Origin of the sequence: Streptomyces sp. NPDC006207, from assembly GCF_040613835.1 — a bacterium.
Taxonomy (GTDB): domain Bacteria; phylum Actinomycetota; class Actinomycetes; order Streptomycetales; family Streptomycetaceae; genus Actinacidiphila.
The window spans coordinates 1-55,590 of record NZ_JBEXSX010000063.1 but is presented as its reverse complement, the minus strand read 5'-3'; the positions used below and the strand labels follow the sequence as shown (position 1 = coordinate 55,590).

General features: G+C 72.4%; 54 protein-coding genes (1 of these 54 only partly in view). 17 read left to right on the top strand and 37 right to left on the bottom strand.

All coding sequences use genetic code 11. From position 1 onward, the window contains the following. The 3 genes from ABZ312_RS35745 to ABZ312_RS35735 all read right to left on the bottom strand — a co-directional run. Positions 1–238 carry the 5' portion of a VOC family protein gene (locus tag ABZ312_RS35745; protein WP_500322166.1) on the bottom strand. The gene continues 236 nt to the left of window position 1, outside the view, so only the first 238 of its 474 coding nucleotides appear in the window; its start codon is at positions 236–238; the stop codon falls past the left edge of the window. A gap of 258 nt (positions 239–496) precedes the next feature. After that, on the bottom strand, positions 497–817 hold the full coding sequence (locus ABZ312_RS35740) for a hypothetical protein (RefSeq protein WP_500322165.1): 321 nt from the start codon (positions 815–817) through the stop codon (positions 497–499). A gap of 258 nt (positions 818–1,075) precedes the next feature. Further along, entirely contained in the window at positions 1,076–1,864 is a 789-nt protein-coding gene (locus ABZ312_RS35735; RefSeq protein WP_500439512.1) for an aminoglycoside phosphotransferase, read from the bottom strand. A 305-nt stretch (positions 1,865–2,169) separates the two neighbouring features. Between ABZ312_RS35735 and ABZ312_RS35730 the strand changes: the two genes are divergently transcribed. Together ABZ312_RS35730 and ABZ312_RS35725 are read left to right on the top strand one after the other, a co-directional pair. Next, positions 2,170–3,183: a DUF1259 domain-containing protein gene (locus tag ABZ312_RS35730; protein ID WP_500322163.1), complete on the top strand. Its 1,014-nt coding sequence runs from the start codon at positions 2,170–2,172 to the stop codon at positions 3,181–3,183. A gap of 132 nt (positions 3,184–3,315) precedes the next feature. Next, a complete protein-coding gene (locus ABZ312_RS35725; protein WP_500322162.1) occupies positions 3,316–3,636 on the top strand; it encodes a hypothetical protein in 321 nt (106 codons plus the stop codon). Between the two features lie 76 nt (positions 3,637–3,712). Here ABZ312_RS35725 and ABZ312_RS35720 read toward each other — a convergent pair whose 3' ends face one another. The 5 genes from ABZ312_RS35720 to ABZ312_RS35700 all read right to left on the bottom strand — a co-directional run bounded on the left by ABZ312_RS35720 (position 3,713) and on the right by ABZ312_RS35700 (position 9,736). Further along, positions 3,713–4,909 (bottom strand): NAD(P)/FAD-dependent oxidoreductase, encoded by a 1,197-nt coding sequence (locus ABZ312_RS35720; protein WP_500322160.1) that lies wholly within the window; start codon positions 4,907–4,909, stop codon positions 3,713–3,715. A 98-nt stretch (positions 4,910–5,007) separates the two neighbouring features. Next, complete coding sequence (gene sigJ / locus ABZ312_RS35715) at positions 5,008–5,961, bottom strand: RNA polymerase sigma factor SigJ (protein ID WP_500322159.1); 954 nt, start codon at positions 5,959–5,961, stop codon at positions 5,008–5,010. Between the two features lie 33 nt (positions 5,962–5,994). Beyond that, complete coding sequence (locus ABZ312_RS35710) at positions 5,995–6,399, bottom strand: RidA family protein (RefSeq protein ID WP_500359859.1); 405 nt, start codon at positions 6,397–6,399, stop codon at positions 5,995–5,997. A 186-nt stretch (positions 6,400–6,585) separates the two neighbouring features. Beyond that, positions 6,586–6,873 carry a hypothetical protein gene (locus ABZ312_RS35705; RefSeq protein WP_500322157.1) on the bottom strand — a complete coding sequence of 96 codons (288 nt, stop codon included), beginning with the start codon at positions 6,871–6,873 and terminating at the stop codon, positions 6,586–6,588. A 688-nt stretch (positions 6,874–7,561) separates the two neighbouring features. Beyond that, positions 7,562–9,736 (bottom strand): phosphocholine-specific phospholipase C, encoded by a 2,175-nt coding sequence (locus ABZ312_RS35700; protein ID WP_500359860.1) that lies wholly within the window; start codon positions 9,734–9,736, stop codon positions 7,562–7,564. Positions 9,737–10,017: 281 nt separating this feature from the next. Between ABZ312_RS35700 and ABZ312_RS35695 the strand changes: the two genes are divergently transcribed. Next, positions 10,018–10,533: a VOC family protein gene (locus ABZ312_RS35695; RefSeq protein ID WP_500322154.1), complete on the top strand. Its 516-nt coding sequence runs from the start codon at positions 10,018–10,020 to the stop codon at positions 10,531–10,533. 163 nt (positions 10,534–10,696) lie between these two features. Here the strand turns inward: ABZ312_RS35695 and ABZ312_RS35690 are convergent, their stop codons facing one another. From ABZ312_RS35690 to ABZ312_RS35680, 3 genes are all read right to left on the bottom strand, one after another. After that, on the bottom strand, positions 10,697–11,767 hold the full coding sequence (locus tag ABZ312_RS35690; RefSeq protein ID WP_500322152.1) for a COG1470 family protein: 1,071 nt from the start codon (positions 11,765–11,767) through the stop codon (positions 10,697–10,699). A gap of 71 nt (positions 11,768–11,838) precedes the next feature. Beyond that, the gene (locus tag ABZ312_RS35685; protein ID WP_500359862.1) at positions 11,839–13,764 is read right to left on the bottom strand and encodes a purple acid phosphatase family protein; all 1,926 of its coding nucleotides are present in this window, start codon (positions 13,762–13,764) and stop codon (positions 11,839–11,841) included. A gap of 130 nt (positions 13,765–13,894) precedes the next feature. After that, positions 13,895–15,103 carry a HupE/UreJ family protein gene (locus ABZ312_RS35680; RefSeq protein WP_500322149.1) on the bottom strand — a complete coding sequence of 403 codons (1,209 nt, stop codon included), beginning with the start codon at positions 15,101–15,103 and terminating at the stop codon, positions 13,895–13,897. Positions 15,104–15,276: 173 nt separating this feature from the next. Here ABZ312_RS35680 and ABZ312_RS35675 point away from each other — a divergent pair, with 173 nt between their 5' ends. The 6 genes from ABZ312_RS35675 (at position 15,277) to ABZ312_RS35650 (ending at position 20,029) form a co-directional block, all read left to right on the top strand. After that, positions 15,277–15,954, top strand: a complete 678-nt coding sequence (locus tag ABZ312_RS35675; RefSeq protein ID WP_500322147.1) for a type 1 periplasmic-binding domain-containing protein — start codon at positions 15,277–15,279, stop codon at positions 15,952–15,954. A gap of 8 nt (positions 15,955–15,962) precedes the next feature. After that, on the top strand, positions 15,963–16,469 hold the full coding sequence (locus ABZ312_RS35670; protein WP_500322145.1) for a hypothetical protein: 507 nt from the start codon (positions 15,963–15,965) through the stop codon (positions 16,467–16,469). Positions 16,470–16,713: 244 nt separating this feature from the next. After that, positions 16,714–17,238, top strand: a complete 525-nt coding sequence (locus ABZ312_RS35665; protein ID WP_500439511.1) for a toxin-antitoxin system HicB family antitoxin — start codon at positions 16,714–16,716, stop codon at positions 17,236–17,238. 92 nt (positions 17,239–17,330) lie between these two features. Continuing rightward, positions 17,331–18,173 (top strand): DUF4097 family beta strand repeat-containing protein, encoded by an 843-nt coding sequence (locus tag ABZ312_RS35660; RefSeq protein ID WP_499511657.1) that lies wholly within the window; start codon positions 17,331–17,333, stop codon positions 18,171–18,173. 60 nt (positions 18,174–18,233) lie between these two features. Then, positions 18,234–19,238 carry an ATP-binding cassette domain-containing protein gene (locus ABZ312_RS35655; protein WP_500439510.1) on the top strand — a complete coding sequence of 335 codons (1,005 nt, stop codon included), beginning with the start codon at positions 18,234–18,236 and terminating at the stop codon, positions 19,236–19,238. Beyond that, complete coding sequence (locus ABZ312_RS35650) at positions 19,235–20,029, top strand: ABC transporter permease (protein ID WP_500322139.1); 795 nt, start codon at positions 19,235–19,237, stop codon at positions 20,027–20,029. The genes ABZ312_RS35655 and ABZ312_RS35650 overlap by 4 nt, the downstream gene beginning before the upstream one ends. A gap of 72 nt (positions 20,030–20,101) precedes the next feature. Here the strand turns inward: ABZ312_RS35650 and ABZ312_RS35645 are convergent, their stop codons facing one another. The 9 genes from ABZ312_RS35645 to ABZ312_RS35605 all read right to left on the bottom strand — a co-directional run bounded on the left by ABZ312_RS35645 (position 20,102) and on the right by ABZ312_RS35605 (position 30,216). Further along, positions 20,102–21,763, bottom strand: a complete 1,662-nt coding sequence (locus ABZ312_RS35645; RefSeq protein ID WP_500322137.1) for an alkaline phosphatase D family protein — start codon at positions 21,761–21,763, stop codon at positions 20,102–20,104. 113 nt (positions 21,764–21,876) lie between these two features. Beyond that, the gene (locus ABZ312_RS35640) at positions 21,877–22,548 is read right to left on the bottom strand and encodes an HNH endonuclease family protein (protein ID WP_500322135.1); all 672 of its coding nucleotides are present in this window, start codon (positions 22,546–22,548) and stop codon (positions 21,877–21,879) included. A 182-nt stretch (positions 22,549–22,730) separates the two neighbouring features. Next, positions 22,731–23,132, bottom strand: a complete 402-nt coding sequence (locus ABZ312_RS35635) for a DUF742 domain-containing protein (RefSeq protein WP_500322134.1) — start codon at positions 23,130–23,132, stop codon at positions 22,731–22,733. Beyond that, positions 23,129–23,578 (bottom strand): roadblock/LC7 domain-containing protein, encoded by a 450-nt coding sequence (locus tag ABZ312_RS35630; protein ID WP_500322132.1) that lies wholly within the window; start codon positions 23,576–23,578, stop codon positions 23,129–23,131. The genes ABZ312_RS35635 and ABZ312_RS35630 overlap by 4 nt, the downstream gene beginning before the upstream one ends. Next, the gene (locus tag ABZ312_RS35625) at positions 23,575–25,845 is read right to left on the bottom strand and encodes a sensor histidine kinase (RefSeq protein ID WP_500439509.1); all 2,271 of its coding nucleotides are present in this window, start codon (positions 25,843–25,845) and stop codon (positions 23,575–23,577) included. The genes ABZ312_RS35630 and ABZ312_RS35625 overlap by 4 nt, the downstream gene beginning before the upstream one ends. Positions 25,846–26,093: 248 nt before the next feature. After that, positions 26,094–26,852, bottom strand: coding sequence for a Mut7-C RNAse domain-containing protein (locus ABZ312_RS35620; RefSeq protein WP_500322393.1), 759 nt, complete (start codon positions 26,850–26,852; stop codon positions 26,094–26,096). Positions 26,853–27,708: 856 nt separating this feature from the next. Then, positions 27,709–28,371, bottom strand: coding sequence for an HAD-IA family hydrolase (locus tag ABZ312_RS35615; protein ID WP_500439508.1), 663 nt, complete (start codon positions 28,369–28,371; stop codon positions 27,709–27,711). Positions 28,372–28,549: 178 nt separating this feature from the next. Further along, positions 28,550–29,173: a hypothetical protein gene (locus ABZ312_RS35610; RefSeq protein WP_500322128.1), complete on the bottom strand. Its 624-nt coding sequence runs from the start codon at positions 29,171–29,173 to the stop codon at positions 28,550–28,552. Between the two features lie 59 nt (positions 29,174–29,232). Beyond that, positions 29,233–30,216 (bottom strand): peptidoglycan-binding domain-containing protein, encoded by a 984-nt coding sequence (locus ABZ312_RS35605; protein ID WP_500322126.1) that lies wholly within the window; start codon positions 30,214–30,216, stop codon positions 29,233–29,235. Between the two features lie 187 nt (positions 30,217–30,403). Here ABZ312_RS35605 and ABZ312_RS35600 point away from each other — a divergent pair, with 187 nt between their 5' ends. Further along, positions 30,404–32,449 (top strand): MDR family MFS transporter, encoded by a 2,046-nt coding sequence (locus tag ABZ312_RS35600; protein ID WP_500439507.1) that lies wholly within the window; start codon positions 30,404–30,406, stop codon positions 32,447–32,449. A 28-nt stretch (positions 32,450–32,477) separates the two neighbouring features. On the opposite strand, the gene ABZ312_RS35595 is transcribed toward ABZ312_RS35600, so the two are convergent. Continuing rightward, entirely contained in the window at positions 32,478–32,984 is a 507-nt protein-coding gene (locus tag ABZ312_RS35595; RefSeq protein ID WP_499511667.1) for a hypothetical protein, read from the bottom strand. A gap of 91 nt (positions 32,985–33,075) precedes the next feature. Beyond that, positions 33,076–33,405, bottom strand: a complete 330-nt coding sequence (locus tag ABZ312_RS35590; protein WP_500322123.1) for an antibiotic biosynthesis monooxygenase family protein — start codon at positions 33,403–33,405, stop codon at positions 33,076–33,078. An 83-nt stretch (positions 33,406–33,488) separates the two neighbouring features. Between ABZ312_RS35590 and ABZ312_RS35585 the strand changes: the two genes are divergently transcribed. Then, entirely contained in the window at positions 33,489–33,770 is a 282-nt protein-coding gene (locus ABZ312_RS35585) for a DUF2087 domain-containing protein (protein ID WP_500359953.1), read from the top strand. 40 nt (positions 33,771–33,810) lie between these two features. Here the strand turns inward: ABZ312_RS35585 and ABZ312_RS35580 are convergent, their stop codons facing one another. Continuing rightward, entirely contained in the window at positions 33,811–34,500 is a 690-nt protein-coding gene (locus tag ABZ312_RS35580; RefSeq protein ID WP_500322119.1) for a hypothetical protein, read from the bottom strand. Positions 34,501–34,620: 120 nt separating this feature from the next. Next, positions 34,621–35,289 carry a DedA family protein gene (locus ABZ312_RS35575; RefSeq protein ID WP_500439506.1) on the bottom strand — a complete coding sequence of 223 codons (669 nt, stop codon included), beginning with the start codon at positions 35,287–35,289 and terminating at the stop codon, positions 34,621–34,623. A gap of 521 nt (positions 35,290–35,810) precedes the next feature. Between ABZ312_RS35575 and ABZ312_RS35570 the strand changes: the two genes are divergently transcribed. From ABZ312_RS35570 to ABZ312_RS35560, 3 genes are all read left to right on the top strand, one after another. Further along, positions 35,811–37,232, top strand: coding sequence for a family 2B encapsulin nanocompartment shell protein (locus tag ABZ312_RS35570; RefSeq protein WP_500322115.1), 1,422 nt, complete (start codon positions 35,811–35,813; stop codon positions 37,230–37,232). 210 nt (positions 37,233–37,442) lie between these two features. Continuing rightward, positions 37,443–38,210: a DUF4097 family beta strand repeat-containing protein gene (locus ABZ312_RS35565; protein ID WP_500322113.1), complete on the top strand. Its 768-nt coding sequence runs from the start codon at positions 37,443–37,445 to the stop codon at positions 38,208–38,210. 90 nt (positions 38,211–38,300) lie between these two features. Then, complete coding sequence (locus tag ABZ312_RS35560) at positions 38,301–39,542, top strand: hypothetical protein (RefSeq protein WP_499511675.1); 1,242 nt, start codon at positions 38,301–38,303, stop codon at positions 39,540–39,542. Positions 39,543–39,579: 37 nt separating this feature from the next. Here ABZ312_RS35560 and ABZ312_RS35555 read toward each other — a convergent pair whose 3' ends face one another. From ABZ312_RS35555 to ABZ312_RS35540, 4 genes are all read right to left on the bottom strand, one after another. Then, the gene (locus ABZ312_RS35555) at positions 39,580–39,798 is read right to left on the bottom strand and encodes a hypothetical protein (RefSeq protein WP_500322111.1); all 219 of its coding nucleotides are present in this window, start codon (positions 39,796–39,798) and stop codon (positions 39,580–39,582) included. 540 nt (positions 39,799–40,338) lie between these two features. Next, positions 40,339–40,803: a hypothetical protein gene (locus tag ABZ312_RS35550; protein WP_500322110.1), complete on the bottom strand. Its 465-nt coding sequence runs from the start codon at positions 40,801–40,803 to the stop codon at positions 40,339–40,341. A gap of 64 nt (positions 40,804–40,867) precedes the next feature. Beyond that, positions 40,868–41,092: an FmdB family zinc ribbon protein gene (locus ABZ312_RS35545; protein WP_499511677.1), complete on the bottom strand. Its 225-nt coding sequence runs from the start codon at positions 41,090–41,092 to the stop codon at positions 40,868–40,870. 20 nt (positions 41,093–41,112) lie between these two features. Further along, complete coding sequence (locus tag ABZ312_RS35540) at positions 41,113–41,772, bottom strand: O-methyltransferase (RefSeq protein WP_500322108.1); 660 nt, start codon at positions 41,770–41,772, stop codon at positions 41,113–41,115. A 22-nt stretch (positions 41,773–41,794) separates the two neighbouring features. On the opposite strand from ABZ312_RS35540, the gene ABZ312_RS35535 reads away from it, so the two are divergent. Then, positions 41,795–42,439, top strand: coding sequence for a nucleoside/nucleotide kinase family protein (locus tag ABZ312_RS35535; RefSeq protein ID WP_500322107.1), 645 nt, complete (start codon positions 41,795–41,797; stop codon positions 42,437–42,439). On the opposite strand, the gene ABZ312_RS35530 is transcribed toward ABZ312_RS35535, so the two are convergent. From ABZ312_RS35530 to ABZ312_RS35520, 3 genes are read right to left on the bottom strand one after another with little or no spacing between them, the layout of a single operon-like run. After that, the gene (locus ABZ312_RS35530) at positions 42,420–43,247 is read right to left on the bottom strand and encodes an HAD family hydrolase (RefSeq protein WP_500322106.1); all 828 of its coding nucleotides are present in this window, start codon (positions 43,245–43,247) and stop codon (positions 42,420–42,422) included. The genes ABZ312_RS35535 and ABZ312_RS35530 overlap by 20 nt on opposite strands. After that, on the bottom strand, positions 43,244–45,667 hold the full coding sequence (locus ABZ312_RS35525; RefSeq protein WP_500322105.1) for a phosphoribosyltransferase: 2,424 nt from the start codon (positions 45,665–45,667) through the stop codon (positions 43,244–43,246). The genes ABZ312_RS35530 and ABZ312_RS35525 overlap by 4 nt, the downstream gene beginning before the upstream one ends. A 29-nt stretch (positions 45,668–45,696) precedes the next feature. Beyond that, positions 45,697–46,863, bottom strand: a complete 1,167-nt coding sequence (locus ABZ312_RS35520; RefSeq protein ID WP_499511682.1) for an HpcH/HpaI aldolase/citrate lyase family protein — start codon at positions 46,861–46,863, stop codon at positions 45,697–45,699. Between the two features lie 228 nt (positions 46,864–47,091). On the opposite strand from ABZ312_RS35520, the gene ABZ312_RS35515 reads away from it, so the two are divergent. Next, a complete protein-coding gene (locus ABZ312_RS35515) occupies positions 47,092–48,012 on the top strand; it encodes a TerD family protein (RefSeq protein ID WP_500358895.1) in 921 nt (306 codons plus the stop codon). Between the two features lie 25 nt (positions 48,013–48,037). Here the strand turns inward: ABZ312_RS35515 and ABZ312_RS35510 are convergent, their stop codons facing one another. From ABZ312_RS35510 to ABZ312_RS35485, 6 genes are all read right to left on the bottom strand, one after another. Next, positions 48,038–48,769, bottom strand: coding sequence for a TerD family protein (locus ABZ312_RS35510; protein WP_500322102.1), 732 nt, complete (start codon positions 48,767–48,769; stop codon positions 48,038–48,040). Between the two features lie 82 nt (positions 48,770–48,851). Beyond that, on the bottom strand, positions 48,852–49,994 hold the full coding sequence (locus tag ABZ312_RS35505; RefSeq protein ID WP_500322100.1) for a DUF475 domain-containing protein: 1,143 nt from the start codon (positions 49,992–49,994) through the stop codon (positions 48,852–48,854). A 16-nt stretch (positions 49,995–50,010) separates the two neighbouring features. Then, the gene (locus tag ABZ312_RS35500) at positions 50,011–50,586 is read right to left on the bottom strand and encodes a TerD family protein (protein ID WP_500322098.1); all 576 of its coding nucleotides are present in this window, start codon (positions 50,584–50,586) and stop codon (positions 50,011–50,013) included. Positions 50,587–50,648: 62 nt separating this feature from the next. Further along, on the bottom strand, positions 50,649–51,224 hold the full coding sequence (locus ABZ312_RS35495; protein WP_326576404.1) for a TerD family protein: 576 nt from the start codon (positions 51,222–51,224) through the stop codon (positions 50,649–50,651). A 73-nt stretch (positions 51,225–51,297) separates the two neighbouring features. Next, positions 51,298–51,756, bottom strand: coding sequence for a peroxiredoxin (locus tag ABZ312_RS35490; RefSeq protein WP_500322096.1), 459 nt, complete (start codon positions 51,754–51,756; stop codon positions 51,298–51,300). A gap of 139 nt (positions 51,757–51,895) precedes the next feature. Continuing rightward, the gene (locus ABZ312_RS35485; protein ID WP_026250565.1) at positions 51,896–52,336 is read right to left on the bottom strand and encodes a DUF3052 domain-containing protein; all 441 of its coding nucleotides are present in this window, start codon (positions 52,334–52,336) and stop codon (positions 51,896–51,898) included. A gap of 406 nt (positions 52,337–52,742) precedes the next feature. Here ABZ312_RS35485 and aceE point away from each other — a divergent pair, with 406 nt between their 5' ends. Next, positions 52,743–55,475: a pyruvate dehydrogenase (acetyl-transferring), homodimeric type gene (gene aceE / locus ABZ312_RS35480; RefSeq protein WP_500322094.1), complete on the top strand. Its 2,733-nt coding sequence runs from the start codon at positions 52,743–52,745 to the stop codon at positions 55,473–55,475. Positions 55,476–55,590 lie beyond the last annotated feature (115 nt).

Here is a 55,590-nt window from a genome sequence, read left to right as displayed (position 1 = left end):
ACGCCAGCGTGTGCGTGGTGGGGTCGGCCATCGGCAGTTTCGCGAACTCCGCGAACTTCCCGCGGCTGAGCAGCATGACGAAGGCCTGCTCGCCGACCAGCATGCAGGCTGCGGACTCGTCGGTGAACTGCGGGTTGAAGCCGAACCCGAGCTTGGCGAAGAACGCCTTGCTGAGTTCGAGGTCCGCTACGGGGAGGTTCACGAACAGCATGCGGCCGGGGTGTGCGGGATTCGTCATGGTGGGTCTCCAGTCGGTGGCTCGATGGCGTGCGTACTGAGAGACCGGCCTGGCCGGCGGAACTCATCGGTGTACCTTCGCCGGCTGCCCGAACAGCAGACGCGGCCGCTTGGACACCTTCGCCCATCAGCTACTGGAACGGCCGGGGCTCCCCCTACCTGCCAACGCCCGACACCGGCTGACGACCGCCCGGAGCATGCCCGGTGGGCGTGCGGTGAGAACCGCACCGGCGGCCGTCAGCTCTCGTGCGCATGGGGATCAGATGACGGTCAGCGTCAGGACCGCCGTGTACGTGCCGGGGGGCGTGGAGGTCGGTGCGTCGAAGTCGAGCCCGGCCCCGGCATCAGCGGTGCCGGGGCCGATGCCGGTGGCCAGTGTCCGGGACTCCTTGAGCCCGTTGCCGTCGCCGGGTACGACCGGGGCGCCCGGCGTGATGGACGGGACATTGCCACGGTCGGCGATCGCGGGGGCCCAGGTCAGGCTGCTCCCGTCGATGGTGCTTCCGGCCGGGCCGGTGAAGTCGCCGACCTGGCCGGAGACCGTCCAGCCGATGTTGCCGGCGCGCGCGGATCGCCGCAACCCGGGGCGACAGCCCGGTGAAGGACGGACAGTGAACGCACCAATGCCGAGGGCCGCGCTGATCGGGGTTGCTGACGGCGTGCCGCGAAGTCGGGCATGGCAGGTGACCGATCCGCCCGACCCGTGCGGCGGGTGGAGGAACGGACCCTCATGCCGCCGGCGAGGTGGCCGGGACATGCCGCGGTCACATCAACGCGGCTGCTGGCGGCGGGGGTTCACATCGGTTCCTGGGCACTGCGCACGGCAACCGCGGCTCGGTCAGCCGCATCGGTGCCGGTGCCACGCCGCGGCCGCGGTCTGCATCGTGGCCGTCCACTCGTTCGGGGAGTCGCCGGCGATCTCGTCCCAGAGCCGGTGCTGCGCTCGCGCGAACGCGTCGCGCCCGGGTGCCGGGGCGGCGGGGAACGCGGGGTGCTCGGCCGACAACTGCTCGGCCTGCTCGGGAGAGTGGCCAGAGGCGATGAGCCAGATGGCCCACAGGGCGGGGTCGATCCACCCGGCGCCTCGGGCGGCCCAGGCCCAGTCGACGAGCCGGGCCCGTCCGGCGATGAGGACGTGGTGCGGGTTCCAGTCGGTGTGGAGCAGCCGGTCCCCGGTGAACAGCCCGGCGTCGTCGCCGGCGTGGGCCCGCAAGCGGTCCGGCATGGTCCTGAGCGGCAGGTCGGGCAGCGGCAGGGCCGCGAGGGTGCGCATCGCATCGGCGACGAGAGCCAGGTGGGCTGAGCCGGGGGCGTAGTCGGCGTGGGGACCGTCGAGGTCCTCGAAGCCGAGGAGGTCCCAGCCCGCCCACCGGGTGTGCCAGAGGAGGGCCGGAGCCAGCGGCGTGACGTGCGGGGCGATGGCCGCTTCGCGTTCCTGCGTCCAGGCCCGTGGATGCCCGAGCCTCAGTCCCTTGACGAAGACGGCGCCCGTCGCCGTATGGATACGGGCCGCGACTTCCGAATTGAGGCCCGTCGGGACCGACTCGGCTTCCAGCACGGGCCCGGTGTGCTCCTCGATGAGGGCCAAGGCGTAGGCGGGGACCTCGGTGAAGCGGTGCGTCGGCATGGTCGGAGGGTCCCAGAACGGGCCGGAGGGGGGCCACGTCGTGCACACGGCACGGCTTCCCTCGGTGACGGTCCGTGGCAGGGTTCGCTGGCCCGGGCCCGCTGTACTGCGCCGGCCGGCCGAGCATGCGGAGCGTCGTGGCGCAGTTGGGGGGCCGCCAGGCGTGGCCGGGGCGGGCGTACGGGCTCCGTCGGCGGGCCTGCTCACCCGTTTGCCGACGGGCGCTTCACCCACCTGGCCGCAGTGCTGGCGGTGCTGGGGTCTGTCCGTGGCTCGTCGTGCTTCCATCCCGTCAGGAGGCACACATGATGCGTGAGGACCGACAGCAGGACACCCACCCGCAGGCGGGTGCGTCACGGCGGCATCTGCTCGCCGCGGCCACTCTGGCGCCGATGCTGGGCGGGGCGATCTCCGCGTGCGCGCCAACCGGAACGTCGAAACAGCACAACCACCCGTCGGTCATGCCCGTGCGCACCGCTCTGACGGACTGGAAGGACGTGTCCGTCGCGCTCGGGCGGACGGGCGACATCAGGCGCGAGTTCATGTACCACACGGGTCTGCCGCGCCGGGACCTCAAGGTGGTCTCGCAGGGCGTCACCGTCAAACCGGGGCTCGCCCTGGGCTCGCACGTGTCCTTCGTCCGCTACGCCGACGGGAACACGCTGCTGATGGGCGACGTGGTGGTCACCGAGAAGGAGATGCAGTCGTTCGCCGACGTGCTGCACGAGCGCAAGATCGAGCAGACGGCGATCCACAAGCACCTGCTCTCGCAGGACCCGGAGATCTGGTGGGTCCACGTCCACGCGCACGGCAAGGACCCCGTGGCCATCGCCACGGGACTGCGTGCGGCGCTCGACCGGACCGGCGCCCCGCCGCCGGGGCGGCCGGACCACACCGTGCCGCGCAAGCTCGACATGGACGTCGCCACCATCGACAAGGTGATGGGCATCAAGGGCGGCATCGACGACGGGGTCTACAAGAACACCTTCGTGCGCCGGGAGACCATCACCGACGCCGGTATGGTCCTGCCGCCGGGCCTCGGATCCACCAGTGCGATCAACTACCAGCCGCTGGGCAACGGCCGCGCCGCGGTCAGCGGCGACTGCGCCATGATCGCCAGCGAGGTCCAGGACGTCCTGGCGGCCCTCAGGCGTGCCGGGTGCCAACTCGTGGAGCTGCACAACCACGGGCTGACGGACGAACCGCGGCTCTTCTTCGTCCACTTCTGGGCCGTCGGTGACGCGGTCAAGCTCGCCAAGGGGATCCGGAAGGCGTTGGACGCCACCAACGTCAAGGGGATGGCGGTGGAGATCGGCTGACGCCCGGCCGGCAGCGGGTACGGGAGGCCCGACCGCCGCTCCGCGCGGGAGGTCCGTTGCGGCTGCGGCGGTCGGCTCCGCCCGCCTTCGTTGTACCGTCTCCACGGACGATCACGGGGAGGGGCGACGGGGATGACCAGACGGTGGTACACCGCCCTGGGCGTGAATCTGCTGTTGGGGATCCCGGGAGTGGTGCCGATGTGGATGCTCTGGTACCTCGCCGCGAACTGGCCGCTCGCCGACCTGGGTCTGACCGTGCGGGAGCCGACGGAGAACGACGGCATCCTGCCCGGGCTGCTGCTCTTCGGGCCCGTCGTGCTCCTCTACGCCGTGCTCTGGTGGGTGGCCAACCGGCCCCTCGCCGTCCGGACGGCGCTGTCCGCACGCACCTACTGGCTGCTCAGCGTCCTGGGCACGTTGCTGCCGACGGCGGCGCTGATCGCCAACTCCTGATCCGCCGGCCGCACGCAGCCCCGCAGTCCCGCCGCGGGGCGGCTCCCCCGCGGCGGGACGGCGCGTGCGGTGCGGGTCAGGCAGGCGTCCGGACCGCGGGTCCGGACGGGGCGGGCCGGGGGATGACGCGGCGACGGCGGGTGGGGAGGCCCATCGTCGGGTTGGCGACGCCCCAGGCGGCGCCCTTGCAGACCAGTTCCTTGTAGAGGGCGGCGAGCCGTCCGGTCAGGGCCGCGCTGACCGCACGGTCGTCGGCGGTGACGTACTGGATCAGGCCCTCCTTGCGGCCGAGCGAGATGCACTGGTTGAAGTACCGCAGTGGGGTGTTGGGGAGCTTGCCGCCGGTCAGGCGGGCCGCGATGGCGTCGGCGGCCTGCCAGGCGGTGGGGATGCCCGAGGCGCACGACATCCGCAGCGGCTTGTCGCCGGGGCCCATCGCCAGGGCGGCGTCGCCGATGGCGTAGACGTCCGGGTGGGAGACCGAGCGCATGGTGCCGTCGACCACGATCCGGCCGGTGCCGGTCGTCTCCAGGGTGGTGGCCCCGGCGATCGGGTGGACGGCGAAGCCGGTGGTCCACACGGTGACCGCGGCCGGGATGGAGGTGCCGTCGGCGGTGGTGACGTGGTCGGCCGCCACGGCGGTGACGGTGGTGTGCTCGTGCACGGTGATGCCGAGCCGGTCGACGACCTTGCGCAGGTGCCGGGCGCCCTTGCCGGAGAGCCAGTCGCCGAGGCCGCCGTGGGCGGCGAGGGCGACGGCGAGGTCCGGGCGGGCCTCGGCGATCTCGGTCGCGGCCTCCAGGCCGGTGAGGCCGCCGCCGACCACGAGCACGGGCCGTCCGGCGTCCAGGGCGGCCAGGCGCTCGCGCACCCGCAGTGCCCCGGGGCGGCCGGCGATCTCGTGGGCGTGCTCGGCGGCGCCGGGGACGCCCTGGTCCTTCCAGCCGCTGCCGAGGGCGTAGACGAGGGTGTCGTAGGTCAGTTCCCCGGCGCCGTCCGCGCCGTGGACGGCGACGGTCCTGCGGTCGGGGTCGATGCCGGTGACCTTCGCCGCCTTCAGTTCGACGCCGGTGCCCGCGAACATCTCGCCGAGGGGCCGGGTGGTGAGGTCCTGGCCGGTCGCGAGCTGGTGCATCCGGACGCGCTCGACGAAGTCGGGCTCCGCGTTGACGAGGGTGATGGCGACGTCCTCGCGGTGCAGCCGCCTGGCGAGGCGCCCGGCGGCGCTGGCTCCGGTGTATCCGGCTCCGAGGACGACGATGCGGTGCTGCATGTCCTGGCTCCTGTCTTCTCTCCAGCGGGTTCGCCCCTTGAACCGGGCGGGCCGCCGTTTCCTGACAGGAACGCGATGTGAAGCACGTCACACCGGGGTCAGAAGGCGTGGAGCAGAGGTTCCCCGTGGTCGCCGGCCGCCCATCGCCCGGTCGCGCGCCGGAGCTTGTCGGGGTTGACCTGGTTGCGTACGGCGGCGATGCCCTCGGCGGTGACCTCCAGGCACATGACGCCGACGACCCGGCCGTCGACGACCGCCACGAGGGCGGGGCCGCCGTTGGCGGTCGTCGCGTGGATCTCGGCCGAGCCGCCGACCAGGGCACGCTTGGCCGTGCCGGGCTTGAACAGGCCCCGCAGGAACTTCGCGACGGCGAGCGCGCCTTCGAACGCCTTCGCGCGGGCCGGGACCTTCCCGCCGCCGTCGCCGACCGCGACGACGTCCTGGGTGAGCAGCCGCACGAGCGGCTCGGTCCGGCCGCTGGTGGCGGCCGCAAGGAACTCCTCGACGACCCGCCGGGTGGCCGCCTCGTCGACCTCGGTACCGGCCTTGCGGGCCTTGCCGTCCGCGATGTGCTTCCTGGCGCGGTGGTGGATCTGCTGGCTGGCGGCCTCGGTGATGTCGAGGATCCCGGCGATCTCGCGGTGCGGGTAGTCGAAGGCCTCCCGCAGCACGTACACCGCGCGCTCGTTGGGGCTGAGGCGCTCCAGCAGGACGAGGACCGCGTACGAGACGGATTCGCGCTGTTCGGCGGTGTCGGCCGGGCCGAGCATCGGGTCACCGGCGAGCAGCGGTTCGGGGAGCCACTGGCCCACGTAGGTCTCGCGCCGGGCCCGGGCCGAGGTCAGCTGGTTGAGGCACAGGTTGGTGAGCACCTTGGTCAGCCACGCCTCGGGGACGTCGATGCGGTCGACGTCGACGGCCTGCCAGCGCAGGAAGGTCTCCTGCACGGCGTCCTCGGCCTCGCTCGCGGAGCCGAGGAGCCGGTAGGCGACGGCCTCCAGGCGCGGCCTGGAGGCCTCGAACCGGTCCACGTCGTGCAGGGTCAGGGCCATGGCCCGGATCCTAGCCCCGCGTCCGGTGTCCGGTCAGTGGGTGATGTCGAGGCGGACGACCGCGCCGATCTCCACGAGCTGGTCGGGCAGGGCCAGGTCGGACACGCCCATGACGGTGCTGGTGGGGCGGTGGTCGCCGCAGTAGGCGGCGTGCAGGCGGGCGGCGGTGTCGAAGTGGTCGCGCAGGCCCCTGACCAGGACGGTGGTCTCGACGATCTGGTCGCGGCCGGCGCCGAAGTGCTCCAGCACGCGGTCGAGGTTGTCGAGGGTCGTGCTCATCTGGAGCTCGAAGTCGCCGGTCCCGATGAAGGTTCCGGCGCTGTCGTGGGACAACTGCCCCGAGATGTAGAGCGTGTCGCCGGCCTGTACGGCCTGGCTGTACCCGTAGAGCGATTCCCACGGCATGCCGAAGTTGAATTCCCTGGACCGGACGGTCACGGTGCTCTCCTCGTCGTCGACTGGACCGGCCCCGCGTGGACGGGGGCCGACAGCTGAGACCGGAGCCGTCGTGGGGGTGTGACAGGAGCGGGGCGAGGGCGGCCCGCCGGCCGGAAGTCCCGCGGCGGTTCGCCACGGGACTTCCGGCCGGTCGGGGTGTGCCGCGGTCGGTGGGGCGGGGAGCCCTCAGCGGAACGGGAAGTACCCGCCGAAGCCGCCGACGGGGACGGCCACGGGGACGACGACGACGGGGACGAAACCGCCGTAGAAGTTGTTGCCGTAGAACCCGTTGCCGCGGAAGCCGCCGATGCCGCCGAAGCCACCGCCGCCCTGGACGTAGCTGGTCGGGGCCGTCTGGAGGGCTGAGGTCGTGATCTGTGGTGCCGCGTCGGCGGTGCCCGCCGCGACGACGGCGAGCAACGGTGCCGCCAGCGCTGCGGCGACAGTCCGGCGGACGGTGATGTTTGCACGCATGTCAATCTCCTTCGTACGTGAAGATTGGTGGACAACGGCCGTGCCATTTCCGACCGTCGTCGAACCGGCTTCGTGTGCCTGGAGCCGGTAGGACGAGGGCCACGTGACCCACGCGTTCTCGCTCACCGGGCAGGGACGCCGTGATGCAAGGCGGCAAACGCCGAGGACATGACCGTGACACGGGTGGGGCCCGTAGTCAAAAGAAAGCGCCGCGGCGCAGCGCCGCGGCGGGCGCTTCTTCGCAGGTCAGGGGCTATGCGAGGGCGCTGTGGGAAATCTTCCGGGCGCCGGGGGCGGGCGTTCACCCACCGGCGGCCCTTGGCCAGGACCCGGGGGTCACGGTCACCCTCCGTCGCCGGCGGTCCGGACCGCGCCCGGCCGCGTCACACGATCGCCGGGTCCGCCTCCTCGCGCAGCGTCCAGGAGGGGCCGCCCGGGAGGGCCGTACCCGCTTCTCCGGTCCCGCGCAACGGGAGGACGTCCACCGGGGCCGGCCCCGGCGCCGCCGACGTGGGGGCCCGGCTGGACCTCGACGCGCCGACGGGCACGCCACCCGGCACCTACACGGCTGTCCTGACGCTCACCGTCATCTGACCGCGGCCGGGACGCCGGGCACGGACGCGGCCGCGGCCGGGCACGGGCGACGGCGGTCGCCCGTCCCCGGCCGTTCAGGTCAGGTCAGGTCAGGTCAGCCGGTGACGCTGGCCCGGCCGGTCTCCAGGTGGCCGGTGAAGCGCTGCGACCAGGTGCGGTCGCAGTCGGCCGTGACGGTGACGTCGTACCAGCCGTCGCTGACCTCCAGCGGGTTGACCGTCCACGCCTCCTTGCCGTGCGGGGCGACCCGCACCTTCGTGGGGGCGCCGTGGATGTAGTGGTTGTGCGTGACGGTGAACGTCACCGGCTTGCGGCCGTCGTTGCGCAGCCACAGCTTGAGCTTCGGGTGGGCGGTCGCCCTGCCGTCGTGGTAGCGGGCCTCGACGACGAGGTCCTTGCCGGCGCCGGCGGTGTCGCCGGTGAAGCGGCGCAGGAACCGGTTGGGGCCCGTGACCGTCAGGTCGTAGGCGGTGTCGCCGGCGGTGGAGCCGACGGGGCCGGTGCCGGTGACCCGCGCGCCCGCGGGGACGGTGTACTGGCCGGGGAACGCGGCCGGGTACGCGGCCAGCGAGGGGAACCCGCCGAGGTTGTTGTGGACGGAGAAGTGGCTCGCCTTGGTGGCGAAGGGGGCCTCGTTGCCGAGCTCCAGCTCGACCGCGCCGTCGGCGAAGCCGGTCAGGTTGGCGCTGGGCTGGTACGGCAGCGGGCGGGCCCGCTTGGTGCCCTTCTCCTGCGTGGGCATCGCGTTGTCGCCGGGCAGCGGGGTGTACCGGGTCTCGGGGACGAGCGGACCGGTGTCGGGCAGGTGGGGCAGCCCGTAGACGGGGGAGGCGAAGTCGAGGGCGCTGGTGAGGTCGCCGCACACCTCGCGCCGCCAGTCGCTGATGTTGGGGCAGATGGCAGGCGTGCCGAGGGCGGTGGTCCACTTCTCCAGGAACTGGATGACCGAGGTGTGGTCGGAGACCTCCGAGGTCACCCAGCCGCCGCGGGTCCAGGGCGAGATGAGCAGCAGCGGCACGCGGAAGCCGAGGCCGACCGGGAGGGGCTCGGTGACGCCGTACTGGCCCATGGTGCCGGAGACGAACTCGTCGGCCTCCCCGGGGGCGGGGACGGGCGGCGGGACGTGGTCGAACTGGCCGTCGTTCTCGTCGTAGTTGACGATCACCAGCGTCGAGTCGAAGACGTCCGGGTCGGCGTGGAGGGCCTCCAGGACGCCGCGCAGGAAGTACCCGCCGTTGCTGGGCGCGGTGACCGGGTGCTCGGAGAAGAACTGGTTGTTGACGACCCAGCTGACCTGCGGCAGCGTGCCGCCCAGCACGTCCGCGCGGATCGCGGCGCTGATGTTGTCGGCGTTGCCCGCGAGGCCGGTGACCGGCTCGGGGACGTCCTTGACGCCGTTGTCGTAATAGACGTTGCCGGGGGCGGCCTGACCTCCCTGGGTGGGGTCGAGCCTGGCGAAGGTGCCGAAGTACTCCAGCCCGTTGTCGCCGTAGTCGTCGGCGCACTGGTAGACGCGCCAGCTGACGCCGGCCTCCTGGAGCGTCTCGGCGTAGGACTCCCAGGGCAGGAACCTGCCACGCTCGTCGCCGCCGTCGTTGGCGGTGAAGTCGCCGTGCTTCTTGTCGGCGTTGATGGTGCCGCCCCACAGGTAGGTGCGGTTCGGGCCGGTCGCGCTGAGCACGGAGCAGTGGTAGGCGTCGCCGACGGTGTAGGTGTCGGCGAGGGCGTAGTGGAAGGGCAGGTCCTTGCGGTCCAGGTAGCCGAGGGTGGTGGGACCGCCCTTGGCGTAATACCAGCCGTTCATGAGGCCGCCGTACCAGGCGCCGTGCTGGTCGGTCCAGCCGTGGCTGGTGCCGCCGTAGTTGGCGGCGCCGAGCTCGGCGCTCGGCGGGGTCGGGCCGCTCCAGGACTTCGCGCCGCTCAGCCGCCACGGGTACTGGGTCTCGGCGCCCTCCGTCGGCGTCTTGGGCTGCTGCCACACGGAGCCGCCGCCGGGCAGCTGGATCGTCGCGCGGTCGCCGAAGCCGCGTACGCCCCTGAGGGCACCGAAGTAGTGGTCGAAACTGCGGTTCTCCTGCATGATCACGACGACGTGCTTGATGTCGCGGATGTCGCCGTGCGCGTGGCCGTGGCCGTGGCCGCGCGGGACGGGCCCGGCCTGGGCGGGGGTCGCGGCGGCGCTCACGCCGGGCAGCGTGGCGCCGATGGCGGCCGCGCCGGCGACGGTCGCGGCGGTGCCGAGGAAGTCTCTCCGGGACACTGAGGACATGGCTCAAAACCTCCGGTTGGGAGATACAACTACCTGGAGACCTTGATCCTGCGTCCTTGCCCACAGGTGTCGGGAACCGGGCGCGGACATGGACGGGCCGAGGCGCCCGCCCCCCTGCCGCTCGGCCTGCCGGAAGCCGGGACCCCTTCCCGAATCCTTGACGTGTCAAATAAATGCCTCTATGTTTGCTTGACACGTCAAGCGATGATGGGAGCAGGGCGGGCCCAATACCGTCGCCCCGGGGCCCGTCCGCGCCGCCCCCAGGATGAGGAGTCACGACCATGGCACAGCCGCACGGCGAGGAGCTGCAGGCGATCCTGGAGCGCCAGGCGGAACTGAGGGACCGTTATCTCCTCCCGGCCGAGGAACGCCCGGCACCCACCACCCAGGGGGTCCACCACGCCGCGTTCATCGCCCGGGACGTCGAGGAGACCATCCTCTTCTACCGGGACGTACTGGGGCTTCCGCTGGTGGACCTGATCGAGAACCGCGACTACCGCGGATCGACCCACTTCTTCTTCGACATGGGCGGCGAGAACATGCTCGCCTTCTTCGACTTCCCGGGCCACCCCCACCCCGACTACGCGGAGACGGTGGGCGGCGGCCACCACGTCGCCCTCGCGGTCACGCAGGAGGCCTACGACATGGTCAAGGCCCGCCTCGACGAGCGGGGCCTGCCGTACGCGTCCTTCCCCACCGAGGTCGCGGACAGCATGTTCCTGGCCGACCCCAACGGGCTCAGGATCGAGCTCATCACGGAGCGGAAGGGCTACGCGCTCGGGGAGTACATCCTCTGACGCGGCGGGCCCCTCCCGCACGGGTGCCGGGCGTCGACCGAACGGGCGGAAGACCACCCGGCGGCCGTCGGCCCGGCTCCGGCGCGTCTTCGGGTCCTGGCGGCGGGGCGGGAGGCCTCATGGCCCCGGGGCCCCGCCGTCCTCGCGGACTGACGGCCCGGGGTCAGCCCTTCTGCGTCTCCTTGTCGCGGAGCGCCTTCTCCACGGCGTCCCGGACGCGGGTGTCCTCGCGCTGCTTGCGCCGCGTGCGGCCGCGGCGGGTGAGGACGATCGCGGCGGCGACGGCCGCGGCGAGGAGGACGATCAGCAGGACCAGCACCCAGGGCACGGCCCAGCCGTGGGCGGTGGCCTCGACCGGGTCCAGCGGGGTGATCGAGCCCGACGCGTCGGTGAGCATCGGGGTGAGGGTGGCGGTCGCGGTGAGGCGGACGGCGGGTGCGACGCCGTGGACGGGCACCTTCACCTTCCAGCTCTCGCCGGGGAGCAGCTCCGGCGGCGCGGGGATGTCGCCGGCCTTCGCCCGCAGCCATCCGAACGGGCCGGCCACCGAGACGGACTGGCGGGCCGACAGCATCGCGTTGCCGGTGTTGTGGATCGTGTACGTGACGGTGGCGTCGCCCGAGGCGAAGGGGCCGGCCGGGCCGTCGTAGTCGAGGTGGAGGTCCTCGACGGCGAGCTTCGGCTTGAGCTCCCCGCTGACCCGCAGCTTGACCCGGATGCCCAGGCGCCGGTCCACGTTGATGCCCTGGGCCTCGTCGGACTGCTTGAGCGAGGTCAGGATGCCGCCCACGTAGTCGCCGGGGGTGGCGTTGTCCGGAACGGTGACGGTGAAGGGGATCTCGGCGGTCTTGCCGGGCTTGATCTCGACGCTGTCGCGGTCGGCGTGGACCCAGGCGCCGATCCCGACGGACTTCTTGTCCTTGGTGAGCAGGTCGAGCTGCCCGGTGTCGGTGGTGTAGCCGTCGGCGGCGTAGAGCGCGAGCCGCAGCGCGGAGGTGCTGCGGTTGGCCACGACCATGGCGTCCTTGACCTGTCCGCCGGGGTTCGCGGTGTAGCTGTAGCTGGACCGGTCGTTGCCGAACCCGTTCGCGGCCGTCCTGACCGTCCAGGTGACGTCGCCGTCGGCCGCACGGGCGGGGCCGGCGTGGAGGCCCACGAGGGCGAGGGCCGCGAGCAGGACCAGGACGGCGGTGCGGGCGAGGGGCGTCGTGCGGCGCGGTGCGGACGGGTGCATGTCGGGGTTCTCCTGGAGCGGGAGGCGGGGCAGGCACCGACGGTGCCTGCCCCGCCGTCAAACGGGTACGGTCAGCTGCTCAGCGCAGTGATCGTGAGGGTGGCGCGGTAGCCGCCCTTCTCGACGCTGTCCGGGATCTTCAGATCCAGGTCAGCGCCGAGCTTGGCGGAACCCCGCGGGTGGCCCTGCTCGGCGGAGCCGAGGCCACGCGAGACGGACAGGCCCTGGCCGTGGTCGTCGTAACCGGAGGTCACCGGGTCACCGGCCGCGGCACCGGCGCCGCCGTCCAGGACGTACGGCGTCCAGCCGAGGTAGGAGCCGGAGAACGTCTTGTCGGCGTCCTTGAAGTCGCCCACGTTGGCCGAGATCGACCACGGGGCGAGCGAACGGCGGCTGTCGGAGACGAGGATCGGGTTGATCTTGCCGCCCGCGACGAAGTGGTCGCCGTTCTGCTCCTTGGCGGTACCGAGGTCCACCAGGCCGTTGTAGCCGTCGATCGTCCAGCCGAACTCACCCGGAGCCGGGTTGGGGACGTTGACCTGCAGGTCCTGCTTGTCCCCGTGGTACGGGTGCACCGTGACGTCGTCGACGTGCGAACCGACCGGCTGGTCGGCGCCGTTGGCGGCGCTGCGGACGTTCTCGACGACGAGCTTGTCGTTGCGCACCTGGACCTTGACGTAGGTGCGGACGTGCTCCTGGTTCTGGACCGAGTTGTACCAGTAGTTGTCCGGGTTCAGCGGGTCGGCGCCGTTGCCCGCGCCGCTGGTGCCGCTGCTGTCCGGCTTGGTGATGTCGTAGTACTTCGAGCCCGAGGCGGAGTTGGCCGTCACGTAGAGGACGCCGCCGGGACCCGGGTACACGTCGGAGGCACCAGGCTGCTCGGCCGGGTTCTCCTTCTCACCGTTCTTGATCAGGTAGCTGCGGGAGTAGCTGTGGTCGTGGCCCTGCAGGACCAGGTCCACGCCGAGCTTGGAGAACGTGGTCGGGAAGTCCTGACGACGCTGCTTGTTGTCGCCGTCCTTGGCGTGCGAGGCCGGCGAGTAGATCGCGTGGTGGTAGACGAGGACCTTCCACTTGGCCTCGTTGCCGTGCTTGTTGATGACGTCGGTCACGTAGTTGACGTGCGCCGCGTCACCGCCGCCGTTGGCGGAGTTGTAGCTGTTGCTGTTCAGGTCGATGAACAGCACGTCCTTGTAGATGTACCAGTAGTCACCGCCCGACTTGGTGCCCGCGGGGTTCCCGTTGTCGTAGTACGGGGCCGAGCGGTCGGTGTTCGGGGTGGTGAAGTGCTGCTCGTAGGCCTTGCCGCCGACGTCGTGGTTGCCGATGGTGGCGGCCCACGGGTACTGGCGCAGTCCGTCGGGGGCGAGGAAGGAGTTCCACTGGGACTCGGTGTTGGCCGTCTCGACCTGGTCACCGCCCGACACCAGGATCTCGGCGTTCGGGTTGGCCCGCAGCGAGACGTCGACCGTGTCCTGCCAGCCGGCCTGGTCGGCGGCCAGGTTGCCGGACGCGCCGATCTGCGGGTCGCCGTAGAACAGGAAGTCGTACTCGCCCTCGAAGTCCTGCGTCTTGAAGGAGTACGTGGAGGACCAGTTGCCCTCGCTGCCGACGCGGTAGGAGTACTGGGTGTTCTCCTTCAGGCCGGTGATCGTCGCGTGGCGGTTGTAGCCGCCGCTGGAGGCGATGTTCGCCGCGCCGATGGCGTCGAAGGTGGCGGCACCGGCCGGGAACTGGCCGTCGGCCACCTGCGCGGTCGGGGCGAGCTGGATCTGCTGCGCCGTGTCGGCGGAGGAGTACCAGGTCACGGTGCGCTGGGCCTCGTTGGCGCCGACACCGAGGACGATGCCGCTGAGGGTGGCGGTGTCGGCGGCGGACGCCGAGGTGACCAGCCCGTTGCCAAGGGCAACCGTCAGGCCGAGGAACGCCGCGGTGGCCCCGGTGGCCACACGGCGCCGCGCGGACCCGGAGGTCCGCGAGGAGTTGCTCGATCTCATTTTTGTCTTTTCCTTCTGTGCACGAATCGTGTGCATCGAGTGGAGACCCCCACGCTCACCTCGGCAGGTAAAGCGAACATAAATGCGAGCCCCGAGATAGTTGAACTTCACACGTGTCCTGGACGTAGTCTCAGAATCCGGACACTCGTTGCACGAACCACACCAGCCCCATGACGGACACCCCCGCGGAAATCGCGCCCGTGGTCCAGAGCCCGGCCCGCGCCGACCGGCGGCGCAGCACCAGCAGCAGCGGGAAGACGACGGCAATGATGGCCAGCTGGACGGCCTCGATGCCGACGTTGAACACCAGCAGGGACCACAGCAGGGTCCACGACCACGCCTCGTCGATCCCCAGCGCGCCCGCGAAGCCGAGGCCGTGCACCAGGCCGAAGCAGAACACCACGCCGAGGCGGGTCCATCCGGCCCGGTCCAGGCTGAAATGCCCCTGCCCGGCGGCCTCGAGGTCGGTCGCGTGGTCACCGCGCCGCCAGATCCGCCACAGGTACCAGCCGGCGACCACGGCGATCGACAGCGCGATGACGGGCTCGACGATGCGCGCGGGCACGTCGACCACGCCCAGCGCGGCGAGCATGAACGTCACCGAGTGCGCCAGGGTGAAGCTGGTGGCCGCCAGCACGATCTCGCGCGGCCGCCGCGATCCGGCGATCAGGGCGAGCAGGAACAGGATGTGGTCGATCCCGGTCAGCAGGTGCTCGGCGCCGAGGCGGAAGAACTCCCAGAACCGCTCGTACCAGGACTGGCCGATGGAGAAGGACGGGTGCTCGGCGTCGAGCGCGGCACTGCCGGAACTGCCGTCGACCGCGTACGTGACGATCGTCTTGGTGCCCTTGACGTAGCCCTCGGAATCGGGGAACAGCCCGCTGCGCACCTCGCGGTCCTCGCCCTGCGGGCAGTTCCAGTCCAGGCGGAGGGTGGCGTACGGCACGCCCTCCCGGCGGCCCATCGTGAAGCCTCCGGCCTGGGCGGGGGTGCAGGCCTTGCCGTCGGAACTCACCGTGAAACGCCCGGTGGCGTACGCGACGGCCGACGTCGCGTGCGCCTCCAGCGCCGCGGCCTGGGCGGTGGCGTCGCCGGCGTCGAACGCGGCGGTCCCTTCGCGGAAGAGGGTGTCGTCGTGCTGGTAGTCGGCGGCGGACACGACGAAGAGGTCGTACTCGAGCTGCAGCGTGGTCCGTATGCGGCCTCCGTCGGCCGGGGCGACGTCCACGTACACGGTCGAGGTGAAGCCGTGCGCGAGCGCGGACTGCTGCCCGAGACCCAGGAAGGCGATCACCGCCGCGGTGATCCCGACGAGGGTGCGGCGGACGCGATGTGACATGTGGCTCCTTCAGGTTGCCACTGCACCGTGCACGTCACGGGTGAACCGGAACCGGCCGGTCGGCGAATCGTGAGAAAACAAGTTCGACAACGGCGCCCCCCCGGATGAGACGACGGGAACGGGATTGCAGGATGGGGGCGGCACCACCTGTCACCACCCGGAGGTCGATCGCCTTGCGCCCCCCGCTTCGCGCCGCTGCCACCCTGGCCGCGGCCGCCGCGCTGCTCACCGGATGCGGCTCCGGCGACGACTGGTCACACCCGCACCCCAGCCCCAGCGCCGTCGGCACCCCGGGCCCCGGGTTCGTCGACCGCGCCGCCCCGCCCGCCCCCGAGGCCACGGCCACCCCGCGCCCCGGCTCCTGGTCCGGGGTCCACCCCTCGGAGGGCTACCGCGTCGTCCTGCTGACCGCGGGCGACGACCGCCCCGCCAAGGCGCTGGCGACCGCGGTCAAGGAGTGGGCCGAGGCCGAGCACGTCGACCTCAGGACGGTCGTCACCGACCACCCCGCCGACCTCCTGTCCGACGTCACCCGGGCCCTCGACATGCATCCGGACCTCATCGTCAGCGCCGGCAACGACCTGATCGACCCCCTCGCCACGGTCACCCCGAACCACCTCTCCCAGCAGTTCCTCGTGGTGGGCGCGGAGTTGGCCGAGCCCACCGCCAACGTCACCGCCGTCGACTGGTCCGGCGCGTCGTTCCGCGGTGAGGGTCTGGGCATGTCCTCGACGTACGACCCCGCCACCTTCACCCCCGCCCGCTGCGCCGCGGCCGTCCGCGCCGGCGTCGCGGCCATCCTGGGCGGTGTGACCGGGATCGTCCTCTGGCTCGACGAGCACGAGGGATAGCGCCCCCGGTGCCCATCCCCTGGCGATCCGCCGACGAGGCCCTGGCCCGGATCCTGCGCCGCCACGGCGCCGCGCCCGGCGCGGTCCACGACGTCGACGCGGCCTGGCAGTCGTTCGCCGAGTTCCTCGCCATCGAGGTCGAGGGCGTCGAGGAGGCCGACGGCGACGGCTTCATCGCCGCATGGGGCCGGTGGGACTGGAACGACGACCTGCCCGCGCTCTCGTTCGGGCGGCTGCTCGCGGTCCACGACACCGGCGGCAACCGCAACGACCCCCACCGGCAACCCGGGTACTGGGAGGTTGAGCTGCAGCTCTGCTGCGCCGAGGATCCGGCGTGGGCCGAACTGGACGACCTGGGCCTCCAGGACACCGGATTCGACCACCACGCCATCGGCGCGCCCAGGACCGCCGCGCTCGCGGAGACGCTCCGCCTGATCCGGTCCTACCCGCAGTTGGCCGCCATGTGGCGGGCCACGCCTGTGCGCAGCACCGTCACCCTGGAGCGCGCGGGCTGATCGCGGGGCGGGCGTACCGGCGGGGTCAGCTCTTGGCGCCACCTGGCACTACCTGGTGGCACCATCTGGCGCCACGTAGCACCATCCAGCGCCATCCATGGCACATCGCGCACATGTGGCGTCATCATGGCTCAGGCCACCGTCATCACGTTTCACCAGGTCAGAGCGGCTACACCACAGGGTGGGCACCATGCGGCACCCTTCAGGCTTGCGCATGGCGCCATAGTGGTGCCACTATGACGTCATGGACCTCACCCCGTATGTCGACACCCTCCGCCGTGAACTCGCGGTGGCCGCCGAAGCCGGCGGGGAGGATGCCCGCGAGCTGGCCGAGCGGCTCACCGCTCCGCTGGAGTCGGCGACCCGCCTGACCATGCTCAACGTGCTCTCCGCCGCGATGGACGAGATCACCCGAGAACTCGCCCCCGGCTCGGTCGACGTACGGCTGCGCGGGCTGGACCCCGACTTCGTGGTGACGCTGCCGCCCACCGGCGGCGGCCCCGCGGACCGGGTGGACGCGCCCGTCGAACCGCTCAAGGCCCCGGCCCCCGCCCCGGCCGAGGGCGACGAGGGAGGCACCGCACGCGTCAACCTGCGCCTGCCGGCGCACCTCAAGGCCCGCGCCGAGGAGGCCGCCAACCGCGAGGGCCTGTCGGTCAACGCGTGGCTGGTACGGGCCGTGTCGGCCGCGGTCGACGGCGGCCCGCAGCGGCGTACGACGGAGAAGACCCGCACCATCGGACAGAGCTTCACGGGCTGGGTGCGCTAGCCGGGCCCGCCCGCACCCGCACCCGCTCCACGTCACCCACACCACGTCCCACCAGCGGGGACGACCCCAAGACCCAAGAGGACGGGACAGCCATGCCTTCTTTCGACACCCCCGAACCGATCTCCGTCACCGCCCACGTCGGCGCCGGTTCCATCCGGTTCGCCGCGGGCGACCGCCCCGACACCGTCGTCGAGGTGCTGCCCCGCGACCCGAAGCGGGACAAGGACGTCCGGGCGGCCGGCCAGACCGAGGTCACCTACGCGAACGGCGCCCTCACCGTCAGGACCAAGGAGCGCTACCTCATCGGGCCCAGCGGCGCCGTCGACGTGACGGTCGAACTGCCCACGGGCTCGCGCGTCAACGTGACCGGTTCCTGGACCCAGGTGCTCGGCGAGGGCCGGCTCGGCGAGGTCCGGGTGAAGACCTCGTCCAACGACGTCCGCTTCGACACGACCGGCCCGCTGCAGCTGACCGCCTCCCACGGCTCGATCACCGTCGACCGGATCGAGGGCACGGCCGAGATCACCACCAGTTCCGGCAGCCTGCGCGTCGGCACCCTCGACGGTCCCGCCGTCCTGAAGAACTCGCACGGCACCACGACCGTCGGCGCCGCGCTCGGCGAACTGCGGGTGCGCGGAGCCCACGGCAACGTCGACGTCGAGCGTGCCGAGAGCTCGGTCACGGCCACCGTCGCCCACGGCAACCTGCGCGTCGCCGAGGTCGCCCGCGGCACCGTCCAGCTGGAGACCTCCTACGGCGCCATCGAGGTCGGCGTCCGCGAGGGCACCGCCGCCTGGCTCGACGTCAGCTCCGAGCGCGGGCAGGTCCGCAACACGCTCACCGCGTCCGGGACCCCGGAGGCGACCGAGGACACCGTCGAGGTCCACGCCCGGACCCGCTGGGGCAACATCGACATCCGCCGTGCCCGGGTCTGAGCACCACGACCCCGACCCGCGCCGGCCCCCACCCACTTCAGCCTTCGAATGGAGGGCCCCATGCCTTCATCTGTCATGCCCACGCCCAGGCAAGGTGACCGTCACGCCTCACCCGCCGCCATCTCCGCCATCGGTCTGCGCAAGTCCTACGGCGACAAGACCGTGCTCGACGGCATCGACCTGCGCATCCCGGCCGGATCCGTGTTCGCGTTGCTGGGTCCGAACGGGGCGGGGAAGACCACCGCGGTGAAGATCCTGTCCACGCTCATCGCCGCCGACGGCGGGCAGGCCCAGGTCGCCGGCCACGACCTGGCCGGCGATCCGCAGGCGGTGCGTGCCGCGATCGGGGTCACCGGGCAGTTCTCCGCCGTCGACGGGCTGATCACCGGCGAGGAGAACATGCTGCTGATGGCGGACCTGCACCACCTGTCCAAGGCCGAGGGACGGCGGGTGGCCGCCGCGCTGCTGGAACGCTTCGACCTCACCGAGGCCGCCGGCAAGCCAGCCGCCACCTACTCCGGCGGCATGAAACGCCGCCTGGACATCGCCATGACCCTGGTCGGCGACCCCCGCATCATCTTCCTGGACGAACCCACCACCGGCCTGGACCCCCGCTCCCGCCACACCATGTGGCAGATCATCCGCGAACTCGTCACCGGCGGCGTCACCGTCTTCCTCACCACCCAGTACCTGGAGGAGGCCGACGAACTCGCCGACCGGATCGCCGTCCTCCACAACGGCACCATCGCCGCCGAAGGCACCCCCGACGAACTCAAACGCCTCATCCCCGGCGGCCACATCCGGCTGCGCTTCACCGACCCCACCGCCTACCACCACGCCGCCACCGCCCTGCCCGGCGCGGCCCGCGACGACGACGCCCTGACCCTGCAACTGCCCAGCGACGGCAGCCAACGCGACCTGCGCACCCTCCTGGACCGGCTCGACGCCGCCGCCGTCCACGCCGACGAGCTGACCGTCCACACCCCCGACCTCGACGACGTCTTCTTCGCCCTCACCGGCGACACCGCCACCGTCCCCCACCAGCCCACGGAGGCCCTGCGATGAGCACATCGACCCACGCCCTGCGCGACTGCTCCACCATGCTGCGCCGCAACCTCCTGCACGCCCGCCGCTACCCCTCCCTGACCCTCAACCTCCTCCTCACCCCGATCATGCTGCTCCTGCTGTTCGTCTACGTCTTCGGCGACACCATGAGCGCCGGCATCGCGGGCGGCACCCCCGACCGCTCCGCCTACATCGCCTACCTCGTCCCCGGCCTGCTCCTGATGACCATCGGCAGCACCACCATCGGCACCGCCGTCTCGGTCTCCAACGACATGACCGAAGGCATCATCGCCCGCTTCCGCACCATGGCCATCCACCGCGGCTCCGTGATCGTCGGACACGTCATCGGCAGCGTCCTGCAATCCGTCCTCAGCGTCGTCCTCGTCGCCGCCGTCGCCGTCGCCATCGGCTTCCGCTCCACCCACGCCACCCCCCTGGAATGGCTCGCCGCCCTGGCCCTGCTCGTCGGCTTCGCCACCGCACTGACCTGGATCGCCGTCGGCATGGGCCTGGTCAGCCCCAATGCCGAGGCCGCCAGCAACAACGCCACCCCCCTGATCCTGCTCCCCCTGCTGTCCAGCGCCTTCGTGCCCCTGCACTCCATGCCCGGCTGGTTCCGGCCCATCGCCCAGTACCAGCCCTTCACCCCCGCCATCGAGACCCTCCGTGGCCTCCTCCTGGGCACCGGCATCGGCGACAACGGGTGGATCGCCGCCGCCTGGTGCGCCGGCCTCACCGTCCTCGGCTACCGCTGGTCCACCGCGAGGTTCAACAGCACCAGCACCTTCTGATCCGGTGCACGCACCACGGCGGAGGGCCCCGCGCGCCGCGCGGGGCCCTCTGCTCGGATTACGCGTCCCTGCTCAGTCCGTCGTGAGGTGGGTGTCCATCACCGTCACCAACTCCGCCCGCCGTGCCGTCCCCTTGGGGGCCCGGGTCTGGTCCAGCCGGAGCGCGGCGGCGCGGCCGCGCAGGGACAGGGTCATGAGCTGGTTGCCGAACCATGGGCCGCCCGTCTTGCGCCAGCGCAGCGACGGGGTGCCGGCGCGGCCGTGACGGGCGAGGGCGCGGCCGATGAGCCGGGCGGGGCCCGTCCAGGCGAAGCGGAAGGCGAGGCGCATGAAGCCGGGGATCGTGTTGTGGACCGGCGAACAGGTCAGTTGCAGCAGACGGGAGCGCAGCGGCGTGCCGGGCCGGTGGGCCTCGGCGGTGTAGGCGTGGTGGACGTCGCCGGACAGGACGCAGATCGTGGCGGGGGCCTCGGGGGCGTCGGCGGCGTCGGTGAGGAGCCCGGCGAGGGCGTCGAAGGAGTCGGGGAAGGCCGACCAGTGTTCGAGGTCGCCGGCCTGGCGCAGGCGTTCGCCGCGGTGCGTCCAGCGGTGGCCGCGGCTGCCGCCGCAGAGGGCGGAGCTCCACGCCTCCGCGTCGTGGACGGCGTGCGGGAGGAGCCAGGGCAGGGAGGTGCCGATGAGCAGGTGGTCGAAGCTGCCGTCGGGGCGGACGTTCTGGCGCAGCCAGTCGAGTTCCGCCGGGTCGAGCATGGCGCGGTCGTGCTCGTCCAGGACGCGGGCGGCGCGTGAGTCGACCATGAGCAGGCGGGTGCGTCCGAGGTCGCGGCGGTAACTCCAGCGGGTGTGCGCCGGGTCGGCCTCCACGCGTGCGGCGAAGGCGCGCAGGGTCTCCGTGCCGTCCTCGGCGGCGCGCACCGCGGCGAGGAGCTTGTCGGCGGCGAGTTCGGCGGGGGTGAGGTTGCCGAGGTGCTGGTGGACCCAGTACGAGGTGAGGCCGCTGGTGACGCGCTCGTGCCACCAGGCCGTCTCCCGCATGGTGTTGCGCCACGTGTGGGAGGTGTTCCAGTCGTCTATGACGTCGTGGTCGTCGAAGATCATGCAGCTGGGCACCGTGGACAGCAGCCAGCGGATGTCCGGGTCGAGCCAGGACTCGTAGTAAAGGTGGGTGTATTCCTCGTAGTCGGCGACCTGGTCCCAGGGCGGCTCGTCCAGGTCGCGGCGCCGGGCGAGCCAGCGGCGGGTGGCCGCGGAGGTCTCGTCGGCGTAGATCTGGTCGCCGAGCAGCAGCAGGAGGTCGGGGCGGGGCGCGTCGCCGGAGCCGATGTGGTGGGCGAGGGTGTCCAGCGCGTCGGGGCCGATGGGGTCGGGTTCGTCCGGGGGCGGCGCGGCCCAGCGGCAGGAGCCGAAGGCGACGCGCAGCGGCTGTCCGTCCTCCCCGCCGTCCCCGTCGTGCCCGGCGGTGTGGATGGTGCTGGGCGGGTACGGGGAGCCGGGCAGCGGCCAGACCTGCTGCCCGTCGAGGAGGACGCGGTAGGGCGTGGAGGTGCCGGGGCGCAGCCCCGTCACGGTGACGATCGCGTAGTGGTGGCCCGCGATCTGCCAGGTGCGCTCGCTGCCGGTGGCCCCGTCCTCGCAGGCGACGGTCGCCGTGGCGGGGCGGTCCGCCTCGACCCACACGGTGGCCGTGTCCTCGTCCACGTATCTCAGCAGCGGGCCCAGGCGCAGTTCTGCCATGGCGGTCGGCCTTCCCTCCGTCGTCGTGAGTTGTGGACGTCGGAGGGAAGGCGTGAGTTCCCGGCCCCGCCCGGGCCGCGGTCCCGGCGGCCGGGCGGGGCCGGGACGCACCGTCAGCAGCCGCTGAGGACGCTGCTGAGCTTGCTCTTCTCGGCGGAGTCGACCGCCAGGTTGTAGTAGTACTTCACCTGGACCCAGGCGCGCACGTAGGTGCAGGCGTACGCGGTGCGGGACGGCATCCACGTGGCCGGGTCCTGGTCGCCCTTGGCCTGGTTCACGTTGTCGGTGACGGCGATGAGCTGCGGGCGGGTGAGGTCGTTGGCGAAGGCCTGCCGCTGGGAGGTGGTCCAGGCGGAGGCGCCGGAGTCCCAGGCCTCGGCGAGGGGCACGAGGTGGTCGATGTCGAGGTCGGACGCGGCGGTCCAGGTGGCGCCGTCGTAGACGGAGTACCAGCTGCCGCTGGTGGCGGCGCAGGAGGAGTCGGTGACCACGCCGCTGCCGTCGCGCTTGAGCACCGTCTCACGGGTGTTGCAGGCGCCGCTGATGGTGATCCAGTGGGGGAACAGGTCGCGGTTGTATCCGGTGCGGTTCTCGGTGGCGACCCTGAGCGAGGCCAGGTAGGTACGGGCGGTGGCGGCGCTGACGGGGGTGGGGAGCGCCGCCTGGGCGGTGGGGCCGTTCAGGGTCGCGAAGCCGGCGAACAGGCTGGTGAGCGCCACGAGGAGACCCAGGCGTCGACGCGCGTAGACACTGCGCCGCGCGAGAGCACTGCGTATCCGGGACATAGGGAACTCCCTTGGGTGTGGGGGTGTTTGGCCGCTGGAACCGTCGGCCATCCTTCTGCTGGGACGTTTCTGCCGGACGAGCGGCAGGTAACAGGTTGGCGACATGGACACGTCATGTCTAGAGGTCGGACCGCACCGGATCCGCGCCTCCTCCCCCGCGGGCCGGCGCGGGGGACCCGCCCTCACAGGGCGCGCAGCCCGCGGATCACCTCGCGCAGCAGATCCGCGTCGGGCCGCCCGGCGGCGGCCGGCGGCGGGTCCACCCGGGCGAGCCCGGCGTCGACCAGGTCACCGAGCACGACGCGCACCACGGTGACCGGGAGGTCGGCGTCGGCCGCCAGCTCCACCAGGGGCAGCGGCCCCTGACGGCGCAGCAGCTCCAGCAGGGAGGCGCGCGCGTGGTCGACCAGCCCGTGCGCCCGCGGGCCCGTGGGCTCGTCCAGGGCCCGGACCCGGTCCATCAGCGTGAAGGAGCGCTCCGTGTCGGGGCGAGTACGGCCCCCGGTCACGGTGTACGGACGGACGATCGGGCCGGACTCCTCGTCGTACCAGCGGTCCTCGCCGCCCTCGGCGCGCCGGGTCACTCCTCGCCCGGATCGTCCGCCGCGCGGGCGGGAGTGGCCAGGTGCCGTCCGGTGCGCTTGACGAGCAGGCCCATCTCGTAGGCCAGTTGCCCGACATCCGCGCCCGAGGCGCACAGGACCGCCAGGCAACTGCCCTCGCCGGCCGGGGTGACGAACAGGTAGGCGTCGTCCAGCATCACCATGACCTGGCGGACCCCGCCCACCGCGAACGACCGGCCGGCCGACTTGGCCAGGCCGTTGAAACCGGAGCACACCGCGGCCAGATGGTCGACGTCCTTGCCGGTCAGCCCCTTGGACGAGGCCGTCGCCAGCCCGTCCCCGGACAGCAGCACGGCCTGGCGCACGTGATCCGTGCGGTCCACCAGGTCGTCCAGCAGCCAGTCCAGACCCTCGGCGGCCCCGGCGTCCTCGGGATGTGCCGTGCCGGACGGCTCGGCGTCAGTCATGTCCCTGCCCCTCCTTCTCCCGCACCGTCGCGTCCCCGGTTCAGCCCTCGCTGGAAGGCCCCGAAGATCGCCCCCATCTGCTCCGGCGACAGGCCGGCGCCGGTGACCTCGCGCCCGGCCTCCGGATCGTCCGCCCCGGCGCGCAACTGCGGGGCCAGGTTCGCCTGGCGCACCCGTGTGGGCAGCGCCGCCGCCGCGCCGGTCCCGGGAGCCGTGGGCACGGCCGGGACCGGCCCGGGCACCGCCCGCGTGGCCGGCTCACGCCTGCGCCGCGGCAGCGGGCCGGACGGCTCCGCCACGGGCTCCGGCCCGGACTCCGTACCCGCCCCGGCGGTGACGGGCGCCAGCACCGGCCCCGGCAGGAAGACCACCGCCGTGGTGCCGCCGAACGGGGAGCGGGTGAGCGTCACTTCGACGCCGTGCCGGTGGGCGAGGCGGCCGACGACGTACAGGCCGAGCCGTTCGCTGCGCGCCGGGTCGAAGTCCTCCGCGTGCCGGAGCGTGGCGTTGGCCTGTTCGAGCTCGTCGGCGTCCATGCCGAGGCCGCGGTCGTCGATCTCCAGGGCGAAGCCGTGCGCGGCCTCGCCGACCCGCATGGTCACCTGGGTGCGCGGTGGGGAGAACACCGTGGCGTTCTCGACCAGTTCGGCGATGAGGTGGATCAGGTCGACCACGGCCTCGCCGACCACGCCGACCTCCGGCATGGGCGGCACCACCACGCGCGCGTACTCCTCGACCTCCCCGACCGCCGCGCCGACGACGTCGACGATCGGCACCGGCTTGCGCCAGACGCGTCCCGGCGCGGCCCCGGAGAGGATGATCAGGCCCTCGGCGTGGCGGCGCATGCGGGTGGTGAGGTGGTCGATGCGGAACAGCTCGGCGAGCGCGTCGGGGTCGGAGGTGCGCCGTTCGAGGGTGTCGACGAGCTTCAGCTGGCGGTGCACCAGCGCCTGGTTGCGGCGGGCGATGTTGAGGAACAGCGCCGACATCGCGCGCCGCAGGTCGGCCTGCCGGACGGCCGCCTCGACCGCGGCCCGGCGCGCCGCGTTCAGCGCGCGGCCGACCTGCCCGATCTCGTCCGGGCCCGCGCTGTCGGAGCCGTCGTCCTCCGGCCGCCCGAAGGCGAGCGGCGGCGCCTCGGCGGCCACGTCGACCTGCTCGCCCGCGCCCAGCCGCCGGGTCACCTCGGGGAGCTGGCGCACCGCCAGGGTGTCGGCGGCGTCCCGCAGTTCCTCCAGCCGCCGGGTGATCCGGCGCCCGGTGCGGACGGAGAACCAGAGGGACAGTCCCACGCCGAGCAGTCCCGCGCCGCCCGCGGCACCCGCGTACAGCAGCTCCCGCCGGGCGAAGTCCCGGCCGCGGGCGGCGGCGTTCTTCGCCGCGTCGGTGCACAGCAGCATGTACCTGCGGACGGCGTCGTCCATGGTCCGCCGCCACGACGCGCTCACCAGCACCTTGCCGGTGCCGGTCGCGCCGGCCCGGAGCAGGGCGTCCTCGCCCTCGACCAGGGACCGGTAGAGCGGCCCGCGCTCGAACTCCCGGAAGAGGGCACGCGAGTCGGCGGGAAGGGGCGGTACGTAGGTGCGCTGGAAGACCCGGCGGTCCTCGATCGTGGCGGCCAGCCGGCGGAACCGGTCGGTGGTGAAGCCGCCCGCGACCCGTCCTCCGGTCACCAGCGCGTCCTCGTGGGAGACGAACTCGCGCACCCGGACGAGCCCGGCGACGTTCTGCGCCTCGCGGGCCAGCTGCCCGTTCTGCAGGGCGGTCAGGCCGGTCTGCACCTCGAAGGTGGGCAGGACGACGTCGGTGTAGCGGTCCACGGCGCGCGCCCAGTCGATCCGCCCGGCGATGACGTCGCGGCGCAGCGCGGGCAGCCGGTCCACGGCGGCGAGCGCCCGGGTGAGCACCCGGCTCTGGCCGGCGCTGAGGTCACCGCGCTCGCCCCGGTCGCCGATCGCCGCGCGCATCGCGGCGATCACCTCGTCGGTGTGCCGCTGCTGCCCGGTGAGGTCGGCCAGCGCGCTCCGGCTGCTCCCGGAGGCCAGGTACGCGGCGGACAGCCGCCGTTCGACCTGGATCTGGCCGACGGCGGTGTCGACCGGGGTCCCGTAGTGGACGTAGACGGCCTGCAGCCGGATGAGGTCGCGCAGTTCGCCCGTCACCGAGACCACGGCGAAGGTCCACAGTGAGACGAGGACGACGACGGGGATCAGCACCAGGGCGAGGATCCGGGTGCGGATTGTGCGGCTGCCGGGACGGCGACGCATGCACTCTCCAGGCTGCTCGGACGGTGGACAGCCGGATCCCGCCGCGCGGGACACGCTACGCGCCCGTACGACTACGTTCCGCTCGGCGGAACCGGTTGCGCAGTACCGTAGCGACGGCCTCTACCGGTGAGTAGCCGATGGGACGAATCGTGAAGTGCAAGCGCTGTGCCATGGCTCACAGTTGCCGCGGCTTGTGGGCCTTCGGGGCACTTGTCCCCACCGCGGGACGCCGGAGCCGCCCGCGACCCTCAGGAACCCCCGGCCCCCGACGGCACGGCGGAGCCGCCGCCGAACTCGCCCACCGCGTCCCGGACGATCGCGTCCAGCCGGGCGTGGTGCGCGCCGCGCCAGTACGGGCGCTCGCAGACGACGCACTGCGCGAACACGTCGTAGCTGCGCCGGGTGCCGTGCTCCAGCTTCTCCCACACGGTGTCCTTGTCGGCCTCCCGCAGCGGCCCGTTGCACGCCGTGCAGCGCGTCCAGGGCTCCAGGACGGGGGCGAACCGGCCGAGCACGTCGCGCAGTTGCTCGTCGGGCTGGTCGCTGTAGACGTAGGCGCCCGCCCACAGTTCCCGGCGGCGCAGCAGGCCGCGGTCCCGCGAGAGCATCACCCGCCGTTCGGCGGCCGACCGGGCGGCCAGGGCGGGGTCGCCGATGTCCTCGCTCTCGTACGCGGCGTCGACCCCCAGCAGCCGCAACCGCCGGGCGAGCGTGCCCAGGTGCACGTCGAGCAGGAAGCGCAGCGGCGCCCCCGGCACGGACTGCGGCCGCCTGACGGGCTCGACCTCGACGTGCACGCCGGCGACCGGGACGTACGAGACGGGGACCTCGCGGCCGTCCGCCAGCAGCCGGCCGACCTCGGTCAGCGGGACGCCGAGCGACTCCACGACGTGTCCCAGCGTGGACACCCCGTCGGTGACGACGGTGGTCCGCCCCTCCCGTCGTGGCGCCGCGGCGAAGAGCCGCAGCGCGGAGGCGAAGCTGATGCCGATCTCGGGTCCGTTCACACCGCTCACCCGGCCAGGATGTCACCTCGGCGGCGCAGGGCACACGGGGATTTCCCCGGGCGGGTCACACCGCGCCGTGCTCGACGGGGCTCCGGGCGCGGTCCGGCACCGCCTGCCGGGTGGCCACCTTGCGGCCGTCCTCACCGAGCCCCTCGCGCAGGGTGCGGGCCATGTCCGCCATTCAGCGGAACTCGCCCGTGGCCAGGAAGCGTTCGCCCGCGGCCTGCGGCGAGGCCATCGCGCGGATGTGGACGTCCACGAGGTCGCGCACGTCCAGACGGCGCCGGGCAGCACGGGGGTCCGTTACGGGTGCGGCCTGCTGCGGGTGCGGGTTGTGTGCGCCTGGGCGGGCATCCCCCGCCCACCCTCCCTCCCCCCCAGCCTTCGGCCGGGGGGACCCCCATGGGCGCACCCCGCCACACCCCCTCCTGCCGGTTGGGGCGACTAACGGCCGGTGAGGGTTCGGAGAGCGGTCCGGGGTTGCCGCAGGTGCCTTACTGACCCCCCACCGGCCGTCATGCGCCCACACAAGGGGAGGGGGTGTGGCGGGGTGCGCCCGGAAGCGACGAGCGGGGAACCCGGCGCCGAATGATGCGGACGTAAACCGCGAGCGCTGAGGACGTGCGCCGGCGCGGCCCCGACCCAGGCACACGATGCGCAGGCCCGCACTGACCGCGCCGGATGGGGGTCCCCCCGGCCGAAGGCTGGGGGAGGGAGGGCGGGCGGGGGGACGCCCGCCGCAGGCGCAAACAACCCGCACACAAACAACCACCGGGCAGCCCGGCGCAGCCGCCCGCAACCACAACGCACCCGCACACGACCACCGGGCCGCAAGGGGCACCCCGGGTCGGAGGCGCTAGCCGATACCGAGCAGGAACGTCCCGTCGGCGGCGGCCTCGACGCGGACCTGGGCGAGGGTGTCGACGTGGACCGTGGGCTCGTGGGCCGCGGCGCGGGGGCCGACACCGACCACCCGCATGCCGGCGGCCTTCGCGGCCGCGATGCCGACCTCGGAGTCCTCGAAGACCACGCAGTCCTCAGGGCCGAAGCCCAGCTCGGCGGCGCCCTTGAGGAAGCCCTCCGGGTCCGGCTTGCTGGCGCTGACGCGCTCCGCGGTGACCATGACGGCGGGCATCGGGAGGCGGGCGGCCTCCATGCGGGCCCGGGCGAGGGCCTCGTCCGCGGAGGTCACCAGCGCGTGCGGGCGGCCCTGCAGCGCGGCCATGAAGGCCGGGGCGCCCTCGACCGGGACCACGCCGTCGACGTCGGCGGTCTCCTCGGCGAGCATGCGGGCGTTGTCGGCGTGGTTCTCCGCCATCGGGCGGTCCGGGAGCAGCACCGCCATCGTGGCGTAGCCCTGGCGGCCGTGGACGACCTTCATCACGGCGTCGCCGTCGAGCCCGTGGGTCGCGGCCCACCGGCGCCAGCAGCGTTCGACCACGGCGTCGGAGTTGACCAGCGTGCCGTCCATGTCCAGCAGCAGGGCGCGGGCGGGGACGACGGTGGACGGCGACAGCATGGAACTCCCTCGGACGGACAAATCAAGTGGCCCGCCCGCCGGTCAGGGGAAACGGGCGGAGCCACTTTGTTCCTACACGATACAAAACCGTGCGGCGGTTCCGCCAGGGGGGTGCCCGAACGCGGCCGCCGCCGGGGCCGGCCCCGCCTCACGCCCCGCCTCACGGGCCCCGCGGACCTCAGGACGCGTCGCCCGCCCCGTCCACGTACTGCAGCAGTCCGTAGGTGAAGCCGGCGGTCCGGCGGCCGGCCCCCGGCAGGGCCTGGGGGTCGGTGAACTCCAGCCGCCAGCGGGTCGGGGCGTCGCCCTCCAGGGGCCGTGCGGGCGGGAACGCCCGGGCCACCTCGTCGACGGTGCAGGACCACGGCGCGAGGTCGTCGAGGCCCGACAGCTGCGGCCCCTGCTCCCCCGGGGCGCGGACCAGCCACTCGTTCCAGACCGCCCCGCCGCCCGGGGCGCACAGCACCTCGAACCGCAGGGTGGGCCACAGCGGGACCGGCCACAGCAGCGCCGGGCAGGTCAGGTCGCCCACCTTCCGCCGGAGCACCGCCTCGGGCGGCCCGAGCACCGCGCGGTAGCGGCGCTCGCCGCGCGGGAAGCCCTTGGCGTGTCCCCAGGCCTGCCAGCGGCGGTTCGCCTCCCGCATCTCGGTACGGCTCGCCCCGAGCGTGCGCAGCGCCTCCTCCACCAGTTCGGGCCGGTGGTCGGCCATGCGCCGCAGCAGGACGAGCTGGAAGCCCCTGGGGCCGAAGTCGTCGATCGCCACGCCCCCATCCTGCCGGAGCGCCCCGGGGCCGGACATGGCGGCGCCCGCCGCGGGACCTGGTCCCGGGGCGGGCGCTCACGGACGACGGAAGCCGGTCAGCCCCAGCCGTTCCCGTTCCCGTTGCCGTCGGAGTCCGGGTCCGGTGTCGCGCCGGTCTTCGCCTCCAGGGCCGCCCGGGTGTTGGGCCCGTAGACGCCCTGCGGATCGCCCTTGACCCCGTAGAAGAACTGGAAGCGGGCCACCGCGTCGCCGACCTTCCGGTCGAATTCGCCGTTCGCGGGGCCGTAGTAGAGCCGCACCGCCTTGAGACGGTTCTGGAGGTCCACGACGGCGGGTCCGCTGTCACCGCGCTGCAGCGTCGCGGGCGCGGGCGGCGGCGCTGCGGAGCTGGGCGCCTGGGAGACCTGGCCGCTGGCGGACGCCGTCGGCTGCGACGTGGCGGCGCTGGGCGTCGGGGCACCGGTCGTGGCCGAGGCCGAGGCGCTCGCGGACGCGAGCGTGGAGGGGGTGGCGCTGGGCGAGGCCGAGCGCGAGGCGGAGGCCGAGGGCCGCGCGGAGGACGGCAGTTCGACCGCCGGTTCGGAGGCGCCCTGGTCGGGGGCCGCCTCCGTACGGTCCGGCAGGCCGGTCAGCTGGGCGGTGAGGAAGACCGCGCCGACGGCGAGGCCGACCGCCCCGATGCCCGCGCCGGCGACGAGCGCACCGCGGCGGCGGCGATGGGCCCCGGCACGGCGCCTGCTCACGGCACGGGACGGGTAGGGCACCAGTTCACGGGACGCGGCGGCGACCGGCACCGGCAGCCGGTCCGAGGAGACCGTGCCGAGGTCGATGACGTCGGTGTCCTCCTCCGGCTCCGCGGCCCCCGCGGCCTCCTCCGGTGGCACCGGCGCCATGGGCGCGGTCGGCGGGTCCGCGTCCTGCGGTGGGAAGGCCTTGGCGGCCCCCGCCGCCACGGCGGCCGGGACGGCCTCCTCCGCGTCCGCGTACTCCTCCGGTCCCGGCACGTACGGCCGTACCCGGAGGGACTCGTACTCGTGCTCCTCCTGCGAAGCCGGTGATGCCGGCTTGTCAGACGCCACCGGCGCCCCCTCCCCATCCCCTGACAGTCGCAGTGATTATGCAGACCGCGCATGCCCGGTGCCCAGGCGCCTCCGTTCCCGACGGTCGTACAAACGGAGCCAATCTTGTGGAAAGGGTGTGAATATTTATAAGGAAGTGACGTGAACGCGGTACCGGAGCCCCGGTGCCCGAGCGGAACGAGTCCGTATGGCGCAGGACGACACCACTTCCCCCGCAGGGCGGGCCATGGCGGACGGCCCGGCGGAAGTGACCGACAAGCGGTCCGTCCACGTCGCGATCGGCGCGCTCGCGCTCGGTCTGCTGCTCGCCGCCCTCGACCAGACCATCGTCTCCACCGCGCTGCCGACGATCGTCAGCGACCTGGGCGGGCTGAAGCACCTCTCCTGGGTGGTCACCGCCTACCTGCTGGCCTCCACCGCCGCCACCCCGCTGTGGGGCAAGCTCGGCGACATGTACGGACGGAAGAAGCTCTTCCAGTCCGTCATCGTGATCTTCCTGATCGGCTCGGCGCTGTGCGGCCTCTCCCGGAGCATGGGCGAGCTCATCGCCTTCCGCGCGCTGCAGGGCCTGGGCGGCGGCGGACTGATCGTGCTGTCGATGGCGATCGTGGGCGACATCGTGCCGCCGCGCGACCGGGGGCGCTATCAGGGCGTGTTCGGGGCGGTGTTCGGCGCGAGCAGCGTGCTCGGGCCGCTGCTGGGCGGGCTGTTCGTGGACACCCTCAGCTGGCGCTGGGTGTTCTACGTCAACCTGCCGCTGGGCATCGTCGCGCTCGCCGTGATCGCGACCGTGCTCCACATCCCGGTGCGGCGGACCACGCACCGCATCGACTACGGGGGCATGGTGCTGGTGGCGGCCGCGGCGACCTGCCTGGTGCTGATGACCTCACTGGGCGGTACGACCTGGGCCTGGGGCTCCTGGCAGGTGGTCGGGCTCGCGGTGCTCGGCGTGCTGCTGGTCGCGGCCTTCGTCCTGGTCGAGCGGCGGGCCGAGGAACCGGTGCTGCCGTTGCGGCTGTTCCGCATCCGCACCTTCTGGATGTGCTCGGTGATCTCCTTCGTCGTCGGCTTCGCCATGTTCGGCTCGCTGACCTTCCTGCCGACCTTCCTCCAGGTCGTGCACGGCTACTCGCCGACCTGGTCCGGCGTGCACATGATCCCGATGGTGGTGGGCATGCTGGTGGCCTCCACCGCCTCCGGCCAGGTCGTCTCCCGCACCGGCCACTACAAGGTCTTCCCGATCGCCGGGACCGCCGTCACGATCGTCGGGCTGGTCCTGCTGCACCGGCTGGACGAGACCACACCGGTCTGGGCGCTGAGCCTGTTCCTGCTCGTCTTCGGCCTCGGGCTCGGCCTGGTCATGCAGGTGCTGATCCTCGTCGTGCAGAACGCCGTCGGCTACGCCGACCTGGGCGCGGCCACCTCCGGCGCCACCTTCTTCCGCTCCATCGGGGCGGCCTTCGGCGTCTCCATCTTCGGCACCATCTTCTCCACCAACCTCGCCCGCGAGGTCACCGCCGCCCTCGCCGGGCTCACCCTGCCGCCCGGCTTCGACCCGGCGATGATCCAGTCCGATCCGCGCGGCGTGCGGCAGCTCCCGCCGTCCCTGCGCGACCCCGTGCTGCACGCGTACTCCACCGCCATCACCAGCGTCTTCCTGTGGGCGGTACCGGTGTGCACGCTGGCCTTCGTCCTGGCCTGGTTCCTGAAGGAGCAGCCGCTGCGGCGCACCCTCACCGTGCCCGACGCGAGCGAGACGATCGGCACCAACCCCGTGGACCGCTCCTCCCTCGACGAGATCGCCCGCGGCCTGAGCGTCCTCGGCAGCCGCGAGGCCCGCCGCGACCTGTACGTACGGATCACCGCGCTGACCGGCCTCGGCCTCCAGCCCGCCTCCGCCTGGCTGCTGCTGTACATCGCCCGCACCGGCTCGGCCGACCCCGTCGACCTCGCCCTGCAGACCACGGTGCCGTACACGGTCATCGAGGGCGCCGCCTTCGAGGTCGAGGAACACCGCTACGCCGTCCGCCGGGGCAACCCGCTGTACCTCACCGAACGCGGTCAGGAGGTCGTGGCCCTGCTCACCGAGGCCCGCCGCAAGGTGCTGGCCGAACTCCTGGGCGACTGGAACCCCGAACGCCACGCCGACCTGGCCGCCCTGCTCACCCGTCTGACCACCGAACTCTGCGGCCAGGACCAGGACCGCCCCGGCCCCCACCGCCCCGCGGCGTGAGCAGCCGGGGCGGCCGGGACCGGGACGGTCACCGCGGTGACGCGGCGAAGGCGGCGAGCGCGGTGAAGTCGGGCTCGCGCAGGCCGACACGCGGGTCGACGTGGTGCAGGAGTGCCGGACCGGGGTGGTGGGTGGCGACCCAGTCCGTGTCGGCGGGGCCCTGCTCGTCGTCGACCCAGGCGAAACGGCGGCCGGCGGCGTACGCCACGAGCGCCTCGGTCTTCCAGTGCACGAGGTCGGGACGGTGCGCGAACAGCGCGGCGCCGAAGTCGACGTACGGCAGCTCGGGCAGGCCGATGACCGGCGCGATCCAGCGGTTGGCCTCCGCCATCCAGGTGGTGGCCCAGCACAGGTCGAAACCCAGCCCGAGCAGCGCCTCGCCGTGCGCGGGGTTGAGCCACACCCGCAGCGGGCGCGCGGAGACGCCGGGCGCCGGCACCCTCAGCGTGGTGTAGCCCTCGGGCCGCCGGGTGCGCTTGGCCGCGTACGGGTTGAGAGGGCCGTCGACGTCGAGGAAGAGCAGCGGCCGGTCCATGGTCACAGCCTGACGCGCGGTGATCGCAGACGGCAAGGCGGTTTCCCGGGCCGGTGGGCGGCGCCCCGCGGGAACGGGGCGCCGCGCGGGGTCAGGCCTGCTTCGGCGCGGCCTGCTGGACGACCTCGAAGGACCACAGGGTGGACCCGCTGGCAGCCGGCCTGGGCCGCTCCGCACCGCCCTCGCCGCCCTCGCGGTGCGCGGCCTGCATCGGGCCGGACATCCAGTTGCGGAAGTCCTCCTCGCTGCGCCACCGCGTGTAGACGAGGTACTGGTCGGTGCCCTCGACCGGGCGCAGCAGCTCGAACCACTCGAAGCCGTCCGAGCCCTCCACGGCGCCCGCCCGTGAGGCGAACCGCTTCTCCAGCACCTCGCGCTGCTCGGCCGGGACGGTCAGTACGTTGATCTTGACGACGCTCATGTCCCTATCGTGCCAGCCGAAATTCGCGTGCCCCCGGTCAGCCCCGCGTGTCACGCTGCCCGGCGGAATCTGTCGTCCCGAGCATGGAGGAGTGCGCTGTGTCCGAGAGCGGTGCGCATGCGGTGTCGGCCCTGTTCTCGCAGGGACGGCTCACGGTCATCCCGCGCCGGGTGGCGCGGCGCGAGCAGTTGCTGCGGCATCTGACCGAGACCCTCTTCCGGCCGGGGCGGGACTACCACGAGCGCGAGGTCAACGAGGCGCTGCGCACGGTGCACGACGACTGCGCGGCCCTCCGCCGCTACCTGGTGGAAGGCGGCTGGCTGGAGCGGTCGGCGGACGGGACCGCGTACCGCAGGACGCGCTGAGCCGTGGCCCCGCGCGGCCGGAGCCCGCTGCGCAGCGGGCTCAGCGGCCGGTGTCGTCCCGCGGCTGACCGGGACCCGGAGCGGCCGGGCCGGGAGCGGCAGCGCCGGGACCGCCCGGCGTGCCCTGCCGCTGCCCCGGTGCGAGCAGGATCACGCACACGGCGATGACCCACAGCCCGGCCAGCCCGAGGCCGATGAAGCCGGCGTACGGGATGAACATCAGCACGCCCAGGACGAAGGCCACCCAGCCCAGCCAGTGCGGCAGCGGGTCGCCGTCGCCGCGGGAGATCGCCAGTCCCGCCCCGAGCAGCATGACGCCGATCCCGGCCAGGATGGGCATGAACAGGTCGCTGCCGAGGGCGTTGAGCGCCTGGAGGGCGCCGCCGCCGACCAGGGCCCGGTCGCTGGCCTCGACCAGGCTGAGGGTGAGCCCGGCGCTGATCCAGAAGCCGAGGGCGGCCAGGATGCCGCCGGCGAAGGCGACCTGGGGCAGCCAGCCGGTGCGGTCGGACGTGGCCAGGACGTGCCGCAGGTAGCCGGCGAAGAAGACCAGGAAGAGTCCCGCCACGAGCAGCAGATACAGGCCGACGCCCTGCCGTGTGTCGTGGGTGAGGTAGAACGCCCTGACCGCGACCCCCGAGCTGCCGATCCCCGGGGTGTCCCCCTGGAGCGCGTAGGAGACAGCGGCGAGGATCACGGCAGCCAGGCCGGTGAGCGGTCCGAGTCGCATCGGGGGGTCTCCGATCCGTCCGTTGGCCCCCCAGACCGGTTTCTGTCCGTACCGATGCTGTCACGGCTCGTGCGGGGCCGCCCATCGGCGGCGCCCACCCGGGGTGCGGACCGATGCGGCTCAGCGGGCCTCGGCGACGGCGGCCCGCTCGGGCGTGGCCGCGGTCTGCGCGGGCAGCGTCACCGGGACGACCGTCTGGGCGCGGCGCTCCCGGCGGAAGACGTACGCGGCGAGGGAGCCGGAGCCGACCAGCGCGACGGCGGAGGTGGCGGTGCCGAGCCAGCCGGCGCCGAGCCACTGGCCACCCGCGTAGCCCAGGCCCACGCTGTACGCGGCCCAGGCCAGGCCGGCCAGCGCCGACCAGGGCAGGAACTCGCGGATGCGGCGGTGCGCGGCGCCGGCGGTGATGCTGACGACGGAGCGGCCGGCCGGGGCGAAGCGGGCGAGCACGACGAGCGCGCCACCGCCGCGGGACAGGACGGCACCCAGGATCTCCTGGGCGGTGGAGAGCCGGCGGGAGTGCGCCACGTGCTGGTCGATCCACTCGCCGCCGCGCCAGGCGAGGCGGTAGGCGGCCAGGTCGCCCAGGGTGGAGGCGACGGCCGCGCAGAGCAGTAGGGCGAGCACGTCGAGGACGTCGTTGCCGCCGGCGGCGGTGCCGGCCGTGGCCGCCGAGATCAGCAGGACGCCGCTCGGCATCACCGGCAGGAAGACGTCGAGCACGATGGAGGCGGCTACCAGGGCGTAGATCCACGGTGAATCGAACAGGGAACCTGCTCCGATGACCACCGCGTCCTCCTCTCCCTGCGAGTGCGCGGCGCCACCGAGGTGTGAGGCGGTATCACGCAGAAGCGGTTCCTCTGCGATCCGCTCTCAGCCGTACAGCGTACGCCAGCCATGCTCCTGTGATCTCCTCGGGGCGCGTGACGTTTTCCTCATCTTCGATGGTGACGATCGGGAATAGCACGCGATTAACCGGGAGGGACGACAGAACGTCCCCGGAACGAGATGTTCCGCTCGGCCTTCAGTCCGCATCATGGACATGCCACGCATTCAGCCCTCCGGCATCCGGCTCCCGCCCTCGCACATGCGTACGTCCACGACCGTCCGGCCCGCTCCGGCGGGCCCGGGACGCCACGCTCACCCGAATGAGTGAGTGCAGGGCGCTCCACCCGGTGGGTAGCTTCCGAGAGGAAAGCGGCAGAAGGCAGGGGGAACCACCGCACGAGAACCTCGTTTCACCGTGAATTGATTGCCTAATCCACGCTTTTGTGCGCGTGGGCCATCGGGCCGCAAGGGAAGGACCATCCATGACGGTTGAGCCGGGTGTCGCGTCGGAGGCGGCGACGGGGAACGGCCAGTCTCAGCGGAGTCTGGGCACCGCTGCCGCGCGGAATTTGGCGACGACCACCAAATCCGCGCCGCAGATGCAGGGAATCACATCGCGGTGGCTGCTGCGGGTGCTGCCGTGGGTCGAGGCCGCCGGCGGCGCCTACCGGGTCAACCGGAGGCTCAGCTACTCGGTGGGCGACGGAAGGGTGGACTTCGTCCAGACCGGCTCCGAGGTCCGGGTGATCCCGGCGGAGCTCGGCGAACTGCCGCTGCTGCGCGGCTTCACCGACGACGCGGTGCTGACCGCGCTCGCCGGGCAGTTCGAGCAACGGGAGTTCACGGCCGGGGAGACGCTCGTGGCCGCCGGGCAGCCGGCCGACCACGTCTTCCTCGTCGCCCACGGCAGGATCGACAAGCTGGCCCCGGCCAAGTGGGACGGCCAGGGCGTGATCGGCAGCATCGCCGACGGCGACCACTTCGGCTCCGAAGGGCTGGCCGGCCCCGACAGCACCTGGGACTACACCGCCAGGGCGGCCACCGCCGTCACCGTGCTGGCCCTGCCGCGCCAGGCCTTCCAGGCCGTCATGCAGCAGGCCGACGGGCTGCGCGAGCACGTGGCGGGCTTCGTCACCGGCACCCAGCAGGCGCAGAACAAGTACGGCGAGAAGGCCATCGAACTGGCCTCGGGCCACGTCGGGGAACCGGACCTGCCCGGCACCTTCGTGGACTACGACCTCTCCCCGCGCGAGTACGAACTGAGCGTCGCCCAGACCGTGCTGAAGGTCCACACCCGCGTCGCCGACCTGTACAACCAGCCCTACAACCAGGTCGAGCAGCAGGTGAAGCTGACCGTCGAGGCACTGCGCGAACGGCAGGAGCACGAACTGCTCAACAACCGGGAGTTCGGGCTGCTGCACAACGCCGACTACCGGCAGCGCATCACCACGCACTCCGGACCGCCCACCCCCGACGACCTCGACGAACTGATCAGCCGGCGCCGCAACGCCCAGTACCTGCTGGCCCATCCGCGGGCCATCGCGGCCATCGGAAGGGAATTCAACAGCCGCGGTCTGGTACCGCACACCATCGATTTCCACGGCCACCACGTGCCGTCCTGGCGCGGAATCCCGATCCTCCCCTCCAACAAGATTCCGATTTCCCGGGAGAACACCACCTCGATCCTGGTGATGCGCACCGGCGAGGACAACCAGGGCGTGATCGGCCTGCACCAGACGGGAATTCCGGACGAGTACGAGCCGGGCCTCTCGGTGCGTTTCATGGGGATCGACGAGAAGGCGATCATCTCCTATCTCGTCAGCACCTACTATTCGGCGGCCGTCCTCGTCCCCGACGCCCTCGGCGTTCTGGAGAACGTGGAGATCGCGCGTCCCGGAGCCTAGGCCCGGAGCCTGGCGCCGGCGCACACACGGCCTCCGGGTGCGGCGGCGCGTGCTCGTGGCGGGGCGGGCGGCCCCGGCCGGGCCGTACCGTCCGCCACGAGCACGGCCGTCGGCCCGCCGAACCCCCGGGCGGGGCGGGGGTTTTCCCCACCCCGCTTCCGGTGGGCGGCCTGATTCCGGGCACATCGGACGCTCCGTAGCGTCCTGGGTATGACGAAGAGCACCCGCACGTTGAGGACCCTCGCCGCCGCCGCGGGCGTCGTGGCGCTGATCGGTACGGCGTCCGCCTGCGCGAACGCCTCCGACGACAGCGAGCCGGAGCGCAAGAGCTTCGCGCTCGACGGGAACGAACTGACCATCGACTCCTCCGACAGCAAGGTGGTGGTGAAACCGGCCGACGTGGACGAGATCCAGGTCACCCGCTGGTTCGACGGCTGGGCCGTGTTCGGCGACACGCCGAAGGCCACCTGGTCGATGCACGGGCACACCCTGACCTTCCGCACCAAGTGCCAGGGCGCCGTGCAGGACTGCTCGGTGCGTCAGGAGGTGCTGGTGCCGCGCGGGGTCCGCCTGACGGTGGTCAACGGCGACGGCAGCGTGGAGGCGAGCGGCTTCAGCACCCCGCTGGAGCTCACCACGGGCGACGGCTCGGTGGTCGTCCGGGACGTGACCGGCCCGCTCCGGCTCTCCAGCGGCGACGGCCGGATCGACGCCGGCGGCATCCGCTCCAGCGAGGTCAGCGCCCACACCTCGGACGGCTCGGTGAAGCTGGCCTTCGACAAGGTGCCCGACCTCGTCGAGGCGACGACCGGCGACGGCCGGGTCAGCGTCGTGCTGCCCCACCAGAGCTACAAGGTCTCCGCACGCTCAGGCGACGGGCACGTCAGCGTGGACGTCCCCCGCGACGACACCAGCGGCCACGTCGTGACGGTCCGTACGGGCGACGGCTCGGTGAGCGTCACGGAAGCCGGCCGCTGACCGCAACCGCCCGGCCCGTGTATTCGTCCCAGCCAGGTGGGAGACTGGAGCGGACAACCACCGGCGGCGGACCTGCGGGAGAGGGCGACTGTGACGACGGCACGCTCGTGGTGGCGGCGCGGGGACAACCTGCGCGCCGACGCCCAGGCCGCGAAGGACGCCGCCGCCGAGGCGTTCTACGAGCTGGACACCGCCCAGCGCGACCTGGTGATCTCCATAGAGACCATCACCGCCGTCGACAGCTCCCCCGCCGCGCGGCGCGCGAGCGATGACTTCCGGGCTCTGGGCGAGCGCATCGACCAGGTCAGCGCCGCCTACATCGCGGCGGTCGACGCCTACGACCTGGACCGCGACGAGTTGGAGGCCGCCACCGCGGCCCGCGCCCGTACCGAGCTCACCAAGGCGAAGGACGACCTGGTCCGTGCCAGGACCGACCTGGACGCCTTCGCGCGTGGGCTCGGCCCGCTGCTGGACAAGGCCGAGACCCAGCTCGCCCGCCTGGCCCCCGCCGTCGAACGGGCCCGCCAGGCCCTGCTCGCCGCGTCCAACGCGCTGGACGCCGTACGGGCATCGGGTCTTCGCGCCGACGACCTCGCGGCCCGGCTGGCGGCCCTCGGCCCGGAGCTGACCAAGCTCAACCAGGGCGCCGGCACGCACGGCGTGCAGGAGACCATCCGGCGCGCCGACGAGGTGCTGCGCACGGCCGAGGCCATCCGCGCGGAGGCCGAGCGCCTGCCCGAGCGGGCCCGTGAGATCGACAAGCGGATCGTGTCGCTGCGGACCCGGACCCAGGCCCTGGCGACCCGCACGGAGGGCGTCGATCCGGTCCTGAGCGAGTTGCGCCGCCGGTTCAGCATGGCGTGCTGGCAGGACCTGCAGCACGTGCCGGAGCGGGCGACGGAGGCCGTGGGCCGCGCGGAGCAGAAGCTCTCGGAGGCGGCCAAGGCCCGCGACGAGCAGCGCTGGCCGGACGCGACGGCCCTGCTCGGCACGGTGCGGGCGCTGCTCGACGACGCCGACGCGGCGGTGTCCGCGGCCGGCGACCGGCTGCGGCGGCTCAACGAGGTCAGCAAGGACCCGCACGGCGAGATCGAGCGGACCCGGTTCGCCGTCCGGGACGCCCAGCGGCTCGCCATGCAGGGCCGTACGACACCGGAGCAGCGGCACGCGCGCCCCCTCGACGAGGCCGTCGCCCGGCTCGACCGCGCCGTCGACGGACTGCAGGGCCGGCACCCCGACTGGTGGCACTTCCTCACCGAGACCGCAGCGGTGCGCGACATGGCGGCCCGGGTCGTCGCCGCGATCCGCGAGGACCGTGCCTCGGGACGCTAGCCGTACGCGGTGAGCCACCGGCGCCCACCCACCGCCACTACCGCTCGGCGCAGGACAGCGCGGCCCGGATCTCGGCGGCGGGGTCGCCCTCGTGGTAGACCCGCTCGCTCGGTTCGGTGTTGTCCAGGAACTCCTGGTAGCGGACGGCGTACAGCAGATGCGCCAGCGGCTCGCCCACCGTGAGCGCCCGCCGCGGGTCGGCCGCGGGCAGCACTGCCGACCAGGTCCGGACCCAGGCCTCGGCGGCGGCTCCCAACTGCGTGGGCCGAGGAACTCCCTTGGTCGCAGGCCGTCGAGGACGGGGTGGCCGTAGTGGCTGTCGGCGAAGTCCACCATGACCACGCGCCGCCCGTCGCAACGCCAGTTCCCCGGGTGGAAGTCACCGTGCACGACGGTGTACGGCACCCGCAGGCGTCCAGTTCCGCGACGAGCGCGGGCAGTCGCCCGGCGAGCCTGCGGGCCCGGGTCCGCTCCGCCGGGGTGAGTTCCCGGCCGGCCTGGCCGTCCAGCAGCCGGTGCACCCGGGCGGCCAGGGTCCGTGGTGTGCGGTCGGGCAGCCCGGCGGGCGCCGTCGTCGTGGCGAGCGCGGCCTGGGCGGACGCCAGCCGCCGCGCGGCGGCCGCCGCGACCTGCGGGGCGGCCCGCCAGCAGTCGTCGCCGGGCACGTGCCCGAGCAGCACCCCCCTCCGCCGCGGGGTGTCCGCCGCCAGGACCTCGGGGACGAACGCCCGGTCCGCGGCGGCGAAGAGCCCGATGACGGTGGCCTCGCAGGCGTTGAAGCGGGGGCTGGTCGTCTTCAGCCAGGCCGTGCGGCCGTCGCGGTCGTCATGCGGAACAGCCCGGAGAGGTTCCACGTCCTGACCTGCTCGGCCGTGCCACCGCCCAGCACGCCGTGCGCCCAGGCCAGGGCCTCGCGCAGGCCCGGCGCCGTCGCCCAGTCGGCCCGCAGCTCCTCCGGTCCCGGGAGCACACGGTCGCCGCCGCGGCCCGCGGGCCCGAGCGGCACTCCGTCGGGCGGCCTGCGCAGTGCCTCGGCGTGGTACGTCACCGCGCCGTCGCGCCCGCCTTCACCGCCCTCGACCGCGACCAGCCGCAGCACGGCCACCGGCACGCCGAGCAGGGCCTCCAGGCGTGCCACGACGTCCGTGACGTCGGACCACCAGGGGCCCGCGACGGTGAAGGGGCCGTACCCGCCAAGCCGTTCGCCGTCGTACGTCACCACGACGTCGACCACGCGTCCTGCCGCCTGCTGCTGCGTCACCCGGGCAGTGTCCCGCCCGGGGGGCGCCGTCCGGCGATCGGTCATCCGGCCCTGCCGCGGCCCGTCAGCCGCAGCAGCCCCCGCCGCAGCAGCCCCCGCCGCCCGCGGCCGGACGGGGGGCGGCCGCCGCGGAGGCGGCGGCGGTGCCGCCGACCGCGACCGTCGACAGGAGCTTGACCGTGTCGTCGTGCCCGGCGGGGCACTCCGCCGGCGCGGCGGACTCCGCCATCGGGCGGCTCAGCTCGAACGTGGTGCCGCAGGAGCGGCAGCGGTACTCGTAACGGGGCATGGGCACAGATTAACCACGGCTCACAGCTTGCGCGCCAGGGTCAGGCCGTCCGCCACGGTCAGCAGCAGCCCCTCGACGCGCCCGTCGGCCGCGACGCGGTCGTTGAACGCCCGGATCCCCGCCGTGTCACCCGTGGCGCGCGGGTCCACGACCCGTCCGTGGAAGAGCGTGTTGTCGGCGGCGATGATCCCGCCGGGCCGCATCCGCGGTACCAGCTCCTCCCAGTAGTTGACGTAGTTGCCCTTGTCGGCGTCGAGGTAGACCAGGTCGATCCACGGATCGCGCGGCAGTGCCCGCAGCGTGTCCAGGGCGGGCGCGATCCGCAGGTCCACGCGGTCGGCGACACCGGCCTTGGCCCAGGCCTCCCGGGCGACCGCGGTCCACTCCTCGGAGATGTCGCAGGCGATCAGGCGCCCGTCCGCGGGCAGCGCCTGCGCCATGGACAGGGCGGAGAAGCCGGTGAAGGTGCCGACCTCCACGACCTGCCGGGCCCCGGTCAGCCGCACCAGGAAGGCCAGCAGCGGACCCTGCTCGCGCGCCGACTGCATGCCCGCCGCGTCGCCGAAGCGGGTGTGCGTGATCTCGACCAGTTCCTCCTGGACCGGGTCCAGGGGCGGATTGTGCTCGAGGACATACGCGTACAGTTCGGGCGTGAGCTGCGGGTTCTTGGTCTCGGGCACGGCTGCTCCTTAAGGTGGCGGCATGTACGTGGATGACGTCCTCGCCCTGGTGCCCAGCATGCCAGGCAGGCGGGTGCTCCTGGGGTTGGCGGGCGCGCCCGCGGCGGGCAAGTCGACCCTGGCCCGTTCGCTGGTGGAGGGGGTCGACGCGCGGCTCGGCGCGGGTACGGCGGCGTACGTGCCGATGGACGGCTTCCACCTCTCCAACGCCCAACTGGACCGGCTCGGGCTGCGCGGCCGCAAGGGCGCGCCGGAGACCTTCGACGTGGACGGCTACGTCCACCTGCTGCGGCGGCTGCGCTCGTGGCAGGGCCACGCCGTCTACGCGCCGGACTTCGACCGGGACCTCGACGAGCCGGTCGCGGCGGGGATCGCCGTACTCCCGCAGACGCGGCTGGTGGTGACGGAGGGGAACTACCTGGCCGACGACGGCGCCGGCTGGCACGAGGTCAGGGACCTGCTGGACGAGCTGTGGTTCGTCGAGGCCGACCCCGAGGTGCGTGAGGACCGTTTGCTGGCCCGCCATGTGACGGGCGGTCGCACGGAGGCGGAGGCCCGGGCCTTCATCGAGGCCAGCGAACGGCCGAACGCGCTGCGCGTCGAGGCGACGCGCAGCGCGTGCACACGGGTGGTGCGGACCGGCGGGGTCAGCGGCGCGCCACGCTGAGCATCCGGCGCAGGATCTCCTCCCCCGCCGCGACGCCCGGCAGGGCCAGCGCGTCGACGTGGGGCGCGCCCCAGCCGGTGTCGGCGAGTTCGCCGTGGCCGGGGCGCCAGCCGGTGTGGGCGGCGAGCAGCAGTTCCGCGTCGAGGAGGGAGTCGCCCGCGGCGAGCACGTGGTCGGCGCCGGTGCGGCGGACGACCTCGGCCAGGGCCGCGGACTTGGTGAGCGGCTTGGGCACGGCGTAGATCTTGCGGCCCTGCAGCGAGACGGTCCAGCCGCGCTCCTCGGCCCACTCGGCGAGGTCCTTCACCCAGCGCTCGGGCAGCAGCGACCGCTCCACGACCAGGTACACGAACAGGTCCTCGGCGACGCGCTCCTTGCGCAGCCAGGACTCGTCGGCGGTGCGCGCCATGAACTCGCGGACCTCCTCGAGCGGCGCGCACCCCTCGGCGAGGCGGCGGCGCATCTCGGCGTTCCAGTCGTGGTCGGTGTGGCCCTTGACCAGGATGTGCCCGCCGTTGGCACAGATCGCGTACCGGGGCACCGGGCCGGGGAGGTTGATGCGCCGGTACTGCTTGCGGGTGCGGGTCGTCGCCGGGACGAACTCGGCGGCGGCCGCGAGCCGCTGGATCAGCACGGCGGCGGCTTCGGTCATGAACGACAGCGGCCGGCCCTCGTGCACCTCGACGCAGAGCAGCCGCGGCGCCTCCTCGTCGGCCACGGACAGGGCCAGGGCCGACGGCGAGTAGATGAGGGTGCGGTCCAGGTCGCTCGCGACGAGGGACTTCACGATCTCCGGGCGCTGCTTCACTTGGCCTCCACCGCCTTGCCGTCCGTGCCGGTCGCGCCCCGGGTGAAGCGCGGGTGGATCAGCCCGACGCACGAGTAGGGCAGGTCGTCCACCTCCTCCACCGGGACGCCGCGCTGCTCGGCGAGCAGCCGGATGTGCGCCAGGTCCTGTCCCGCGCCGCGCCGGGCGAGCACCCGCCACGGCACGCGGCGCAGCAGCACCCGGGTCGTCTCGCCGACGCCGGGCTTGACCAGGTTGACGTCCCCGATGCCGTACTCCTCGCTGATCCGCTCGACCGCGGCCCAGCCCTCCCAGGTGGGAGCACGGTCGGCGGACTGCAGCTCCTTGACGTCCGCGGCGACGTCGTCGGCCACGGCGGCGAAGCGTGCCGTGATCGCGTCCAGGAAGAGGCCGGAGACGTCCGAGCCGGCCAGCTCGCGGTAGAACTTCGCGCCGTGGAACTCGTCCGGGCCGATCAGGTCGGCGCGCAGCACGGTGCGCGACACCAGACCGGAGACCGTGGAGTTCAGGCACGCGGACGGGATGAGGAAGTCGTCGCGGGTGCCGAAGGTGCGGACGCACGACCCGGGGTCGGCGAGCACCGCGATCTCCGGGTCGAAGCCCCCGTACGGGGCCACCGCGTCGGCCAGTTCGCGGGTGATGGCGCCCTTGCCCGTCCAGCCGTCCACGAACACCGCCCGCGCGGGGTCGTGGTGCTCCGCCAGCCAGCGCAGGGCGGTGGTGTCGATGCCCCGGCCGCGGACGATGGACACGGCGTAGTGCGGCAGGTCCAGGCCGTGCGCGTGCCGGGCCCAGCGGCGCATCAGCACGCCGACCGGGGTGCCCGCGCGGGCCAGCGACACCAGCACGGCCTCCGGCCCGCGTTCGGCGAGCACCAGTTCGGTGACGGCGCCGACGGCGCGGGCGATCCGGCCCGCAGATTCCGCCAGCGCGGTCCGGAACAGCTCCTGGTACTCCGCGCTGGGCTGGTACTCCACGGGCAGCGACTCCGCGTAGTGCGCCCCGCCGCTCTGGATCGCCTCCTCGCGCTCCTCGGTCGGCGCCTCCAGCTCGACGTCGGAGAGGTCCTTCAGCAGCCAGCCGACCTCGTCGGGCGCGTACGAGCCGAACGCGGGACCGCGCAGCGGCTCCGGGAGCGTCGGGGCGGGCGGGCGGGGATCGTACGAGGGGACCACGGCCAGCAGGAGCCTTTCGGTGTGTCCGGCGAGCTGCGCGAGCAGCCCTCCGGGGGCGTGCAGGGCGGGCGTGTCGCCCGCGCTGTCCACGACGGCGACGATCGCGTCGAAGCCCGCGCCCGCCACGTTGTACGCGTAGCGCTCGCCGGGGCCGTCCGCCGGGTCGTCGTGGTCGGGGAAGGTGATCCGGGTGCGTATCGCGTACCCCGGGTCGTCCACGGCCAGGACCGGGGAACGCGTCGTCGTGGAGAACCGCACCTCCGCGGCGGGCAGGGTGTCCTGCAGTCCCTGGGCCAGCCGCAGCGGGGCGTACATGAGCTCCTCGTTGCCGAGCACGAGGACGCGCGGTGCCGTGCCGTCGCCTGAGAAGCGCAGGGCCTCCGCCAGGCGTGCCGCCATCGCGGGCAGCGCCGCCTCCAGCCGCGCACGGTGCGCCGGTGTGAAGCCGTGCCGCCCGCCGTCGGGGAGCCCGGCGGGCCAGTCGAGGTGCACCCGGTGGGGTGCCGCTCCCCCGGCCGGGCCGGTGGCCGGCGCCGCGGTGCCGTGGGCGGCGACCAGTGCCCGGCCGCGCTCCAGCACCCCGTCCGGGAGGACGACCGTTCCCGAGGCCAGGGCCACGACGTCGACGGTCGCGCCCAGGTCCGCGGCGAACCCGGCGAGCAGCTCGCGGTCGGCCTCCGACCGCATGTCGACCAGGGCAACCACCACGTACCGGCGGCGCGGATACCGCGTGTGCAGCGCCCGTACCGTGTTGAGCACCGTCCGGCCGGTCGAGAACTCGTCGTCAACCAGCACCAGCGGCCCGTCCCCGGCCAGCAGGCCGGCGTCCTCGGGCAGCAGCAGGTGCGAGGTCGCGTGGCTGTGCTCCTCCTCGAAGCCGCCGACCGGCTCGGTCCCGGCGACCGGGCGCCGCGTGGAGTGCAGGTACGGGGCGGTGCAGACGCCGTCGGCCACGGCGTGCCCGAGGCCCGTCGCGGTCTCGGCGTAGCCGAGCACCACGGCCCGGGCCGCCTCGTCCTCGCCCAGCAGCTCCCGCACGCGCACCCCGAGGCCGTACCCGGCGTCGTAGACGACGTGCGGGCGCTGCGGCACGTGCTTGCCCAGCACGTTGGAGACGAGCAGGTGCGCCCGCTTGGGGTTGCGGCGCAGGGCGAGGCCGAGCAGACCGCTCAGGCCGTCCCCCCGCAGGGTGACCCCGAGCCGGTCGGCGACCCACTGCCCGGACCAGACGTGCTCCACTGCCATGCCTTCGGCACTCTCCCTCTCGTTGCCGGTCACGACGGCACGCACGCGGAGAGCAGCTCGACGAAGCCGATCTCCTCACGCGCCACGCCGAAGACCTCGGCGCGCCGCACGGTGCGCTCGGCCCAGGCGCGGTGCGGCTTCACCTCGTTCATCTTGTTGGTGTAGGCCGAGCGCAGCACGCCCCCGCCGCTGCGGTCCTCGTGCAGTATGTCGACGGCGTCGCTCCACTCCTCGTGGGAGACGACGCTGAGCGCGTGCACGGGCTGGACGTGCGAGGGGTGGATGCAGGTCTTGCCCTGCAGGCCGTTCGTCCGGTCCAGTTCGATCTCGCGCAGCAGCCCGTCCATGTCCCGCTGGATGAGGGCCTCGCGCAGGTCGACGGCCTCGGGGACGAAGGGGCTCTGCCGCAGCAGCGGCTTGAACATGCGCTCGGAGTGCTTGAAGTACTCCCAGACCGGTCCGGTGATGGTGAAGCCGGTGCCGTCGGCGCGCCCGAGGACGTTGACCACGTCGGCGATGATCGAGGCGACGATGCGGACGTCGTAGGCGGTCATGTCGGGCGAGCGGCGCAACCCGTAGGCGGAGCAGAAGTCGGTGACGCCGAGCCGCAGCGCGAGCACGCGGTCGCGGTACTTGTCGACGGTCCGGGAGATGCCGTACAGCGTCTCGGTGCGGGTCTCCAGGTGGAGCAGCTGCGGGGACTCCAGGACCGGCATCGCGTACAGCCGCCGCCCGCAGTCCGCCTCGGCGGCGGCGAGGGCCTCCAGGAAGGGGACCCCGGACTCCTCGGTGAACTTGGGGAGCACGAATCCGGAGAGCAGGGACACGTCGTCGCCGAGCCGGCGCACGAGGTCGGTGATCTGGCCGGGGGTGCGGACCCGTATGAAGAGCAGCGGGGGGTCGCCGTCGGGGATCCGGTGGGCGAGATCGCCGAACTGGCGGACCAGGTTCTCCTCCGCGGCCTCGACCTCCCGGTCGTCGATGGAGTCCTCCAGGCACAGCACCATCGACACCACGCCGCGCGCGGCCTGCTTGAGCACGTCGTCGGCGAGCCTCGACCGGGTGGCCGGGCAGTAGAGGGTGGCGCCGAGGGCGACGGCGAGCGTGCCGGCCGACGAGGCCGCGGTGAACTCGGCGGGCTCCCGGTGGAAGAGCTCGTTCCGTACGTCCGGCGCGAGGTGCCCGAAGTGGCGCATGCTTTCCCCCGTGGCAGGTGGTGGTTGGAGAGAGGTGGGAAGCGTCCCCCGACGCCGTGGCCGATTATCGTACGTGCGAGCCCCCTGCGGACGTTCCCGGCGTACGTGAAAATCAGGTAACCCCCTCGGGTCCGGTACGTGTCGCCCTGTCCCCATCTTTCCCCGCCGGCGCACCCGCCGTGCGCCCCGCGTTGTGGGCGCGGCCCCCGGGAGGGCAGGATTACGCGCATGACGCAGGCGATGGTGAAGGGCTCCAACATCCCGGTGACGGCCTCGGGGGTGCGGGCGGTGCTCCGCTGGAGCCCGGGGGCGGGTGTGCCGGACGTCGACGCCTCGGCGCTGCTGCTGGGTGCGGACGGCCAGGTGCGCTCGGACGAGGACTTCATCTTCTACAACCAGCCCCGGCACCCGGGCGGCGCCGCCCGGCACCTGCCCAAGCGCAGCGAGCCGGCCGGGCTGACGGACGCCATCGAGGTGGACCTGGCCGCACTCGAGGCGGGCGTGGACCGGGTGGTCGTCGCGGCCTCCGCGGACGGCGGCCCCTTCGCCCTCGTCTCCGACCTGACGGTGCTGCTCTACGACACGGCCGCCGGTTCCGACGCCGAGCCGCTGGCGGTCTTCGACGTCGTCCCGGACACCGGCGACGAGTCGGCGCTGATCTGCGGCGAGCTGTACCGCAGGGCGGGCGGCTGGAAGTTCCGCGCGCTGGGGCAGGGCTACGCCTCGGGGCTGGAGGCGCTCGCCACCGAGTTCGGCATCACCGTCGAGGAGGGCGACCTCGACGAGGCACCGCCGCCGCGGCCGGAGGGCGAGGCGGCCTCGGTGCCGCAGCCCGTGCCGCCGACCGTCCTGACCACCGAGCCGCCCGAGGCGTACACCCTGCAGGCCCCCGCGCCGGTGCCGCCGCAGCCCACCGCGCCGCCCGCCTACGGCTACCCGCAGGAGCCGCAGCCGACGGTGGCCGCCCCGGCGTACGGCTACCCGCAGGAGCCCCAGCCGACGGTGGCCGCCCCGGCCTACGGCTACCCGCCGCAGCAGCCCGCGCCGACCGCGGCCGCTCCCGCTCCCGCTCCCGCGTACGGCTATCCGCAGCCGATGCAGGGGTTCCGGCTGCCGCCGATGGGCCCGCAGTTCCAGGAACGCCGCTGAGCGCGCCCGGTAGGGGGCCGCGCGGTCAGACCTTGGTCTTGTAGCCGCGGCCCCACTGCAGGCCCCAGCCGTACAGCCGGTCGAGCTCGGCCTGGAAGCCGTAGACGTACTTCACCTCGCGGCGCACGGTCAGGTCGCCCTTCTTGTTCTCGATGAGCACCACGGCGCACGAGCGGGCCTGCGGTTCGCGCTCGTCGAGCAGGATCTCGATCCGCGGGCCCGAGCTGGGGAAGATCTCCACCTTGGCGTGGGTGCGGTCGAAGGCGGGCGTGCCGTCGTAGATGTAGACGAAGACGAGCATGCGCTTGAACTCGTCGTGCTTGTCGAGGTTGATGTAGAGCGTCTCGCCGGAGGAGCCGCCGAAGCGGTCGTCGCCGGTCATCTGGATGTACGGCGGGGCGTCGAGGTCGCCCAGGAAGTTGCCGAGCGGCTGGACGACGCCCTTGGTGCCGTCGGCCAGCTCGTACATGCACGCCAGGTCGAGGTCGACGTTGACCATGGCGGGGCCGGCCGCCTGCACGGGCTCCGGCTTGAACAGGTGCATCTGGCGGCTCAGCCACGAACCGCTGCGCTGGTTCCAGCCGCCGGTGTCGGAGGTGCGCATCTGCCAGGACAGGTTGATGCGCAGGTTGCCGACGGCCGCGCCCTGCTTGGACAGCGAGACGACCTGGTGCCGCCTGGTGAGCTCGATGGTGTGCGCGTTCGCCATGTCGAACTGCGCGTTGAAGCCGCCGCTCGGCCGCAGGAAGTTCCACATGTCCGTCCGTCCCCTGCACGCAGGCCGCCCCCCGCCGGTCGGCGGGGGGCGGCGTGACCCGAATGTCGTGACGAGACGGGGGTCAGACCCCGCTCGTCACCTCCGCTTTGTCGTCCCGCTGCTCGGAGCTTTCCCCGAGACGGCGGTTTCGCACCACCGACGACCAGTAGGAGGCGCCGATCAGGACGACGCCGATGAGGCCGGTGATGACCTCGTTGATCTCGAACTTGATGGTGACCAGGAGGATGACCGCCAGCGCGCCGATCGCGTAGTGCGCGCCGTGCTCCAGGTAGACGTAGTCGTCCAGGGTGCCCTTGCGGACCAGGAACACGGTGAGCGACCGGATGTACATCGCACCGATGCCGAGGCCGAGGGCGATGATGAAGATGTCGTTGGAGATCGCGAACGCGCCGATGACGCCGTCGAAGGAGAACGACGCGTCGATGACCTCCAGGTAGAGGAAGAGGAAGAACGCCGCCTTGCCCGCCAGGCCCACGGCCGAGGCGCCGCTGCCGGCCGGCTTGCCGCCCGAGCTCCGCTCCTCGAGCTCCTCGTCGGCCTCGTCGGCCTCGTCCTCCAGCTTGTCCTCGAAGTAGCTCGAGATGCCGCCGACGACGAGGTACGTGATGAGGCCGCCGATCCCGGCGAGCAGCACCGTGGAGGACTTGTCGCCGCCGCCGTGCGAGACGTCCGTGGCGAGCGTGGTGGCGGTGATCAGCAGGGCGACCAGGGCGACGACCACGGAGAGCGTGTCGAGCTTGCCGAGCTTGGAGAGCGGCTTCTCCAGCCAGGCGAGCCACGTGTGCTCACGCTCCTCGAAGATGAAGTCGAGGAAGATCATCAACAGGAACATCCCGCCGAACGCGGCGATCGCCGGGTGCGCCGACGTGACGAGGTGCTCGTACTGTTCCTTGTTGTTGATCGCCAGGTCGATGGCCTCGATGGGCCCGATCTTCGCCGTGATCGACACGATGATGATCGGGAAGACGAGGCGCATGCCGAAGACGGCGATCAGAATGCCGATGGTGAGGAAGATCTTCTGCCAGAAGGCATTCATCTTCCGCAGGATGCCGGCGTTGATCACCGCGTTGTCGAAGGAGAGCGAGATCTCCAGCACCGACAGGATGGCGACGAGGGCAAGCCCCTCCGCACCCCACAGGAAACCGGCGAGGGCGAGGCCGGCGGCGGTGACACCGAACGACCAGCCGAAAGTTCGGAGGAGCACTGGATATCCAATCCCTTTACGAAACGTTGACCCCAAAGTCTAGGGCGATGCCCCGGAGGCCTGATGCATACCCCTGGCCAACGGCTCGGAACTTCCATTCGCCGCCGTACCGGTACAGCTCTCCGAAGATCATCGCCGTCTCGCTGGAGGCGTCCTCGGAGAGGTCGTAGCGTGCCAGTTCGCTCTGGTCGGTCTGGTTGACCACCCGGATGAAGGCGTTGCTGACCTGGCCGAACGTCTGGCCGCGGGCGTCGGCGTCGTAGATGGAGACCGGGAAGACGATCTTGTCGACCCGCTCGGGCACGGCCGACAGGTCCACCAGCAGGACCTCGTCGTCGCCGTCGCCGTCACCGGTCAGGTTGTCGCCGGTGTGCTCGACCGAGCCCTCCGGGCTCTTGAGGTTGTTGTAGAAGACGAAGTACTCGTCGCCGAGCACCCGGCCCGAGGCGCACAGCAGCGCGCTGGCGTCCAGGTCGAAGGGCGCCCCTGTGGTGGAGCGCGCGTCCCAGCCGAGCCCGATCAGCACGTTGGTCAGATTGGGTGCGGCCTTGGTGAGGGAGACGTTGCCCCCCTTGGCGAGCGTCACGCCCATGCTGTTCTCCTCCCCCGCGGGGCTCGCGGTCCGCCGGACGCGGACCGCGAGGCCCCGGCGAATCAGACGTTGACGCCGAAGTCCTGCGCGATGCCGCGCAGGCCGGACGCGTAACCCTGGCCGATGGCCCGGAACTTCCATTCCGCACCGTGCCGGTACAGCTCTCCGAAGACCATCGCCGTCTCGGTCGAGGCGTCCTCGGTGAGGTCGTAGCGGGCCAGTTCCCTGTCGTCGGCCTGGTTGACGACGCGGATGAACGCGTTGCGCACCTGGCCGAAGGACTGCTGACGGGTCTCGGCGTCGTAGATCGACACCGGGAAGACGATCTTGGCGACCTCGGCCGGCACGCCGGCCAGGTTCACCTTGATCTGCTCGTCGTCCCCCTCGCCCTCACCGGTGATGTTGTCACCGGTGTGCTCCACGGAGCCGTCGGGGCTCCTGAGGTTGTTGAAGAAGACGAAGTGCTCGTCGGAGAGGACCTTGCCCTCGGTGCCCGTGAGCAGGGCGCTGGCGTCGAGGTCGAAGTCCGAGCCCGTGGTGGTGCGGGCGTCCCATCCGAGGCCGACGATGACGGCCGTGAGGTTGGGGGCCTCCTTCGTCAGCGATACGTTGCCACCCTTGCTGAGGCTGACTCCCACGGGTCCTCCCATGTCATCGCGTGCTGCTCGTATCAGGATCAACGCCCTGAGGTTAGTACCCGGTTCCCCAGGACTACAGGGCTTCGAGCGCCTTGACGTACTCGTTCAGGTCGCGGGCGTCCGGCAGGCCGTTGACGACGGTCCAACGGACCACGCCCTCCTTGTCGATGACGAAGGTGCCGCGCACCGCGCAGCCCTTGTCCTCGGCGAAGACGCCGTAAGCCCGGGAGACCTCGCCGTGCGGCCAGAAGTCGGACAGCAGCGGGTACTCCAGGCCCTCCTGCTCGGCGAAGACGCGCTGGGTGTGCATCGAGTCGTTGGAGACCGCGAGCAACTGGACCTCGTCGTTCTGGAAGGCCGGCAGCTCGTCGCGGAGCGCGCACAGCTCGCCCGTGCAGACCCCGGTGAAGGCGAAGGGGAAGAAGAGCAGGACGACGTTCCTGGAGCCCTGGAAGTCGGACAGCCGCACGGTCCGGCCGTGCTGGTCCCGCAGCTCGAAGTCGGGGGCCTTTTCGCCTACGGCGAGCGCCATGGTGGACACACCTCTCCGGTGACGGTGACGGGACCCGCGGCGCGGGGCCCCGCGGCCAGTCTCGCACCGCCGCGCCGGGGCAATGCGAGGCGCCCCCGCGACGCTCGGTCACGGGGGCGCGGTGCCGGTCAGGAACGCCTCAGCGCTTGCCGGCCTTCGCCGTCTTGGGGGTCACCAGTCGACTGGCGGTCCAGTCCTTGGAGACGTTGACACTGCTGGTCTGAGCCAGGCCGGCGGTCTGCGCGGCCTCTCCGATGTCACTCGGCTCGACGTGCCCGTCACGGCCGGTCTTCGGGGTCATGAGCCAGATCTGGGCGCCCTCATCGATGGCGGACGTGGCGTCGACCAGGGCGTCGGTCAGATCGCCGTCATCATCACGGAACCAGAGGATGACGCCGTCGGCGACGTCGTCGTACTCCTCGTCCGCGAGCTCTTCGCCCGTGATCCCCTCAATACCCTCACGGAGCTCGTGATCGACGTCATCGTCGTAGCCGAGCTCCTGGACCACCTGTCCGGGCTCAAAACCAAGCCGGCTCGCCGGGTTGGTTTGCTCCTCCGCGTGGCCCGCGGTCGCGCTCACGCTCTGCCTCCTGTCATGGGGGTTGTCTTCCCGCTCCTGTGCGGGGTTATGGGCGGTAGTCCACACGGGCGCGGCGGATCGCGCAAGTACCCAGCCGCCCATCCCGCCCAAACGTTGACGTGTCACCGCAACCCGAACCGTGAGGGGTGACGTGGCTCACTCCACTATGCCAGCATTTCTCCCGAATCGGGGTTGCGGTCGGTCGTACGTCCGAGTGGGCGTAGAGTTGCGGTTTGGTCGTACGGCCACCGGACAGCCATGCGAGAGCCTCAAGAGGGTCTGGAAGAGGGGTCTGTCTCACTTAGTGGTGGTTACCACTCAGTAGAGATGACGTATCCCGAACGCGCGGTACACGATGGAGGCGGCGCGACCCAGCAGAGCAAGACCCTAGAAGCGAAGGAATAGCGTGGCTTCCGGATCAGATCGCAACCCGATCATCATTGGCGGCCTTCCCAGCCAGGTCCCGGATTTCGATCCCGAGGAGACGGCGGAATGGCTCGACTCGCTTGACGCCGCCATCGACGAGCGCGGACGCGAGCGCGCCCGCTACCTCATGCTCCGCCTGATCGAGCGAGCCCGCGAGCGGCGGGTTGCCGTGCCCGAGATGCGCAGCACGGATTACGTGAACACCATCGCGACCAAGGACGAACCGTTCTTCCCCGGCAACGAGGACATCGAGCGGCGCATCCTGAACGCGACCCGCTGGAACGCGGCGGTCATGGTGTCCCGGGCGCAGCGTCCGGGTATCGGCGTCGGCGGGCACATCGCCACCTTCGCTTCCTCCGCCTCTCTGTACGACGTGGGCTTCAACCACTTCTTCCGGGGCAAGGACGACGGCAAGGGAGGGGACCAGATCTTCTTCCAGGGCCACGCCTCCCCCGGCGTGTACGCCCGTGCCTTCCTGCTGGACCGGCTCTCCGAGACCCAGCTCGACGCGTTCCGCCAGGAGAAGTCCAAGGCGCCGTACGGCCTGTCGAGCTACCCGCACCCGCGGCTCATGCCGGACTTCTGGGAGTTCCCGACCGTCTCCATGGGCCTCGGCCCGCTGGGGGCGATCTACCAGGCCCGGATGAACCGTTACCTGCAGGCGCGCGGCATCGCCGACACCGAGCAGTCGCACGTGTGGGCCTTCCTCGGCGACGGCGAGATGGACGAGCCGGAGTCGCTCGGCCAGCTGTCCCTGGCCGCCCGTGAGGGCCTGGACAACCTGACCTTCGTCGTCAACTGCAACCTGCAGCGGCTCGACGGCCCGGTGCGCGGCAACGGCAAGATCATCCAGGAGCTGGAGTCGCAGTTCCGCGGCGCCGGCTGGAACGTCATCAAGCTGATCTGGGACCGCACCTGGGACCCGCTGCTCGCGCAGGACCGCGACGGCGTGCTGGTGAACAAGCTCAACACCACGCCCGACGGCCAGTTCCAGACCTACGCCACCGAGACCGGCTCGTACATCCGCGACCACTTCTTCGGTGACGACCACCGGCTGCGCAAGATGGTCGAGGGCCTCACCGACGACCAGGTCCTGCACCTGGGCCGCGGCGGCCACGACCACCGCAAGATCTACGCGGCGTACAAGGCGGCCCGCGAGCACAAGGGCCAGCCGACCGTGATCCTGGCCCAGACCGTCAAGGGCTGGACACTCGGCCCGAACTTCGAGGGCCGCAACGCGACCCACCAGATGAAGAAGCTGACGGTCGACGACCTCAAGCGCTTCCGCGACCGGCTGCACCTGCCGATCTCCGACAAGGAGCTGGAGTCCGGCGCCCCGCCGTACTACCACCCGGGCCGGAACTCGGAGGAGATCCAGTACATGCACGACCGGCGCAAGGGCCTGGGCGGCTACGTCCCGACCCGCGTCGTGCGCGCCAAGCCGCTGGCACTGCCGGACGACAAGGCCTACGCGGGCACCCGCAAGGGCTCCGGCCAGCAGACGATCGCCACCACGATGGCCTTCGTCCGGCTGCTGAAGGACCTCATGCGGGACAAGGAGATCGGCAAGCGCTTCGTGCCGATCGCCCCCGACGAGTACCGCACCTTCGGCATGGACTCGCTCTTCCCGTCGGCCAAGATCTACAACCCGCTGGGCCAGACGTACGAGTCCGTCGACCGCGAGCTGCTGCTGGCGTACAAGGAGTCCCCGACTGGTCAGATGCTGCACGACGGCATCTCCGAGGCGGGCTGCACCGCCTCGCTGATCGCCGCCGGCTCCTCCTACGCCACGCACGGCGAGCCGCTGATCCCGGTCTACGTCTTCTACTCGATGTTCGGCTTCCAGCGCACCGGCGACCAGTTCTGGCAGATGGCCGACCAGCTGGCGCGCGGCTTCGTGCTCGGTGCCACGGCGGGCCGCACCACCCTCACCGGTGAGGGCCTGCAGCACGCCGACGGCCACTCGCACCTGCTGGCCTCGACCAACCCGGCCGTCGTCGCGTACGACCCGGCGTTCGGCTTCGAGATCGCGCACATCGTCAGGGACGGTCTGCGCCGCATGTACGGCGAGGCCAACGAGGACGTCTTCTACTACCTCACCGTCTACAACGAGCCGATCGTCCAGCCGGCCGAGCCGGAGGGCGTGGACACCGAGGGCATCCTCAAGGGCCTGTACAGGTACCGGACCGCCGAGGCCGGGGCGATCCCGGCGCAGATCCTGGCGTCCGGCGTGGCCGTGCCGTGGGCGCTGGAGGCCCAGAAGATCCTCGCCGAGGAGTGGAACGTCCGGGCCGACGTGTGGTCCGCGACCTCGTGGAACGAGCTGCGGCGCGACGCCGTCGAGGCCGAGGAGCACAACCTGCTCCACCCCGAGGAGGAGCAGCGCGTCCCGTACGTGACGCAGAAGCTCAGCGGCTCCGAGGGCCCGTTCGTGGCCGTCTCGGACTGGATGCGGGCCGTCCCGGACCAGATCTCCCGCTGGGTGCCGGGCACCTGGCAGTCCCTCGGTGCCGACGGCTTCGGCTTCGCCGACACCCGTGGCGCGGCGCGCCGGTTCTTCCACATCGACGCCCAGTCGGTGGTCCTCGGCGTGCTCACCGAGCTCGTCAAGGAGGGGAAGATCGACCGCTCCGTGCTGAAGCAGGCGATCGACCGCTACCAGCTGCTCGACGTCGCCGCCGCCGACCCCGGCGCCGCGGGCGGCGACGCGTAACGCCGTCGTCAAAGGCCAGGGGCCCCCGTCGAGCACCCTCCCGGTCGGCCTGACCTGGCCGTCGACGCCGGACGTCACGCTGGTCGGCGATGCCGCGCACCTGATGCCGCCGGTG

What these genes read in the sequence shown, in the direction of transcription:
- ABZ312_RS35515 (WP_500358895.1), top strand. Translation starts at nt 47,092, where the DNA reads ATGACGCAGGCGATGGTGAAGGGCTCCAACATCCCGGTGACGGCCTCG.
- ABZ312_RS35520 (WP_499511682.1), bottom strand. Translation starts at nt 46,863, where the DNA reads ATGCGCCACTTCGGGCACCTCGCGCCGGACGTACGGAACGAGCTCTTC.
- ABZ312_RS35565 (WP_500322113.1), top strand. Translation starts at nt 37,443, where the DNA reads ATGACGAAGAGCACCCGCACGTTGAGGACCCTCGCCGCCGCCGCGGGC.
- ABZ312_RS35630 (WP_500322132.1), bottom strand. Translation starts at nt 23,578, where the DNA reads ATGACTGACGCCGAGCCGTCCGGCACGGCACATCCCGAGGACGCCGGG.
- ABZ312_RS35585 (WP_500359953.1), top strand. Translation starts at nt 33,489, where the DNA reads ATGGAGGAGTGCGCTGTGTCCGAGAGCGGTGCGCATGCGGTGTCGGCC.
- ABZ312_RS35655 (WP_500439510.1), top strand. Translation starts at nt 18,234, where the DNA reads ATGCCTTCATCTGTCATGCCCACGCCCAGGCAAGGTGACCGTCACGCC.
- sigJ (WP_500322159.1), bottom strand. Translation starts at nt 5,961, where the DNA reads ATGGCCCTGACCCTGCACGACGTGGACCGGTTCGAGGCCTCCAGGCCG.
- ABZ312_RS35720 (WP_500322160.1), bottom strand. Translation starts at nt 4,909, where the DNA reads ATGCAGCACCGCATCGTCGTCCTCGGAGCCGGATACACCGGAGCCAGC.
- ABZ312_RS35695 (WP_500322154.1), top strand. Translation starts at nt 10,018, where the DNA reads ATGGCACAGCCGCACGGCGAGGAGCTGCAGGCGATCCTGGAGCGCCAG.
- ABZ312_RS35625 (WP_500439509.1), bottom strand. Translation starts at nt 25,845, where the DNA reads ATGCGTCGCCGTCCCGGCAGCCGCACAATCCGCACCCGGATCCTCGCC.
- ABZ312_RS35610 (WP_500322128.1), bottom strand. Translation starts at nt 29,173, where the DNA reads ATGTCCGGCCCCGGGGCGCTCCGGCAGGATGGGGGCGTGGCGATCGAC.
- ABZ312_RS35650 (WP_500322139.1), top strand. Translation starts at nt 19,235, where the DNA reads ATGAGCACATCGACCCACGCCCTGCGCGACTGCTCCACCATGCTGCGC.
- ABZ312_RS35685 (WP_500359862.1), bottom strand. Translation starts at nt 13,764, where the DNA reads ATGAGATCGAGCAACTCCTCGCGGACCTCCGGGTCCGCGCGGCGCCGT.
- ABZ312_RS35615 (WP_500439508.1), bottom strand. Translation starts at nt 28,371, where the DNA reads ATGCTGTCGCCGTCCACCGTCGTCCCCGCCCGCGCCCTGCTGCTGGAC.
- ABZ312_RS35730 (WP_500322163.1), top strand. Translation starts at nt 2,170, where the DNA reads ATGATGCGTGAGGACCGACAGCAGGACACCCACCCGCAGGCGGGTGCG.
- ABZ312_RS35580 (WP_500322119.1), bottom strand. Translation starts at nt 34,500, where the DNA reads ATGCGACTCGGACCGCTCACCGGCCTGGCTGCCGTGATCCTCGCCGCT.
- ABZ312_RS35690 (WP_500322152.1), bottom strand. Translation starts at nt 11,767, where the DNA reads ATGCACCCGTCCGCACCGCGCCGCACGACGCCCCTCGCCCGCACCGCC.
- ABZ312_RS35545 (WP_499511677.1), bottom strand. Translation starts at nt 41,092, where the DNA reads ATGCCCCGTTACGAGTACCGCTGCCGCTCCTGCGGCACCACGTTCGAG.
- ABZ312_RS35705 (WP_500322157.1), bottom strand. Translation starts at nt 6,873, where the DNA reads ATGCGTGCAAACATCACCGTCCGCCGGACTGTCGCCGCAGCGCTGGCG.
- ABZ312_RS35725 (WP_500322162.1), top strand. Translation starts at nt 3,316, where the DNA reads ATGACCAGACGGTGGTACACCGCCCTGGGCGTGAATCTGCTGTTGGGG.
- ABZ312_RS35680 (WP_500322149.1), bottom strand. Translation starts at nt 15,103, where the DNA reads ATGTCACATCGCGTCCGCCGCACCCTCGTCGGGATCACCGCGGCGGTG.
- ABZ312_RS35570 (WP_500322115.1), top strand. Translation starts at nt 35,811, where the DNA reads ATGACGGTTGAGCCGGGTGTCGCGTCGGAGGCGGCGACGGGGAACGGC.
- ABZ312_RS35640 (WP_500322135.1), bottom strand. Translation starts at nt 22,548, where the DNA reads ATGTCCCGGATACGCAGTGCTCTCGCGCGGCGCAGTGTCTACGCGCGT.
- ABZ312_RS35490 (WP_500322096.1), bottom strand. Translation starts at nt 51,756, where the DNA reads ATGGCGCTCGCCGTAGGCGAAAAGGCCCCCGACTTCGAGCTGCGGGAC.
- ABZ312_RS35645 (WP_500322137.1), bottom strand. Translation starts at nt 21,763, where the DNA reads ATGGCAGAACTGCGCCTGGGCCCGCTGCTGAGATACGTGGACGAGGAC.
- ABZ312_RS35500 (WP_500322098.1), bottom strand. Translation starts at nt 50,586, where the DNA reads ATGGGCGTGACGCTCGCCAAGGGGGGCAACGTCTCCCTCACCAAGGCC.
- ABZ312_RS35660 (WP_499511657.1), top strand. Translation starts at nt 17,331, where the DNA reads ATGCCTTCTTTCGACACCCCCGAACCGATCTCCGTCACCGCCCACGTC.
- ABZ312_RS35535 (WP_500322107.1), top strand. Translation starts at nt 41,795, where the DNA reads ATGTACGTGGATGACGTCCTCGCCCTGGTGCCCAGCATGCCAGGCAGG.
- ABZ312_RS35525 (WP_500322105.1), bottom strand. Translation starts at nt 45,667, where the DNA reads ATGGCAGTGGAGCACGTCTGGTCCGGGCAGTGGGTCGCCGACCGGCTC.
- ABZ312_RS35600 (WP_500439507.1), top strand. Translation starts at nt 30,404, where the DNA reads ATGGCGCAGGACGACACCACTTCCCCCGCAGGGCGGGCCATGGCGGAC.
- ABZ312_RS35590 (WP_500322123.1), bottom strand. Translation starts at nt 33,405, where the DNA reads ATGAGCGTCGTCAAGATCAACGTACTGACCGTCCCGGCCGAGCAGCGC.
- ABZ312_RS35665 (WP_500439511.1), top strand. Translation starts at nt 16,714, where the DNA reads ATGGACCTCACCCCGTATGTCGACACCCTCCGCCGTGAACTCGCGGTG.
- ABZ312_RS35510 (WP_500322102.1), bottom strand. Translation starts at nt 48,769, where the DNA reads ATGTGGAACTTCCTGCGGCCGAGCGGCGGCTTCAACGCGCAGTTCGAC.
- ABZ312_RS35700 (WP_500359860.1), bottom strand. Translation starts at nt 9,736, where the DNA reads ATGTCCTCAGTGTCCCGGAGAGACTTCCTCGGCACCGCCGCGACCGTC.
- ABZ312_RS35595 (WP_499511667.1), bottom strand. Translation starts at nt 32,984, where the DNA reads ATGGACCGGCCGCTGCTCTTCCTCGACGTCGACGGCCCTCTCAACCCG.
- ABZ312_RS35735 (WP_500439512.1), bottom strand. Translation starts at nt 1,864, where the DNA reads ATGCCGACGCACCGCTTCACCGAGGTCCCCGCCTACGCCTTGGCCCTC.